Genomic DNA, 57,237 nt, shown 5'->3' with positions numbered 1-57,237 from the left:
AAAGAACTGGATTTTGTTGTTGAACAGATGGAAGCAATCAATATCCACGAAAATAATATCAGCTCCACGAAGGTACGTAATGCTCTCCTGACAGGAAATATTAAAGAAGCCAATGAAATGCTCGGTTACTCCTACTCTGTTTCTGGGACTGTTGTTCACGGGAAAAAGATTGGAAGAACAATCGGCTATCCTACAGCCAATATTGATGCTGAATCTATTAAACTTCTTCCTAAAAAAGGAGCTTATATTGTAGAAACTGAAGTAAAAGGCCGGCAATATAAAGGAATGCTCAGCATTGGTACCAATCCTACTGTGAACGGGGAAAAATTAACCGTTGAAGTGTATATCCTTGACTTTGATAACGATATTTATAATGAAAAGATCACGGTAAGGTTCAGAGATTTTCTTCATGATGAGATCAAGTTTGAAGGTCTTGAAAAACTGATTGAAAGGTTGGATGAAGATAAAAGATTGACCCGAGAGTTTCAATTCTAACTATTTATAATCTCTTCTTTTGCTTTTTTCGTTAATGAATTAAAAACCAATTCATAAGACTGGTCTATTAATTTATAAATAAGATCTCTTCTTAAACCATCCAACTGTACGGAATTCCAATGGGTTTTATTCATGTGAAATGCACCTGTGATCTGCGGATGCTGTTCACGAAGTTCTGCACTCCATTCAGGATCGGTTTTTACGTTGATCCCCAATGGTTGTCTTTCAAGACCCATTAATAAAAACATTTTTGTTCCTACTTTCATCACCAGGGTTTCATTATCGAAAGGAAAAGTTTCTGTAACTCCTTTTTTGGCAAGGCAATAGTCTAGAATTTCGTTGGCATCCATGAATTTTTATAAATGATAAGTGATTAATGATTATTGTTATTAATTTCAAATGTAGTAAATTTAAGAAAGAAAATACTATCTATAATTAAATCACAATTATTATGAAAGCTTTGGTCATCGGCGCAACGGGCGCTACAGGAAAGGATCTGGTGAAACAGCTTCTCAACGACAAAGAGTTTGAGGAAGTCGATATCTTTGTAAGAAAGCCTGTGGATATCCAGAATGACAAGCTGAAAGTTCACGTGGTTAATTTTGAAAAGCCGGAAGAATGGAAAGATAAAGTGAAAGGCGACATTGCATTCTCATGCCTGGGAACGACGCTGAAAGATGCCGGAAGTAAGGAAGCCCAAAGAAAAGTAGATTTCGATTATCAGTATGAATTTGCCAAGGCAGCGAAGGAAAATGATGTAGAAGATTATGTGCTGGTTTCGGCCTATGGAGCAAACCCGGCGTCTAAAATCTTCTATTCCAAAATGAAAGGTGAACTGGAAGAGGCTGTGAAACAGCTTCATTTTAATAAGATCACCATTTTCAAACCTGGAATGCTGGAAAGAAAAGATTCTGAAAGAACCGGAGAAGTTTTGGGGAGCAGAATTATAAAATTTGCCAATAAGCTGGGACTGCTGGAAAGTCAGAAACCTTTGCCTACAGATATTTTAGCGAAAGCTATGATTAATTCTTCCAAAATAAAGAGCAATGGATATTCCAGTATTAAGCTTGGAAATATTTTCTGTTTTGCTGAGAAAAGCAACGACTAGAAGCAGACAACTTGAATGATAAACGCTTCGACTCCGCTCAGCGTGACATTTCTAATACTATCTGTATTTTTCTAAGCTGTCACACTAAGCGGAGCCGAAGTGTTGTTTTTATAATCTATCTTACTTCAAATGCTTCGTGATAGCATCGTCTGTAGGTTTTGTAGTACTTATGAAAGTATCAATTAATTTTCCGTTTTCATCGAGCAGGAATTTCGTGAAGTTCCAAAGGATGGTGGTATTTTTTACCCCGTTTAAATCTTTTTCCGTTAAATATTTAAAGATAGGAGCTGTATCATCTCCTTTTACAGAAACTTTAGCCGCCAAAGGAAAAGTTACTCCGTAATTTTTCTGGCAGAAAGCGCCGATCTCGGTATTGGTTCCGGGCTCCTGGCCTCCAAAATTATTGGCAGGAAATCCTACAATAACCAGTTTGTCTTTGTATTCTTCATACACTTTCTCCAGATCTGCATACTGTGGTGTAAATCCGCATTCTGATGCTGTATTGACAATAAGGATCTTTTTTCCTTTAAAATCTGCAAAGTTGATCTCTTTGCCATCAAGGCTTTCAACTTTGAAATCATATATTGTTTTTCCCATAAGTTCTTTGGTTTTAGCTTGAGAAATTTCACTTTTCTGATTGGTACAGCTCTGTAAAAATGCCACAAAAGAAAGCAGCAATAAGAAAATCTTTTTCATTCTTATCTATTTTAGTTGGCAGTTTTGCCGTAATTATTTTTCTTTTAATTAAAATCTAAATGTATTGGCCGGGAAAACTTTATTAACATCTATCCTGTTTAAGATCATAACGAAATCTCCATCCTTTTTAGTACTTGAAGATTCAATCCTAAAAGGCATTGAAAGGTTTCCTACTTTCTTATAATCCGCATATACTAACGTTTCATCTTTCTTGATTTCTTTTAAAAGCATATACGTTTTTACATCAAAATAATAGATGTTCTTATTGACATTTTTGGTAAGCTCTACTTTGTGGCAGTAAATCTCACCTACTTTTTCTTTTCCCAGATATTTGGCATCAAAACCTTTATTTTCCCAGTCAATGAAATCATTATCAAAGCTTTCAGGTACATATTCAGGGTACACCTGAAGTTTGTTGGCTGCATAATTCATAGCATATCCTTTAGTTCCGTCAAAGCCTTCTATCGCTGTTTCTTTACCGTTAATGCTAATCAATGTTTTAGTAAGATTAGGACGCTGCTGATAAATTTTGATTGGATATTCATCTTTGATCCCCAAGATCACTTTTCCCTGCAGCAATACTGAATTCAAGAGCTTCCAATTTGTTAACCCTCCGGACAGTTCAATATTTTTGTCAATAATTTCTTTTGCCGTCTGAGAGTACAATGAAGTGGCAAGCGTTAAAAGGACTAAGTATATTATTTTTTTCATTTATTTCTTTTAAAATAGCTATCTAAAGAAGGTTTGAAGACAAATTCCGGCTCATTCCGTTTCTTTTTGGGTACCAGATTTCCATTGGTATAAGTAAAAACGGTTCCGAGATCTTCTTTAAAATCTAATGGTTTTGCAAGATATAATATTTTATTTTCAAATCTATAATTCACAGGTTTTTTTATACTCTGCTTTTGAAATGGTATAACCAGATCCGAAGGATATATTTTATTGTTTTTAAATTCCAGCACAAGAAAAGTATAGATATCAATAGCTCCAGTTGTTGTTGCTTTGCTGCTATGATTAACTTGGGCATAGAATTTTTTATTATTCAAATTCTGGCATTTCAGATTTGAACAGTAAAATAATAATGATATTAAAAATAAAATCCTCACTTATAGCTTATAAATTCATTCAAATATAAGGGGAATTGGGCGAAAAAGCAAAGAAAGCGAAAGCTGAACGGACTTATCTTCTTACTTACAGCATTTTCAAATTAACTGTCTGGCTTTCTCCAGATCTTCAGGTGTATCAATTCCTACCCCAATAAAATTGGTTTCTATTAGCTTAATTCTCATTCCATATTCAAGATAACGGATGCATTCGATCTTTTCTGATATTTCAAGAGGCTTCATTTCCAGCTTGGAAAACTGAAGCAAGGCATGCTTTCTGAAAGCGTACACTCCAATATGCTTGAAGTAGCTTATATCATAAGAAACCTCCCTGTGAAAAGGAATCACAGAACGGCTGAAATAGAGGGCAAACCCGTTATTATCTGTAATGACTTTTACATTATTCGGATTTTCAATTTCTTCTTTTTCCGTCAGTTTTATTTTCAACGAAGCCAACGAAATTTCCTGGTTATCGTCTTCTTTAAAAACATTGATAAGCTGTTTTAAAGGCTCCAATTTAAGGAAAGGTTCATCGCCCTGAACGTTGATCACGATATCGCAGTCGATGTTCTGTACGGCTTCTGCAATACGGTCGCTACCGGTTTCATGCTGACCGGTCATGACGGCTTTCCCTCCGTTTTTCAAGATTTCATCAAATATAATTTCTGAATCCGTAGCCACAAATACTTCATCAAACAGTCCTGTTTCCTCAACATTTTGATAGGTTGTCATGATGACTGTTTTTTCACCTAACATTTGCATCAGCTTTGCCGGAAAACGGCTTGCTTCGTAACGGGCAGGAATAACGGCAATAATTTTCATTGAATGAGAGACATAAATTAAGTAGATATAACAAATAATAGAACCTCTTCCTATTTTTGATCAAAAATAATAAAAACATTTTATCCATCATCATAAACCATATAGTTTTCCTATAAATGCGGATGATCGATATCAATTGTGACCCCGGCACCATACGTATTTTGACTTATCACTGGATATGCCCTTACTGATATCTGTTTACCGGAAATCTTCGCAGCAGTGAATTTTGAAAGTGGATTCCAATAATTTACTAAAACAGCTATACCAATCCCTAGTCCTGCACCCTTGAGCACATCTCCACACCAATGTCTGTTATTGCCTACTCTCATCACTGCCGTAGCCACTGCAAATACGTACCCTGAGGAGGCATACCAAATATTGGCATCCTTATATTCTAAAAACTGCAACGTGGCAAGGTTAAATGCCAAAGCTGAATGCCCGGAGGGAAATGAATTATTTGACGAACCATCCGGTCTTAAACTTCCAAAACCCGTTTTACTGATATAGATAATACTTCCTGTAATGGCAGATGAAACAGCAACATTAGCTGCCATTTGCTTATAAGTATGTCGGGATTTAAACCCAAGGGAACCTCCTGCAAAAATAAGTACTGCCGGAGCATACTGTATATAATCATCAACTCTAATGTTAGGCTTTTCCCCAAACAGTTTCCTGGAATTTTCTTGAAGGTTATCCTCTATGGATGGAATTTTTAGAATAGCTCCAGCTGCCACCAGACCAACAGGTACAATTAGCTGTTTATATGGAAATTTTCTTTCATTCTGCTTTTCAGGTTCTATCACCACCAACGAGTCTTTTGCCATTATTAAAAATGGACACATGTAAATTAATACATATAAGATATACTTTTTCATAGGCTAAAAGGAAATTTTTACGCCTACCAGATTATATCCCATAGTACGGGATGCTGCTAAGTCTATTTTGTACTTCATTTTTTCAGCACCTGTTCTTGACTCTGTATATCGGCTTTTAGCAATTGTTTTTCCTATAAAATACCCCATCAGTAAAGCTACAGGATAATCTGAAGCCCAATGGACCTGGCTCTGCATCATCTGAAAGCATAAAGCCCCGGCCAGGATATATCCTACCGGCCTTATCCATTTTGCATCAGGATAATTGTCTGCAATTACAGTCAGGCCTGCCATAAAAGTCGTTAAATGTCCGGAAGGCATGGCATCATAATGGGGTGTCTGACTTGCAAATGCTGAAAAGCTGGGAAAAGGAGTCCAGTTTCCGCCCGGATTACCATTTTCTATAGCAATAAACGGGCTTTCCCGTCCTGTAATTCTTTTTATAGTCTGGGAAAAGACTCCGGAAAGTATCAGGCTTTCCATCAGCCCGCTGGCTGTAGCCTGAGCTCTGTAGTCCTTATTTATTAATCCAAATGTTCCAAACCCAATCCCTAGCAATACAATTGTGGACCCATTTCCCAACAAATACAACGCTGACCCTACATCTTTTGGTATTCTTAACAATCCTGCAGCTTTATGGTAAGTATTGTCTACATTCATGCCCCAATTTTGCCCCAACTCTCTGGAGTTATCAATTAATTTTTGATCAAAAGGCAAAAGAATAAGGGTAGCTGCAACTGCCCCGCCTAAATAATATGCATGGTCTTTGGCTATAAAATTTTTATTGGTATTAATAAAATTTCGCGGAAGCTTGGTTACAAAATCTAAAAGTCTGGGCTTGGAATAAGTCCTTACTGAACCGTCTTTTAAGTTGTAAATCTGAGACTCTGGAGGGTTTTCAGCTCTCAGACTGTCTTTTTCTTGGGAACATACCAGTATAGAGACTGGTACTAGTAGCAATCTAATTTTTTTCATCATTGTATTATTTTGTTGTAACCGTAATAGACGGCTAAAACTTTATCATTTTTGTAAAGTCAAATTCTACAGCAAAGTATAGAATTTTATCTACCTGTGTATATAAAAAGAAAAGATTGTTCATATGGTAAAAACAATCCTATTTAATCGATTATCAACCCATTAAATATGAACAATCTTATTCAAAACTACAAAATTATCCTACGAGTTTTTATTATAAAGAAGTTTTATGGGATAATTATGTAAATCAATTATTTTAAAGCATTCAAAGCATTTTCAAGCTTCGGAAGCATTACTTTGATCTCGTCAACCGCTAAACCTCCTACGGAAGCACGGAACCAAGGCTCAGATTTTGCTTCTCCAAATGCTGAGAATGGAACTAAAGCAACTCCGGCATCATTAATTAAGTAGAATACCAGGTCAGAAGAGTTTTCAATAACAGATCTGTCCGGCTTTGTTTTTCCAATATAATCTAACCTGATCGTAAGATACAGTGCTCCCATCGGTTCGATACTTTCTACAGCTAATCCTTTTCCTTTTAAATCCTGAATTCCACCGTGAAGAACTTTTAGGCTTTCTTCCAGTTTTCCTTTGAAATCTTCTACGAAAACATTTACATTATCAGGGTTTTCAAAAAATTTTGCGGTAGCTTCCTGTTCAGGCTTCGGTGCCCAGGCCCCAACGTGTGTTAACAGGGCTTTCATTTTATCTAAAATATGAGCAGGACCGAATCCCCACCCTACACGTACTCCAGTTGCAGCAAGGCATTTAGAAATACCGTCGATATAAATGGTATATTCTTTCAGCTCAGGGAAAAGAGAAACCGGATCTACATGCTGTGCACCGAAAGTAAGATTAGAATAGATCTGATCATACATCAGGTACAATGGTTTTTCATTCTCGCCTCTTTTTTTGTTTTCTTCAAGAACCAGTTCGCAGATATCTGAAAGCTGTTCCTTTGTAAACATTGTTCCTGTAGGATTCAGCGGTGAACACAGCGCTAAAAGAACTGCACCATCTAAGTGTGGTCTAAGATCGTCTGCTGTAGGAAGGAAGTTATTTTCAGGAGTGGTCTTTACTTCTACCGCCTCTGCAGAAGTAAGGTAAGCATAATGGTTGTTGTTCCAGGATGGTGTAGGATATACAACTTTATCACCTTCATCTACAATTGTTTTATACACCGCATAAATCAACGGTCTTGATCCTGCAGTGATTAAAATATCGTTCGGTGAATAATCCAGGTTCCATCTGTTTTTTAAGTCTTTGGAAACTTCTTTTCTTAAAGATAAAAGTCCGTTGGCCGGCGGATAATTTGTCAGATTGTTCTGATATGCTTTCTGGATCTCTTCCTTCAGCAATGCCGGAATAGGATAGAGATTAGAATTCAGGTCACCAATAGTAAGATTGGCAATTTCCGCTCCTTTTGCTTTTAAATCATTTACTTCATTACCAATTTTTACGATTTCGGAACCAATCAGGTTCGCCGCTAATTTTGAAACTTTCACTTTATATTTATTTAAATTTACTAATATTCTCTTCTCAAATTAATCCTCTCCTCTATTTGACTTACTGGTACTACTCCAGCTTCAGATCTTTTCTTACTTTATCTATTTTTGCTTCTAATGATTTTAATTTATCTTTAAAATCAGCCTCAGAAGTAACCGTATCTTTTACAGAAATGTAGAATTTAATTTTCGGTTCTGTTCCTGAAGGTCTTACACAGACTTTAGTTCCGTCCTCAGTGTAATAAATCAATACATTCGATTTTGGAATGTCATTCATTACTTTGGTTTCGTTCTTGGAAACGGAGAAACTGGTCTGTTCTTTAAAATCCTTCACTTCTTCTACTAATGATCCTGCCAGCTCTTTCGGTGGGTGTTCGCGGAAGTTTTTCATCATATTCTGAATCTCTTCAGCTCCTTCTTTTCCTTTTCTCACGATGTTCACCAATCCTTCGTAATACATTCCCAGATCCTGATAGATCTCGATCATGTATTGGTACATTGTTTTCCCGTTAGCTTTACACCATGCAGCAATTTCACAGGCCAGAACAATACTTCCACAAGAATCTTTATCGCGGACAAAATCTCCGGTCATGAAACCGAAACTTTCTTCACCACCGCAGATAAATTTCTCACTTCCTTCTGCTTCACGGATCATTTTTCCGATCCATTTGAATCCTGTAAGTCCAACTTTACAGTCAACTCCGAATTTCTGTGCAATGTCAAAGAAAATATCTGAAGTAACAATCGTAGATCCTATGAATTCTTTCCCTGTGATCCTTTCCTGCTTTCTCCATTCATTTAAAATATAATAAGTAAGGATCGTATTTGTTTGATTACCATTCAGAAGCTGCATTTCGCCATCAAGGTTTCTTACGGCAATTCCTAATCTGTCGCCATCCGGGTCTGTTCCGATAACGATGTCTGCATTGGTAATTCTTGCCAGGTCCATAGCCATTTCCAGTGCCGCAGGTTCTTCAGGATTTGGAGATTCTACCGTGGTGAAATTTCCGCTCGGGATCATCTGTTCTTTTACCAGATCTATTTTTTTAAATCCTGCTTTTTCCAAAGCCTTTGGAACCGTAGTATAAGTTGTCCCATGGATAGAGGTGAAAACGATATTTAAGTTCTCTTTTCCTACGTTCTGATAGGTTGAGTTTTCAATACAGGCATCAATATAAACATCATCCTGCTCTTCTCCGATCCATTCGATCAGATCATCATTTCCGTTGAATTTAATTTCGTCGAATTTCACAGAATATACTTCATTGATAATCGCTTCATCATGTGGCGGAACAATTTGTGCACCATCGTTCCAATATACTTTGTAACCGTTGTATTCAGGCGGGTTATGAGATGCTGTTAATACAATTCCTCCGTTACATTTTTTGTCTCTTACAGTGAAAGACAACTCCGGTGTTGGTCTGTGATCTTTGAAAAGAAGCACTTTAATTCCGTTTGCTGTTAAAACATCAGCAACCAGTTTTCCGAATTCTTTTGAATTATGGCGAACGTCGTAAGCAATAGCTACTTTGATTTCTTCTCCTTTAAACTGCTGAAGCATATAATTGGCCAATCCCTGTGTAGCCTGACCTAATGTATATTTATTCAAGCGGTTGGTTCCTACTCCCATGACACCTCTCATTCCTCCTGTACCGAATTCGAGCTCTCTGTAGAAAGAGTCTTCCAGATCCGGAGAATTGCTGTCGATCAATACCTGTACAGCGTCTCTTGTTTCTTTATCGAATGTATCACTTAACCAAAGTTTCGCTTTTTCTAATGTTGTCATATGTGTATTTTGCTCTTTTATAGTTTGTAAAGTTCCAATTTGAAGTTTGGGAGTTTTTCCACCTCCAAATTATTCCAATTTTTTATTCTCAACACGAGTCGTCTTATCAATTTTAAATGCGCGAATCGGGTCATTATAGTAGATAAATTTTGCTGTGTTCTGAATATGTCCTTTTAAAGAATCTTTTACATTAACTTCTGCATAGTTTCCGTTTTTAGAATCGATATTCAGGTTTTCTATTTTCCAGTACGGCGCGATCAGGCTTGCTGTATCCGAGATTTTTATCACCGCATTTTTGGTAAGTCCCAAAAAGTTGGCTCTACTTCTGTTCTGCATATCTACTTCTGCTCTTCTCGTGTTCACTGAACCCATAAAAGTAGCATAATTTTTTAAATTAAGCCTAAAATTATCGGTCTTAATTTCGCTTGAAATATTCATTTCTACAGAATCTGCAACTGAAACTTTTTCAAGGTTATATTTTGAATAGATGGTCACATTATAGAAATCTACCCCTTTTGTTCCTCTTTTTTCTTTGATAACAAGAGTTTTGTCTTTAACATCTACATCCAGATTATTGGCTACATTGGGATAAGTCTCTATCTCTACAAAATTCTTAGCTCCTCTGGCATAAAATACACGGAATTTTCCTTCCAGATCCAGGTTCACAAATTCTGAAACATCCACATTTTTTCTTTCAATATTTCCTTTCGGAGAAACTTTTCCACAGGAAACCGCCGCTACAAGCAGGGATGCGTACAATATTTTTTTCATATTCAAATTAAAATATTCTATATAAAACTGTAATTATGGCAAGGCTTTCTATTCCCATCAGAACATACAATACTGATACTCTCCAAAGCAGACCTGGTTTTGAGTATGATTTTTTAAATGCATTCCAATACGTAACTGCCGGGAAGAGAATGAAAAGAACAAATGAAGCCTTGTCTAAAATACCGAAAATCTTCGCTGCAGGTTTCCACAGACCCATAAGACTTACCATATCATTAAACAAAAATATGATTAAAATTCCTAACAGGCTTACTGTTGCGATGATAAAATGCTCGGCAATATTCAATTTTATTCTTTTGAAAATAAACCATGCATTAATTGCCAATATGGGAATAATCACAAAAAGAATTGTTTTGGAATATTTGGAGAAAAAAGTTTTTATTTCCGAAGTTTCAGCCAGTGATTCTGTGGAAGCAAATTTTTCATACCAATGAAGCCCCAACACATTGAAACTGAAAAGAATCAGCAGCAGTGAAAGAAAATTATAGTACCTGATTCTTTTTCCCGAAATATATTCCATTGCCGTTTTTCCGGGCCTGAACAGGATATCTTTTACAGTATTGAAAAATCTTGTTTCAATATGCCAGATCAAACCCAGGATATCATTCCTGATCAATGATTGCGGAGTAATTCTTGAAGTATCGGCTTTCTGTCCGCAATGAGGGCAAAACTCACCGGAGATCCTATGGCCACAGTTCAGACAGCTTTTTGAGTTCATTATGAAGATCTGTATATTTTATTTTTTTTGTAAAACCATGTTTTGGGGTTTTTCCCGTTGACAGCAACAGATAATTCGTGCTCAGGTCAGAAATATTCATGGCAACAATATCCAGGTCAGGGTATTTTATTTTCAGAATTTTATCTTTCTTCTGGTAATTTCCTCCTGTTTCCATTGAAGTAAAGGAACCGTCTCTACGAAGAATGAGAGTTCCTGTTCCATGACTGGAATTGTTTTCTTTTGACTTGAGGGTATCAACTTTTATCAACATACCATCATATATTTCTATGAATTCCCAGGATCCCAGAAGCCTGGACGGTTTGCAGGAAGACAATAAAAGAAAGGAGAAACTGATTAAAATAATTTTGCCGGCTTGTTTTGCTGTGTTATCAATTTTATAAATTACACACAAATATAAAGAAAAATAACTTCAGAAATGATTCTATAATTACGTTTACTGCTAATATTTTACATTTTTTGACATGTTGATCTTTTCAAATGTGTCTGAAATTTATTTTCAATAAAGCCGATTTATGATATGTTAGTTTGAATATTATTTATCGAAATCTGTAATAAAAAAATCCCCGAAAGTATGAGCTTCCGGGGACTTTATATAATGATGGTATATCCGTATTAAATTACTTCATCAATATTATAATTCTTATGTTCCCTGTTGGTCCTGATAATCATTTCTCCTAAGAATCCGGCTATAAAAAGCAGTGTTCCCATAATCATCATCGTCAGAGCTATAAAAAACCACGGATTGTTGGTAATCAGATGTCCGTAAATTCCTCTTGCCACATCAATCAGTTTTGAAATTCCCAGCCAAAGTGCAGAAAGAAATCCTACAATAAACATGACTGTTCCTACCGCCCCGAAAAAATGCATAGGCCTTCCTCCGAAACGGCTTACAAACCAAAGGGTTACTAAATCCAGAAAACCTCTGATAAATCTTTCCGTTCCGAATTTTGAAGTTCCGTAAGGTCTTGCCTGATGCTGTACCTCTTTTTCTGTAATTCTTCTGAATCCTGCATTCGCAGCTAATACCGGAATATAACGGTGCATATCTCCATACACATCGATTGATTTTACCACCTGCTTTTTATAAGCCTTCAGCCCGCAGTTGAAGTCATGAAGATAAACTCCGGATACTTTTCTTGCCGCTGCATTGAAGAGTTTTGACGGAACATTTTTCGTCATTACGTTATCAAAACGTTTCTTTTTCCAGCCCGAAACGATATCATAATTGTCCTCGGTCACCATTTTGTAAAGCTCAGGGATTTCTTCCGGAAAATCCTGTAAATCAGCATCCATGGTAATTACCACTTCTCCGTTTGTTCTTTCAAAAGCAGCATGAAGAGCCTGAGATTTTCCGTAATTCCTGGAAAATTTTATTGCGTGGATCTGAGGATGCTGAACTTTCATATTTTCGATGATACTCCATGACAGATCCGTACTTCCGTCATCTACAAACCAGATTTCATAGGATAAGCCGTTGGAGTAACAGACGTTATCAATCCTTGAAAAAAGTTCTTCCAAAGAGTCTTCTTCGTTTAATAACGGAATAACTATAGATAAATTCATTTTTTAATAAAAATTATTCTTGATTTTCTGTTTCCTGGTACACAGTTCTTGTTCTGAAAAACGCTCCAAAAAACACTGACAAAACTACGTAAAATATAAGAATTGCTGCAAAATATCCTGAAAAATGACTTGCGGTAAGCATATCTTTTCCTTTAATAGCTTCAGGAGAAAAGCTTGGAAGCCTATCTTGGTATTTTTTATCTAATTCGTCAATGTCTTTCTGGTGTTTCATGATCTTTCTTGCAGACTGATATTCAGTATCTAATTCCGTCTTCTGTCTCTGCACATACTGATAATTAAGCAATTTTTTAGCATCAGGATCTACGAAATTAAGGAACGCATAAATGCTGAAAATAGAAAGAATTCCCCCGATAAACATCGGAACGAATGCTCTTGAGAACGCATCTTTAAAACTTACAACTCTATTTTTGTTCCAGAAAGATTTTACGGACCAAAAGGCACCGCCTGCATATAAAATAGGCAGAATAAATGCATTGATTTTCAGGGAGATGTCAAAGTAATTGATTCCTGATAAAAAATAATAAGCTACAAAAAAGATGATCATTGTAGCGATAAAAAGTATAATTCCTAATGTTGATGGACTTTTCGTCATGTTAGATTTTTTAGAAAAAGTTGAAAAATTATTACACTAAATTCCAGCTGTTTAGCCTTGTTACTGCATTTTTTCAACTAATTTTCTTTAATTATGTTTTGAAGTTTATAAATTATTCCTACCTTTGCAACGGCAAGTCCTAAACAACCAGCTCCTGAGAACCCTCCAGGGCGGGAACGCAGCAAAGGTAATTGGTCGTAGCGGTGTGATTTAGGTAGCTTGCCATTTTTTTTTGATTTAAGTTGAAGTAAGGTAATTGGAAGATTATCTTTTTTTGTTTCTATACTTTTCAACATTTCCATTCTAATTTCCAGATTACCCTTCATTTTTATTTAAAATTCAAACTCCTCTCCTAATTTAGGAAGAACCAGTTCTACATTTTTATCGGCAAAATGCTTTAATGCACTTTCATGATTGATCTCAATGGCCGGGAATGTATCGAAGTGGCAACCGATCACTTTCGGAGTCTTGAGTAATTCTGCAGCTGCAAAAGATGCTTTTCTTGGGCACATGGTGTAGTGGCTTCCGATAGGAAGGATAGAAAGGTCAATATTCCCGAAAAGCCTTGGAAACAGCTCCATATCAGCCATTACTCCCGTATCTCCGGCCAAATAAATGTTCTTACCTTCAGGAAGTCTGAAAATATACCCTACAGGAACGCCTCCATAGCTTCCATCCGGGAATGAACTTGTATGATGAGCCGGTACCATGGAAATTTTAAGATCATCGATCTTTGCTGATCCTCCTAAGTTCACGTCATCTTTATTTTTTGCGGTTTTGAAGTAGGCACAAATTTCAGGCACAGCAATAACTGTTGCTTCCGGATGAAACTGCAACACTTCTTCCACATCGGCAATATGATCACCGTGAGCATGGGTCAATAAGATATAATCGATCTTCTGAGCTGCTATATCAAAGCCGGATTCTGCTTTTTTGTAATTGTAAAAAGGATCACTTAAAATTGTTTTGTCTTTGTAAGTAAACAAAAAACAGTTTTGTCCTAAAAATTGTATTTTCATTTTAATTGATTTATTAATTAATTTTTAAACATTTAAACACAAATAGCTCAAATATTTTCCACGAATAACACTATAAAATATTAGTGAAAATTTGTGTAAACATTGGTGTTATTTGTGTTTTATTTAAACGCAAAGAATGCTAAGATTTTTAATAAACTAAATGTTTTTTAAATTCGCAAAGGTGTTAATACTCTGCAAAGGTTATGTCAGATTATTTCTGTGGAAATTTATCCTCAATCAATCTTAAATTAATTCCATGTTCAAGATATGCCTTACAACCATCTAAAACTGTCGTAAAACCGCCAGTATTATCATTAATTACTTTTAAAAGGTCTTCACCCGTCTGGCTGAACCCATAGCTTTTAATAACAACAAGAGTTCCTTTCTCCATTTGTTTGAATTCATAATCTACATGTACTGACGGATCTCCCCACTCTGTTTTTATTAGTTGGTTTGGAATAATCTGATGAACTTTTACTTCAGATTTTGCGCCATACATTTCCCACTCCCAGGTAATCGTTTTACCCTCCTCCAGTCTTCCGGCAGATTTTGTAAACCAGAAATTAGTGGTTATTTCAGGGTTGATAAATGCTTCAAAAACATCTTCAACCGGTTTTCTGATAAGCATTTGAGCTTCAACATAGGTATTTGAACTCATAATATGGTCATTTTATTTATTTAAAAAAATTAAGTCCAATTGCTGTAAGAACTGCCATTGTAAAGGTAAGAATACCCACCTGTTTTAAAAATGGATCTAAGTCTTTAGGCTCTTTTACAGACATAATTTTCCTTCTGAGCTTAGCAAATGGAATCAGTAAGATCATCACAATGAAAACGTAATAATTTTGAGACTGTATGAAACCATTAAGCCCTAAGAATATAAGAATTAAAATCAAAGGAAACTGTAAAAGGACCATTTCATAAATCATTGCATTTTTGAAGCCAATCCTCAATGCAAAGCTGTTTTTCCCCGACAGCCTGTCACTTTCTATATCTCTCATATTGTTGAGATTAAGAACTGCCATGCTCATCATTCCTACCGCAGTTCCGGGTAGAAGCATATCCCAGCTGAAAGTTTTTGTGAACAGAAAATAACTCCCACAAACCGAAACCAAACCAAAAAATATAAATACGAAAAGGTCTCCCAATCCCATATATCCGTAAGGCTTTTTCCCGACTGTATAGCCAATTGCAGCCAAAATACAGGCCACTCCCAATCCTATGAAAATATAGAATTCATTCATATAATCCGGAATGAAAGCAATATACAACAAGGTAATTGTTGCAATAAAGGATAATACTGAGAAAAGAATCACGGCATTTTTCATTTGTTTTGCTGTAATTTTTCCTGAAGCTACAGCTCTGGATTCTGCTTCATTTATTCTTTTGGCATCAGTTCCTTTTACACCATCACCGTAGTCATTGGCGTAGTTTGATAAAATCTGATATAAAAGCGTAACCAGAATCGCCAGAGCAAAAATTTTCCAGTCCCAGGTACCTCCTTCTCCGTAAAGTCTCCATTTTGCAATGAAGGCTCCCATTATAATTCCACTTAAGGAAAGCGGTAAAGTTCTTAGCCTCGCGGCTTTTATCCAATCTGACATAAATATTTAGATGTTAGATAGTAGAAGCTAGAAGCTAGATTTAAAACCATATAAGTCTACTATCTAATTTCTAACCTCTAACTTCTTATTTTAAGATATCCACTGATTTTCTCCGAAATCAGGTTTTCTCTTTTCAAGGAATGCATTTCTTCCTTCCTGAGCTTCTTCCGTCATATAAGCCAAACGGGTTGCTTCTCCTGCAAATACCTGCTGACCAACCATTCCGTCATCTGTCAGGTTCATTGCAAATTTCAGCATTCTGATGGAAGTCGGGGATTTTGCCAATATTTCCTGCGCCCATTCGTAGGCTGTATCTTCCAATTCTGCATGCGGGATTACGGCATTAACCATTCCCATATCCAAAGCTTCCTGAGCGGAATAGTTTCTTCCTAAAAAGAATATTTCACGGGCTTTTTTCTGACCAACCATTTTTGCAAGGTAAGCAGATCCGTACCCTCCATCGAAACTCGTTACATCGGCATCGGTCTGTTTGAAAATAGCATGTTCTTTACTAGCTAAAGTAAGATCACACACCACGTGAAGCGAATGTCCTCCTCCTACTGCCCATCCGGGAACAACAGCGATTACTACTTTCGGCATGAAACGGATCAGACGCTGAACTTCAAGTATATTGAGACGGTGTCTTCCGTCTTCGCCTACATATCCCTGATGGCCTCTTGCCTTCTGGTCGCCTCCGCTGCAGAAAGCCCAGCCTCCGTCTTTGGCACTTGGACCTTCTCCTGAAAGCAGGACAACCCCTATTGAAGAGTCTTCATAAGCATCATAGAAAGCGTCATACAGTTCTGAAGTTGTCTTGGGTCTGAAGGCATTTCTCACTTCCGGTCTGTTGAAAGCAATTCTTGCTACCCCATTACATTTTTTATAGGTAATATCTTCGTATTCTTTGGCGGTTTTCCACTCAATCATCTTATAAAAATTTTTCTCAAAGATACGGAATTACAGAGAATTTTAAAGGTGAAATTTAACGATAATCAAGGTGAAAAAATAAAGCATATTTCAGGGTCAAAAAACAAAAACCGGAGCATTTCTGCTCCGGTTTCATTTATGATTCAACTAAGGAATTATTATTTTGCCTTTGCTTTAAGCTCAGCTTCCTTAGCTTTCAGATCTTTAATTTTATCTGTATTTTTTGTTACGATATAGATCTCTTTCAATGCAGTAAGAGCATCAAGATTTTCCGGTGCAGCTTTGTACCATCCTTCAGCATATGGAAGTGCCTTATTAAATCTTTCTCTTCTTGCATCGATAAGCTTAGTCGCTTCTTCAGGCTTTTCCTTTCTTGTTGCATTGATCTGCTCTACAGTTTTTGAATCGTCCCCAATTACTGTATAAACAAGGTTTTGGTAAGCGTTGTCAAAGTCAGGTTTAATCTCAATAGCTTTCTTGAATGATGCAATTGCATCTTCCAGTGCTGCAGGATTTTTAGATTGCATTACTCCAAGATTGTACCAGTTGGTAGCATCGCCAGGGTTTTTAGCCAGCTGTTCTTTAAGCGCTCCGATGAATTTTTCTGTATTTCCAGAATCATAGTAAGCTGTAGCCTGAGCTTCTTTAAGCTTAGCATTATTTGGAAATTTTGCCAATCCTTTTTCAATAATCACCAACGCTTCATTAGGTTTCTTTGCATTCATAAGCAAAGTCGTTAATGTTTCATACAGTTCCGGCTCAACACTTGGTGTCTGTTCTGTTTTGAAGTCTGAATAATCAGAGCTCTTTTTCATAAGTTCCCAAGTAGCTTTGTCTAAGTTCACTACCTGACCGGACTTTTTCTCTTTCGCAGTATACGTTGTCTGAACTCCTGTAAAACCTGAATTTATAAGATCTGTATATATTTTGATGGATTCGGTGCTGTTATTTGCCAAAGCATAGCTGAGCCCTGCATAATACATATATATCTTATCATCCTGGCCATTGGTCTTTAATAAGTTATAAACTTCTAAAAACTTAGGCGCGGCAACGGTATAATTTTTTGCATTATATGCATCCATTGCAGCTTTGTTCGCTTCCTGCAGCTTGGCATTTACATCGCCCTTCTGACCGAAAACGAAAGCAGAAGCTACGATTGCTATACCTAAAATGAGTTTCTTCATAATAACTATATTATATTAATTGTACGTTTTATTCTTCAGAATCAGAATTCTCATTTTCTTCGGCCGGGTTTTCTTTTTCAGCCTGCGGTTCTGTATTGTTTTCCTGGTTATCTGCTACAATTCCTGTTTCTTCTGCATTTTCTTCAGAGTCTTCTTCTGCAACCTCTTTATCCATTTCTACTTTTGCAATGGCTGCAATTTCGTCATTTTTCTTAAGGTTGATCATTCTTACTCCTTGGGTATTTCTTCCCATTACTCTCATTTCATCCATATTCATTCTGATGGCAACACCGGACTTATTGATGATCATCAATCCATCTTCGTCTGTCACATTCTGAATAGCAATCAGATTTCCTGTTTTTTCGGTAATGTTCAGGGTAATAACTCCTTTTCCTCCTCTGTTGGTGATTCTGTAGTCTTCTACAGCAGTTCTTTTACCGTATCCTTTTTCAGAAACCACAAGAACTGTCTCTTTTTCTACATCATTCACAACAATCATACCAATTGCCTCGTCATTATCATCCATAGTAATACCGCGTACTCCGATGGATCCTCTACCTACTTCTCTTACTTTTTCTTCAGGGAAACGGATACATTTACCATTTTTAGTAGCAATCATGATCTGAGAAGTACCATTGGTAAGGTAAGCACCCAACAACTGGTCATTATCTCTAATTTCGATAGCATTAACACCATTCACTCTTGGTCTTGAATAAGCTTCAAGAGATGTTTTCTTAATGGTACCATTCTTGGTAACCATTACCACGCTCATCTGGTTTACGTATTCAGTGTCTTTCAGGTTGTTGGTTCTGATATATGCTTTGATCTTATCATCCTGCTCAATGTTGATCAGGTTCTGTACGGCTCTTCCTTTGGATGTTTTTGATCCTTCAGGAATTTCAAATACTCTTAGCCAGTAACATCTTCCTTTTTCTGTGAAGAACAGCATATACTGGTGATTGGTTGCAGAAACAATATATTCAAGGAAATCTTCATCTCTTGTAGTGGCTGCTCTGTTACCTACACCGCCTCTGCTCTGAATTTTGTATTCAGAAAGTGAGGTTCTCTTAACGTATCCGGCGTGTGAAATAGTAAGAACTACCGCTTCGTTCGGGATAATATCTTCGATAGACATTTCTCCTCCTGAATAATCAATAGCTGTTCTTCTTTCGTCACCATATTTTTCTTTAATTTCAAGCAATTCTTCCTTGATGATCTCAAATCTTCTTGGTTCATTCGCTAAGATATCTTCCAAGTTCATGATCTCTTTCATGATCGTGTCATATTCGTCACGGATCTTGTCAAGCTCCATTCCTGTAAGACGTGCCAATCTCAGATCAAGAATAGCCTGAGCCTGAATGTCAGAAAGCTCAAATGCCTCAATCAAGCCTTCTTTTGCAGCCTGAGGATTGGCACTGTGGCGGATAATAGAAATTGCTCTATCTAGGGAGTCCTGAGACCCGATCACTTTCATGAATCCTTCCAAAATGTGAGCTCTCTCTTTGGCTTTTTTAAGCTCATATTGAGTTCTTCTCACAATCACTTCGTGCCTGTGCTCTACGAAATGGTGGATGATATCTTTTAAATTCAGCTGTTCCGGTCTTCCTTTAACCAACGCAATGTTATTAACGCTGAAAGAAGTCTGAAGTGCTGTATATTTATATAGTAAGTTTAGGACAACATTAGGAATAGCATCATTTTTCAGTTCATAAACGACACGCAGACCATTTCTGTCTGATTCGTCCCTGATTTCATGAATTCCTATGATTTTATCGTCTTTTACAAGTTCGGCTGTTCTGGCGATCATATCGGCCTTGTTTACCTGGTAAGGAACTTCGGTAACGATAATAGCATTTCTGTTTCCGATTTCTTCGAAATTCACTTTTGCTCTCAGCACTACCCTTCCTCTTCCTGTATGGAAAGCATCCCTTACTCCATCGTAACCGTATATAATGCCTCCTGTAGGGAAATCCGGTGCTGTAATATGATGCATTAATTCATCAATCGTGATTTCTCTGTTATCGATATAAGCACAGATTGCATCAATAGATTCTGATAGGTTGTGCGGTGCCATATTGGTCGCCATACCCACTGCAATACCGGAAGTACCATTAACTAAAAGGTTAGGAACTTTTGTAGGAAGCACCGTAGGCTCCTGCATACTGTCGTCAAAGTTATTCTGAAAATCAACAGTTTCTTTGTCCAGGTCTGAAAGAATCTCATCAGAGATTTTTTTCAGTCTAGCTTCGGTATAACGCATTGCTGCAGGCGGGTCTCCATCCATTGAACCGAAGTTACCCTGCCCATCCACCTGGGGATAACGCAAGCTCCATTCCTGAGCCATTCTCACCATTGCATCATATACTGAGGAGTCTCCGTGCGGGTGATATTTACCCAAAACGTCCCCAACGATTCTTGCAGATTTTAAATATTTTCTATTAGAAAAAACCCCTAATCCATACATACCGTAAAGTACTCTTCTATGAACGGGTTTCAGGCCGTCTCTTACGTCCGGCAACGCTCTTGAAACGATAACCGACATCGAATAATCGATATAAGACGATTTCATTTCATCAACAATGTTGATAGGAATCAGTCTTTCTCCTTCTTTTTGCATAAACAAATTTTATTATAATGACAGTCAGACCATTAGCTGTACGTCTGAAAATAATTTATTTCCAATTTTTATTAACGGGCTAATTTACGAAATTTTTACCGATTTTTGTGTTAGAATTTATCCACAAAATCTTAAAAATTCATAAAATATGAGCTTATTGAGTATAACTTTCCACTGTACGAAAAACAATATTGAAGAATGGGAAAATTATATCGACGAAACACTGGTGCTGATGGCGGAAAACCTTATGGATGTCAATAAATATATTCTTTCTGAAGTGCACAGTGATTATATTGAGGAAGGAAAGAATTATAATCTGCTTCTGATGTTTGACAGTGATGATCTCAGGGAAGATTTCATTAAAAGTGAAATGCTGAACATTTCGGAAAGAATTGAGAAAAAATTCGGAACGGAAGTAATGATCTTCAATACATTTCTGAATCCTAAAAAATCGAGATTTTAAATATAAATCAAAAGCCCTGAAAAATCAGGGCTTTTTTATTAATCTCTGTGTCGTTTGTGTCCTTTGTTTTTATGATGATGATGACCTCTGTTGTCATAATCATAATAATACACTCTTTTTTTCACCTGTCCAGGCGCATAATATCTTGCACTTCCTCCATATACTTTCTTGGCCTGTCCCGGCGGAAGTCTTCTTACATGATGATCATGCACTATACATGACGTCATCATAAGCGTAACGGTTATCACCCCTACAATTTTAATTAAACTTTTCATATTTTCCACTCTTTCAAATTCAATAGGGACATAACAAGGTTAGTGCCAAAGTATGCTGGAGCTTTTTGAATTGGAGTATTAGAGGGGCTTGAATGATATAAGAACTAAGGGTAATTCAATTTAAAAAACTGAAAGATAAATATTTAAGGAATGACTTACCACTTTATTAATTATTCTATAGTATCGCTTCGCTTTTCAAACAGGACAACATCTTTCCACTGTCCGTTAAGTTTCCCGATCTTTTTTCTGACACCCACTGTTCTGAATCCATTTTTCTGGTGAAATCTTATGGAAGCTTCATTCTCAGGAAATATACTGGCCTGAAGAGTCCAGAAACCATGGCTTTCACTGTCAAGGATCATCTTTTTCAATAGTACGGACCCTAAACCCTTCCCCTGATAGGTATTGTCAAAATAAATGCTTACCTCAGCAACTCCTTTATAACATTCTCTTTTACTTACCGGCTTCAATGCGCACCATCCTACTACTTCACTGATTTCATTTTCCAGTACCCAGCGACAGTCGTTGTAATATTCCATATTCCACGCTTCGGCAGTGGGAACTTCCGTTTCAAAAGTGGATATACCTCCGTCTACTCCCTGTTTATAAATTTCCAGCACTTTTTTTTCATCACTGGGAAGCATTTCTCTTAATTCGTAATTCATTCTATTTAATAGTATTTTCTTTTATTCTTTCTTTTGATTCTTGAATAGTGGGTCTGCTTTTCTCTTTCATCTTCTGAAATAACGCTTATATTCCCGTCCACTTCAAGGATAGAAAGTTTTACATCTCTTATCTGTTCTATGCCATGTTCCCTTATAGCCTCTTCCAGCTCATCCCGGGTGATCTTTACCCTATTTAGGGCAGCCTGGTCTATGACGCCGTCTCTGATCAGGATTACAGGATCTTCCTCCATAAATGTTTCAAATTTCCGATTGGAGAACATGAGTCTTTTGAGAATAAAGTTGGCGGCAAAGAGAACCAGGGCTGCGATAAGACCTCCCTGAAGAGAAGTATCCGGGCCTACCATCGCATTCTGAACTGCATTGGAAATAAGGAGAAGCAAAACTACATCTCCTGCATTGAGCTGGGAAAGCTGGTTTTTACCAAAGAGACGGATAGCAATCACCATAAAAAGGTAAACACAAAGGGAACGTACTACAACATCAAGAATAGGATTCACAGATCATATTTAATAATCAAATGTATTAAATTTTATGATTGCCTGTTGAAATTATTTTAAGCTTAAGAAGCAACATGACAAATCAAAATATGGCACATGATTTGACCATTGAATTTAAAGAATAAACATAATTTTATTGATGAAAAAAATCTTTTTATGCTTAGGTATTTTTCTCTTTTTAGCGGCCTGCAAAAATAATGGATCCCGGGCAAATCCAGCTGTAGAAGCTGCTGTCATTCAAAAGATCAACGAGCTTTACAGTTTATATGGAAGCTCAAATGATGCTCTTTATAATAAACCGTTTTCTGACAGTCTTTTTTCACCGGAACTGAAAAAAACACTTGAAAATGCTGTGAATGTCTCAAAAGCTGATATTGAAAAGGTAAAACACAGCGATCATCCGGATGAAAAACCATTACTGTTTGAAGGAGCTGTTTTTTCAAGCCTGTATGAAGGGTATAACAGTTACAAAATAAAATCTGTTAGTATAAACCCTTCGGGTACCTCAGCAGATGCGGCGGTTACTTTTGAATACACGATGTCCTCACCGAAAGTCATATGGACCGACAAAGTGCACTTAGTAAAATCCGGCCCGGAATGGAAGATTGATAATGTCAGTTTTGACCGTATTGGAAATTCGAAGGGCCTAAAAGCAAGTCTGAAAGATTTTGCTCAAAGCGCGAAATAATTATTAAATCTGATCATAAAAAAAGCTGCTCTGAGGGGGCAGCTTTTATTTTTAAGGGCATTGAGAGATTGGGACCTCGCTGCATACTACTTTATTCATCCATTCGCAGTATACGCAATATTTCTTTGGTTCACCTCCATACACGGATTTTAAGTCTGATTTTGTCAGTTTCTTTAAATTTTTCATATCGTTTTAATTGTTTTGGTTGATAAATGTATAACGAATTTTTTAACGTTTTATTATCCATTATATATAGGTTAAACCAACAGCTTATAACCTGCCTCTAGATCTTAAAATAATGGGAATATGTGTTTAAAATTTATTTTATATCTTTAATCAACCAAACATCACACACTTAATCACTAAAAATATTGAAATGATCACACCAAAAGGAGCCCAGGTCGGGCAATTCGAACCAGTAAAAAAATCACTGATATCCAATGGCCTTCTTTCCGGGCAGGACGAGATGGCCAATTACAACAAGGGCGTATGCCACGATGTGGTAGCTTATGCCCTGTATATGAGAGGTGCAGCTATATCTCCGGATGAACTTGTACAGTTCCGTGCACAGGGATGGCTCAAAAAATTCAACTATGCTGCGGGCGACAAGTGGGATGGTTACGCTATAATTCCCAAAGGAAAAGCCATCGGTTTTTACAGGCTAAGAGATAAAACATGGTTCCATTCGGCTGTCACTACCGGAAACGGTGCGGAGATCAGATCCGTGAACGGATTTTCACTGGGTACAGCATGGTCGGTTCCTGTAGATATGAAATGGGTTCTGGGTAAAAAGAATGAAGATGGAACCTTCAACTACGACGGCACAAAAATAGAAGTTTATATATCCTCTCTATAATTGGTTTGATCAATTCATCTACCAAAGCTACTGTCAATGATAAATCCCGTCAATATTAAAGAGCGAAAACCTGTATGGATCGCTCTTTCTGATTTTTATCTGGATACGGAACTTCAAGATTCTGATTTTAGGTATATTGCCCAGACAATCCTGGAAAGTCCATATTCTTTTGACGACGTGAAAACCATTAATATATATGAAGTTTTTCCTGTTTTACAGCCCAATCTCTTACAGGCAGCAGGTGAATGGGCCGGATTTAATGAAAAATGGCTGATGGAAGCCATTACAGATCACCTTAAAACAAAAACCGTTTCTGATAACGTAATGATAAGCACCAACTATAAAAAATATGTTTGGATGCAGGAAGACTATTGGCAGAAACTTGAAAGCATTTACAACGAAATGCAGGAGAAATAAAAAGCCACAACATGTATTGTGGCTTTCTATATTCAATTTTAATTATTATTCTAATTCTCTTTTTAGAAACTTCCCGGTCAAACTCTTCTTAGATTTCACAATCTCTTCAGGAGTTCCCTGAGCTACGATCTGGCCACCGTGTTTTCCTCCTTCCGGTCCTACATCGATAATATGGTCTGCCAATTTGATCACATCCATATTATGTTCAATGATGATAAATGAATTTCCTAATTCTACCAGCTGATTAATGGCTTCCATCAGGATCTTTACATCTTCGAAGTGAAGTCCGGTTGTCGGTTCATCTAAAATATACAGTGTATTTCCGGTCTGTCTTTTCGAAAGTTCTGTAGCCAGCTTGATTCGCTGTGCCTCTCCTCCTGAAAGTGTTGTAGACTGCTGTCCAAGCGTGATATATCCTAATCCAACATCCTGAAGCGTTTTTACCTTTGCAAAAATCTTAGGAATCGGCTGGAAAAAATCTACAGCTTCACCAATCGTCATATCCAGAACGTCGGAAATAGATTTTCCTTTGTAACGTACTTCCAGGGTTTCTCTGTTGAAACGTTTTCCATTACAGGTTTCACAATGAACATATACATCGGGAAGAAAGTTCATTTCAATCACTTTCAGTCCTCCACCCTGGCAGGTTTCGCATCTTCCGCCTTTTACGTTGAATGAGAATCTTCCCGGCTTATAACCACGGATTTTACTCTCCGGAAGTTCAGCAAAAAGGTTTCTGATGTCTGTAAACATTCCTGTGTAGGTTGCAGGGTTTGACCGCGGCGTTCTTCCGATCGGCGTCTGGTCTACATCTACAATTTTATCAATATTATCAAGGCCTTCGATCTTTTTATAAGGAAGAGGCTCCTGAACGGCCCTGTAAAAATGTTTGTTCAGGATCGGATATAAGGTTCCGTTGATCAGGGAAGATTTTCCGCTACCTGAAATTCCTGTTACCACAACCAGTTTTCCTAACGGAATATCCAGGGTAACATTTTTAAGGTTATTTCCAGTAGCTCCTTTTAACAGTATATTTTTACCATTCCCAGCTCTTCTTTCCGCAGGAACTGCTATCTTTCTTTTTCCGTTGATATAGTCTGCCGTGATGGTATCTGCCTTCAACAGGTCTTTCGGTTTTCCCTGCCACAGTATTTCTCCTCCGAATTTTCCGGCTCTCGGGCCAATGTCCAACACTTCATCGGCCTCCAGAATCATATCTTTATCATGTTCTACAACAATGACGGAGTTCCCGATATCTCTAAGGTTTTTCAATGAATTGATCAGTCTCTCATTATCTCTCTGGTGAAGCCCAATACTTGGTTCATCCAGAATATACAATACATTCACAAGCTGTGAACCGATCTGCGTGGCAAGACGTATCCTCTGGGATTCACCACCCGAAAGGGTTTTAGAGCTTCTGCTTAAGCTCAGATAATCCAATCCTACATCCAGAAGGAACTGAAGCCTTGTTTCAATTTCTTTTAAGATTTCGTAGGCAATGATTTTATTTTTTTCTGAGAACTTATCTTTGACGTCGGATAGCCATTCTTTTAAATCGGATAAGCTTAAAGCATTGACCTCAGCAATATTCTTTCCGTCTATTTTAAAACTCAAGCTGGCAGGCTGAAGACGGGTTCCGCCGCATTCGGGACAGGTTTCTTCAGTGGTAAAGTGCCTTTCCAGCAATACTGCTTCGTAAGATTCTCTTTCCTCAATAATCTCTTCCATAAAGGTAATCAGACCATCGAAGCTTATTTTAATTTTTTTGGTAATCCCTGCGTATTTCAGGTCTTTATTAAATTCCTTATGACATCCGTTGTAGATATAGTCCAAAGCCTCTTCCGGAATATCCTGCATAGGTGTTGCCATACCCAATCCGAAGATTTCAAGGATATTTTTAATTTGTGAGAGTATCCATTTGTTGGATTTGATGTCTTCCAGCGGCAATAACCCTCCTTGGTTAATGGAAAGTTTAGGGTTTTCAATAAAATAATCTGTATTGATCTTTTTGATGGTTCCCAAACCTTTACATTCCGGGCAGCTTCCTTTCGGTGAGTTGAAAGAGAATGTATTGGGTTCCGGAAGTGCCAGTGAATGCCCTGTTTCGGCATCCATCAGGTTTTTCGAGAAATATTCAATATCTGCACTTCCCAGTTTCTGGATTCCGATGATCCCTTCGCCCATTTCCATTGCAGTACGCAGGGATTTCTCCATTCTGGTCTCAGAGGCATTTTCACCGATGATCCATCGGTCGATTACAATGTCGATATCGTGGGTTTTGTATCGGTCCAGCTTCAGATCATATTCTATATCCTGCAGCTCGCCGTCAATTCTTGCCTGGCCGTAGCCTTTTTTTGCCATCTGCACGAAAAGCTCATGGTAATGACCTTTTCTGGAGCGTACTACAGGGGCAAGAAGCATTATCTTTTCGCCTTTATAATTTTCCTTAATTGTTTCAAGGATCTGGTCTTCCGTATAGCTTACCAACCTTTTTCCTGTAGAAAGAGAATATGCATCGGAAACCCTGGCATACAACAGACGCAGATAATCATACAGCTCGGTAACGGTTCCTACGGTAGACCTGGGATTTTTATTGGTGGTTTTCTGCTCAATGGCAATTACGGGAGAAAGTCCTTCTATTTTGTCTACATCCGGACGTTCCAACCCGCCTAAAAACTGGCGTGCATATGCCGAAAATGTTTCGATATAACGACGCTGTCCTTCGGCAAAGATGGTATCAAAAGCCAAAGATGATTTCCCGCTGCCGGAAAGTCCGGTAATTACTACCAGTTCGTTGCGCGGGATCTTTACATTAATATTTTTAAGATTATGTTCACGTGCTCCGTAAACTTCTATATATTCTGTTGATTTACTCATAATTTGGGGTGATCCTGCCTGAAAATCACAATGTGCAAAATTACGGAATTTTATGGAATTGTATGAACCGGAAAGTTTTTATTAAAGTTTAATTTTAGTTAAATTTATAAACTATCTGGAATATGTAATTCTTCATACACTACGTTTGTAAACTTTTGTTGATGCCAGGAATGATATTGTTGTATTATTAGGATTTTTATAGGTTTATATTGTTCTTATTTCACAAAAGAATTGTAAGAGTTCAGTACAGACTCATAGGAGGAATCGAGCTGCTGGATATCACTGTCAGAAATTTTCCCCGCACCTTTTGCATTACGGATGAGTTTTCTGTAGGTATCCAAAAAGCTGGATGCACTTTTATTAAAGCTTTCAAATAATGATTTTTTATAAGCATACTGCGGATCTTTCACATTGAATTCTAATTTTGAATTAGCTTCCACTGCTTTGGCAAGCTCATCATACTTTTTCTGAGCTTCCGCTTCATTAAATTTTCCTGAATACTGCTTATCCAGCACATCAATATTAGTGTCGAGAGAATTCATCACTTTTTTCGAAGAAATGATATATTCTTTCATCGGGTGATCTTTCAGTATTACTTCTTCAGCGGCATCCGTTGCAGGTTTGATCTTGGCCACTACATTTTCTCCCGAGGTAAATAAAGCCTGGGCTTCGGTTTCAATATCCTTTGTTATGGCATCTGCTTTTGCTCCTTTATCGTCTTTATAATCTTCAGAATTCATATAGGATTTAAGCTCTTCAAACTTTTTCTCTATACTTTCCTTTTTGGCTTTGTAGGTATTAAAGTCTGCTTCTATTGCTGCCTTGTCTTTTCCAAAACCTGACGGTATTTCTTTAATCTTGCTGAATGCATAATCCATAGAACCTATTACAGGCATTATCATAGCATTTCCTCCTTTTGCTTTCGCTACGGCTCCATCAGCATATCTCAGAATACTTTCTATATGCTTGGATGTATTCTTATAAGAATCCACAAAATTGTTATTGAATTCAATGATAGCATTAGCTTCATCTGCACTGCCAAGATTCAGAACAGATTTGCCCAGTTTACTGACGTCTTTTTTACAGCTGATGACACTGGCCGATGTAAAAGCCAGAGCCATGGCAAGGACGATAATCTTTCTCATATTTTATAGTTTAGGTTTAGTTGTATTTATATTTCGTCAAGATCGATATCTTCATTGCTTATTTTCACTACGTATTCGATCCCGTCAATTGCTTTGGAAATGATTTGGTTTCTAAGGATATTGGCCATGTTTTCCCAGTACGCTCTTCCATAGAAGGAATAATTCTGCGGAATGATCTCTACTTCAACGGTTCTCACAAATCCCTCTTTTGGGCGGTTGCTGATCATGGTTCCTCTTCTTACCCGTACCTCTTTTACCTCATCTTTCAGAACCATTCTGCAGTAGTTTTTAACATCTTCCAGGGAAATGATCTTGTCTCTTGTAGTTAAAGCATATCTGTAAGCCTGAATGCTGTCTGTTCCCTTCTGTTCTTCGGAGCCTCCTATAGTCTCTGTGAGAAGGACAACGGTCTGTGATTTCAGTTGATTAGAAAGTTCTGTTCCCGGACGCATATGATTGGCCAGCGTGCAGTGCGTAACCCAGAATGAGGCATACGTATGGTCTGTCTTTTCAACGGGTTCCATGATGACGTAATTCAGCTCCTGCCTGATATTTCTTTTTGCATTGTTCACTTTCTGAACCATCGTCTTCATTTTGTCTGACATTTCGCTCAGTACTCCTTTAACGTTATCTCTGTTTAACAGTGAAAATGCCGCAATCTCATCTCTTGTCAGTTCCAGAACATTAGCAATCATATCTACTGCATTTCTATTGGTAAAACGCTCCATTCCACCTTTTCTTACTGTATACAATCCTTTTTTAAGATCATCCGCAGGGGTAAAAGGAATTTCCGTATACTTTCTTCCGTCTCCATCCTGAACTTCATCTACATACAGGAAATGTTCGCCTTCGTCTGTAACGAGAGGAATATTGTTTCCCATGATATCCAGGCTGTATTCTGTCTTCTTCCAGCCTCTGTTGTAAATAGGGAAAGCATTCATTACAAATGAGAAATTGTCAAGGATTTCAGCAGAAAACTGTGGCGGGAATTCAAAAGTAAGCCACAAGTAGCGTTTGTCTCCGATCTGCTTTCTGATCTCCTCTTTTTCGTTGAGGAAGTCAAGGTTTTGTGGCAGTATTCCCGGCTCCGAGAAAAGACTGCTCGAAAGTCCTGTGATTTCAATGAATTTATGACGGTAAATACTTTTAATATCTTCAATGGCTTTATTCCGGATCGACTGTTCTTTGAACATCTGCTCATATCCATCCTGCTGGCTGTTCGTAAGATAACTCAGTCCTTCCCTTACAAATAAAGGATTCCCATTACTGGTGACGGTAATATAAGGAAGAAGCTTGTAAACGAAATCTATATGCTCAAAAGCAGGATTGGAACAGAATACGCTGATGTATTTAGGGAAATTTTCACTGGCATATCTGCTTACATCCACTCCTATGGTGATCTTTCTGTAGTCTTCAGGTTTTCCCTGGAATCTTGCTACAGGTATTTTATTCAGCCTGTCATCTACACTATAGCAGGTATTTCCTACAAACATTACTGCTGTCTGTATTTTATTGATTCTTACATTTCCTACCGGTGTAAAAGGAATATTAAGCTGCTTGTCCGATTCTGATTTCACCGTTGATGTCATCTGCTTGCGGAAAAAGAATTCGGTATGTTCCAAAAGGACCTCCGAAGACTCATAAGGCAGTGTAAAAGCAACTGCATGGGCCGGAATCGGATGGGTATAAATGGATGGTGTCAGAAGTTTTGCCAGTTTCTCAAGGATCCTTGCATTGACTGTCTGAATTTCGTTATTAGCCTTAAAAACTTCTGTACTGAATGCGTCTATCAGTAGTTTTACAAAAGGGTCCAGAGACTGCGGGCTTTTCAGTCCCCACACTTTGGTGGCGTTCTGAAGCATTCTTGCCTTTACAGATTCTTTGGAATATATATTTTGATCTAGGTTCATAAATTTTTCTTGCTGTTAAAAACAATTAGTCAATAGACATCGGACTTAAAAATAATTCTGTAGAAAAGCTGAAACGCTCTCCCGTTGCCTCCATTTTTGCATTGATGGCAATTCTTACTTTCTTTTTGATCTCTGTGTGTTCTTTGGTATCGTAGCTGTGTTCTACAAATTGAATGTGGGCATCAATCTGTGGATTTACGATGCGGGGTTCATATTCCTGAATCTGCCTTCTGAGGCTTTTAACGAAAACGCTCTCCCAAACGGCACTGGTAACTCCATTATCGAATTCCAGACTCCAAACGTCGTTTCCATAATTGTCATCATATCTGTTTTCGCCTTTTTTGGTAGTGATCAGCAGCATGATATTGTGCGCAATGCTTTCGCCCATGTCGCAGATATCAATGCTCCCTCCTTCAGTCATTAAGGTTGAAGGGACGAAAGGCATTCTGTAATTTGGTGTGTCCATAGTCAGCTTCTTATTTTACATAGTCTAGTTTTCTTAAAAAGAACTACCAAAATACACATTTTCATGAAATAAATAGGAAAAGAAATCAAAAATCTCATTGAAAAAAGGGCTTCCAAATGAATTTGGGAGCCCTGATATATTATAGAAACGGTTGAATTTTATCCTATTGATCCGCCTGCTTTTTCCTGTTAATGAAATAATACACCGGAAGTCCCAGGAGCACCATTAAAAATCCGGGCCAGGTATACTGCTGCTTGTAGATCAGGAGAAGTATGCAAAATCCTGTTCCTATCAGAAGATAGATAATAGGTGTCACGGGGTAAAGCCATGTTTTATAAGGTCTTTCAAGATCCGGCTTTTTGATTCTTAAATAAATAACTCCGAAAACCGTAATCATGTAGAACAGAACGATCACAAAAGAGATCATGTCCAGAAGATTACCATACTGTCCGCTAAGGCATAGCACCGAAGCCCATATTCCCTGCATCCATAAAGCATTTTCCGGAACTTCATTTTTATTGTTTTTCTCGGCAGATTTAAAAAACATTCCGTCTTTTGCCATCGTCTGAAATACTCTGGCTCCAGCCAGAATCAACCCATTATCACACCCAAATGTAGAAACCATTACAAGAACTGCTATAATGATGGTGCCTGCACTTCCGAAAATATTCTGTGAGGCTGCAACTGCAACCCTGTCATTGGCTGCAAAAGCAATGCTGTCCCTGTCCAAAGCGTTCAGGTATACGTAATTGACCGCCAGATAAAGGATCATCACTGCAGAAGTTCCGTAGATCATGGATTTAACAATATTTCTCTTCGGATTTTCCACTTCTCCGGAAACGAAAGTTACGCTTTCCCAGGCTACCGAACTGAAAACAGATCCTACCATGGCTGCTGCGATACCTCCGAGCAGGGTCATCCCACCAATCGGTTCCCAACCTTCTTTAAGGAAATTACCGCTTATGTCTTTTTTAAGATTATTAAATGAATCAAACCCAAGACTGAAATTTTCAGCTAAATGCGAAAAATCCACCAAAATGAATCCAACAGCAATTAAACCCAGTAAAGCAATGATTTTTGACCCTGTAAATACATTCTGAAGCAGCTTTCCGCTCTGTACACCTCTTGTATTAATATAAGTAAGTATAAGGATAACGGCTATCGCCAGAATCTGTATCCATGTGATTTTGAATTCTCCGCTTTGGAAAAGAGGTGCAGCATCATTCAGTGACGGAACCAGATAAGCTGTGAATTTACCGAAAGCCATTGCTACTGCCGCAATGGTTCCTGTCTGGATTACCGTAAACAGACCCCAGCCGTACAGAAATCCCATCTTTTTTCCAAAGATCTCTTTGAGATAGGTATACTGCCCGCCTGCTTTTGGAAACAGCGCTGAGAGCTCTCCATAGCTGATTGCCGCTGCTACAGTCATCACTCCGGTAATGATCCAGACTACGATCAGCCAGAAACCTGATCCCAGGTTCCGCATCATATCGGCACTTACAATAAAAATTCCGCTTCCGATCATAGATCCCATTACCAGCATAATGGCATCCCAAAGTTTCAGTTTTTTCTGCATAGTCAAGTATAGGCATCAAATATAAACAAATCTGAGTTTGATTTTGATATTTGTCTAAAATTTACTGCACTGCCTGCTTTTTATCAAATTTTTATGGAATTGTTATTCAATTTTAATTAGTACTTTTGGAAAAAATATTAAAAATGAAATTCAAGGCTATATTATTTGCAGCAGCTGTAAGTATTTCTACTTTAGCTTTTGCGCAGGAGACATCACAGAAAAAATCTGGACCACCGGAAGGAAGTGCTATTGTAGGTGATGCATACGGATCTGGAGTAACTTCAGAATCTAAAGCCATCACAGTAGATAAACTGAGCAAAAAGCTTAAGAAAGACAATAAAAAAGTTGAAGGTGTTGCAGTTAAAGGAAAAGTAACTGATGTATGTGAGAAAAAAGGATGCTGGCTTACCATCCAGACTGAAGACAATTCTCAGTTTTTCGTAAAAATGAAAGATTATGCATTCTTTGTTCCAACTGCTTTAAAAGGTAAAAATGTTGTATTGGAAGGTACTGCAGAAAGAAAAGTAACTTCAGTAGACGAACAGAAGCATTATGCCGAGGATGCTAAGAAGCCTCAAGCTGAAATTGATGCCATCACGACTCCTAAAGAAGAGATCAGGTTTGTAGCCAATGGAATCAAAGTAGTGAACTAATTCTGTATAAAAATAATAACGTCCTCAAAGAGTAATACTTTTTGAGGACGTTTTGTTATATGTTCTCTCAGATTGAGCAGATGTTTGCATTATTCTTAAACTAAATTAAAAAAAATTTAGACTCAAAAATTGACCAGATCAGATGAAGACTGCCCTATTTTTTAATCTTCTATGGTAAATTCTGCTGGAGCATCCAGTTTCGGATATTTGGTAACAGATACAAATCTTTTTCCTGTACAGTCTATTTCCAACCAGCCTTTTCTTTTTTTCACGTCTCCCACTTCCATCACAAAAGGTACAAATGATATTTCATCCTTTCCTTCTTCTATCATTTCGCGGTACTGAACTGCGACATCCAAAATGCATTCATGATCTGTATTCAGTTTTACATTTCTGTAAATAATATCATAATGTGTTTCCTGGTTTTCGGGAATTTCGAGATATTTTTCCCATCCTTCTGTATCCGAATTCAGTTCACTGATTGCTTTTAATGCATAATACAAAGCAACCGTATAATATTTCCTGGTTCCCTTTCTTGTATAATCATCTATGAAATGTCCGCCTTCAAACAAAATAGTTGGCATTCCGGCCTTAATAAAGTTATCGCCTGTAGAGGTTGGATAAAACTCATCAGAATATCTGCCGATCTGATTCGGGATTAAATCCTTTAATTGATCGTAAACTCTTCCAATTACAGCCATACATTTTTTCCTGTTATCAGTTATGGTACGTTCTTCATTTTCGGAAGGTGCCAAGAAAGATAGTGTTGCAGGATGTATTCCGTCTGTAGTAAAAATAGTTCTCTGTTCATGCAGATTTAGTGCATAATCGTATTTTTTTGAAGCGACAGCTTTTTTAAGGAATTTAATTTCCGTACTCGATTCATTATGAAAGTCTCTGTTCAGATCAATATCTGCAGCATTCAGCCTTGTCCATCTTTCTGACCCGTCAGGATTGAGCATAAAAATAAAATCGAGTCTGATTTTATTGAAAAGATCTTCTTTCATTTCCGGAGCCTTATCCAAAGTTTCAAGAAGATCAAGTATGGCATGGCTGGCATTGGATTCATTTCCGTGCATCTGCGACCATGCAAGAACATTAATAGTTCCTGTCCCTATGCTTAACTGATAAATAGGTTTATCTAAATATGATCTTCCGATCTCCTGAACATAATCGCTGAGATTAGTCTGTAGGTAAGAAAATAATTTTTTAGGGGAAATATAGCGGTTTGAGAAATCAGGGTTCGGAGAATAGAGCAGTTCAAAATTCATTCTAAATAATTTACAAGAGTCAAATTTAATGAATTTTAGACATTAAAATATAATTAACATTTGTAATTTATCTAAACAAGCCACTCTGTCATTTTGTCTGTTGATAAAATTGTTAATTGAAAATAACATCAATTAATTATCACAAATACCTATATTTCAGTATTTTACAAAGTTTATATAAATCATATTTAAAAGGTTACTTTAAGTAATAAAAACCTTGTTTATCAGCAATTAGGTATAATTTAATTAAACATTATAAATGTGGAAAACTCATGTAATTATACATATATACATTTGTAAATGCCCTATTTTTGTATTTTAACAGAAAAATTTTTTGCTGCAAATGGCATCAATCTTATTATTTAGAATTTTATCAAAAGTAAGAAATTAATTAATGCTTTTATATAGTATAAATAATTAATATACAGCAACTTAATATTATAAATTCACATTTGTATCTATTACAATTATACCAGGAATTGAAATTTAGAATACTAATGATTCAACTTAGTAACATCTCAATATGTTATTAATCAGATGTTTACAATATAAGTTACAATTAGTTTAATGGCACACACATTTAAAAATTTACTGATTAAAAAAGAGTTTACTTTGCGCAATTCATATAAATGATTATCATTAAAAGTATAAAACGTTGTTTTATAATACGTTATATTTTATTTACATTTGTATAATTACAATAACTAAATATGTTTACTTTTGTAATTTGCTTATGTAAATTTAATCATTTACATTTGTAAAGTAATAAACAACTTATTTTTATGAGTTTAAACGAGAGAATTTCTAAAGTTATAGAGTATTCCAATCTCAGTCCTTCTGAGTTTGCCGATGAGATCGATGTACAGCGTTCTTCCATTTCGCATATTACTTCCGGAAGAAACAAACCCTCTTTGGAATTCATTATAAAGATAAAGTCAAGCTTTCCTGAGATTCTTTGGGACTGGCTGGTTACGGGTGAAGGTGAAATGCTGAAATCCGAATTACCGGAAGTAGAATCTGCTTCAGAGGAAAAACGGGAAGAAGAAAAAGGAAAACCTACTCCGCTACCCGACTTATTTACGATGATGAAGGACGATGAAGATTTCGGAACTGAGAAGGAAACAGACGTTCTAAAAGAGAGGCCGCGAGAATCGTTTATTCCGCCCCCATATAAGGCTCAGGAAAATATATCAGATTCTCAGCGATTAGAAAAGACTAACGATAAATTCATCAATCAAGTCATTGATAATCAGGAGAATAAAATAAAAAGGATCGTTCTCTTCTATGAAAACGGAAAATTTGAAAGTTTTGAACCATAAAAAAACCTGGCCAAGTAAAATGACCAGGATAAAAAATATTGAAGAAGAAAACTAAATCTTATTGCTTCATTAGTTTTGTAATTTTTATATGTCCGCCCTCATTCTTTATTTTCAGAATGTAATTTCCCTTAGGTAAGTCTGTCACACTATACTCTTCAGAACCGTTCAATGTCTTTATCAATTTTCCGGAAGCATCTAAAATTTCTACACTGCTTATTTTAAGCTTTTCAGGATTATTAATTTTGAAATTGTCTTTTACGGGATTAGGATAAACTTGAATTCTATTGTCATATTGCATGGTCTCCTGTGTACCCAGTGTGGTTGCTGTAAACGTAATAACAAATGGCATATCTAAAGGAACATCAGGAGCTGAAGCAGGGTTTCCGGCATCAATTAGAGAAGTCCACGTTCCCAAAATGGCATCAAATTGCTTAGCATTAAAGGCAGGAAGTCCACGGCTTCCAACGATAGTAACCGGTGGTAAAAAGCCCGCATTAGCCATCACTACATTCTGCAGCTGGTATTTTATCCAATATGTTCCGGCTCCAAGAGTTATAGGTGTATTGGCTGTTATCTTCCATATTTTTCTGGTGGTCCCAGGTATGGCAGCAGCAGGTACGGCAGTATTTCCAGTCCTGTACATGGTGGCGTCTGCTCCTACGGAAAACCTGTTGGTAGTATCATCTCCAAATACACTTGTTGCTCCTGCTACGGAAGGATCTGAATTGAATATGTTTACTCTTACTGTATTAAAAGGAGCTGTAGTCCCTGCATAGTTCGTCTGATAGGCAAAAAAATCTATGGTTGTAATCTGCCATGAACTTCCGGCGGGAATAGTAAAATCATCAGCAAGAAAAAAACTTGCCGCAGCTGAACTGGATGTTCCGCCTAAACCAAGACTGGTATTGGATTCTGTAGTATTTCCTGTATTATTCTGAAGTTCAGACCATGTGTATCCGACAGGTGCTGCCGTTCCACTTTTAGAAGTAGCTCCGGTACTTAAACCTCCGTTATTATAGGTTTGTGCTATGCCAAAATTAGCCGCTATAAGGGCAGCAATAAGTAATGCTTTTTTCATAATATTAGTTTTTAATGGTTTAAATCAAATATAACCAATAACAATGAATAAAACAATATATATTAAATATTTTTATTATATGATTAACAAATATGCAAATATATTTAGTTATAAATAATGCCAAAATGATAATACTTATAATAAATACAGGTCTTTTTCACACATATATAGCAAATTAAAAAGACCTGCAGTTTCTGCAGGCCTTTTTGTATATTTTATAAAATATTACTTCTTTCTTCTTTCCAACTCTTTCTTGATAAGACCTAATTCTCTTCCGGTTTGTCCGGCTACAGAAGTATTTTCTCTGGCCCTTCTTGTAAGATAAGGCACAACATCCTTTACAGGTCCGTATGGAAGATATTTAGCCACATTATAGCCCTTATCTGAAAGATAGAAGGTAATATTATCACTCATTCCGTAAAGCTGTCCAAAATAAATATGAGGATTTCCGTTTTCAAGAGATTTGGCTTTCATTTTATCCATAACCAATTCAGATGAGATCTCATTATGAGTTCCAAAGAATGCTGATACTTTATCCAGATGATTCATTACAAAATCAATCCCGGCGTTGTAATTTTTATCCGAAGCCTCTTTATTTGGCTGGATAGGATCCGGATATCCTTTTTCTTCCGCCCTTGCTCTTTCCTTTTCCATATAGGCGCCGCGAACGATCTTATATCCTATGAAATAGTTCTTTTCTCTGGCTCTCTGAAGATGAGCTTCCATATACTCCAGCCTTCCCGTTCTGTACATCTGGATGGTATTCCAGACAATTGGCTTTTCCCGGTTGTATTTCTCCATCATTTCTTCACAAAGCTGATCTGCTGCATCCTGCATCCAGGTTTCTTCAGCATCTACCATTACTTTTTTGTCATTCTCATGGCAAAGACTACATACCTCATCAAACCTTCTTACCACTCTTTCCCATTCTTCTTTCTGGCTTGAAGTAAGCTCAGCACCACTTCCTACCGCTTCATACAGATCAATTCTTCCAAAAGCCGTGGGTTTAAATACAATAAAAGGAATGGCAGGATTTCCCACAGAGAATCTTATGATATCTTTGATCTCTTTGCAAACTGCATCAAAGGTTTCCTCATCTTCCTTACCTTCAATAGAATAATCGAAAATACTTCCAACTCCTCTTTTGAAAAGCTGTTTTACCGCCTTCATACTTTCTTCGCGGGTCTCGCCACCACAGAACTGCTCAAACAAAGTGCTTTTTACAATTCCGGTCACGAAAGGAAAATTATTGTGTACCGTAAAATTAAGAACAGAAGTTCCAAGGCTGGTAAGAGCGGGTTGTTCAATCATTTTAAACATCCAGTACGCCTTTCTCAATTGTGCATCAGACTTGTCTGCAAATGCAACTTTAGTATCGTTAAAAATGGGCATCCTTTTTATTAAATTTAGTTTTGCAAAGGTAATAATAACCACAGTTTATTTAAAGAAAATTTTCTACAATTTGCTTTCAATTCCATTCAAAAGCATAGCGATGATTCCTACAAACACCCAGAATCTTAATATATTGAGAGTGAGGAATTTACTTCTTCTGGTGGATTTAAGCAAAAGGTAAATACAGAAGATCATTACAAATAAGCCTGCGGTAAAGTAGTATGCCATAAAACCTGAAATTCCTGTTTTAGTGATAAGCTTCATGGAAACAGCTATTGTGGTAATCAGCAGAGAAATGATGATGATCTGGCTATTTTTATTTTTAAAATAGTTTGGAATTGTTGTATATCCGAATGCTTTATCAACACTTTTTGTGAGCATATCTTTTACAATATCGATACACAAAAGGATCAGAAAGAGAAAAACAGCCATCAGCAATACCTTCTTGGAAAAGGTTTCATAATAGACCATCATTCCGAAAAAAGGATATAATGTAAGACTTACAAAAGTAAGGTTGTTAATGATCAGCAATCTGCTTAATTTATGACTGTAAAACCACATAAAAAACTGGTATACAAGAAAAAAAACAAATACCTTATGGGAAATCATCCATGCGACACCCAGAGAAATGGCAGTCAGAGCCAGGTAAGCATATAAAAAATATTTCTGTTTGATAAAGCTTTGGATTCTGGTACGGAACGGTTTTGCCACATGGTCTTTTTCCAAATCGTAAAACTGGTTGATAATTCCGCCGGCCAAAATGGTTATAACGGTACAGAAAATAATGCCGTGTACTTTAAAATCGAAGACAAATTTGCTGAACGTTTCATCCTGATTGAAGAGGAAAAAAGTGGATACATATAAAGCAAATGTGAGGAGTGCCGCTACAAAAAAACGGGCACCGATCAGAAAACCCACGAATTGTGAGAATCTGTAAAATATAGATTTAGAGAAATAGTTCTTAGACTGGAAAGTTTCTTTTTCAGAATTCATTCCAGCCTGTTTAAAATCTGTAAATCACTTCTTTTTGGAAGCCTTCAAGCATTTTTTCTGCTTTTGCGTAGTCTTTTGTAAAGCCCAGAATATATCCGCCGCCGCCGCTTCCGCAAAGTTTCAGATAATAGGCATTAGAGTCCAGTCCTTTTTTCCAGATGTTGAAAATACTTTCAGGGATCATCGGACGGAAATGCTCATATGCCCAATGGGAAAGCTTTTTCAGGTTTCTGAAGAAAGGATTCATATCTTTTTTAAGGAAAGATTCAATGCATGCATTGTTGTAACGGATGAACTCTTCTTTTAATGTTTTCCGGAAACCTTCCGTTTTCATTTTTTCAAAGAAGATCTGGATCATAGGTCCGGTTTCTCCTGTAATACCACTGTCGATAAGGAATATGGCTCCTTTTCCTTTCTCTCCTTCAGGAATAGAAACCCTGTCCAGGTTTTCTTTATTCTCTATAAGGATCGGAAGGTTCATATAGCAGATCAGAGGATCCATTCCTGAACTTTTACCATGGAAATAGCTTTCCATTTCACCAAAAACGGTTTTTAACTTTTTCAGATTATCTTTCGAGATCTGTTCAGGATCTAGCTTACTGAGTGCATATTTTTCAAAAATAGCAGCTACCAAAGCTCCTGAACTTCCTACTCCATATCCTTGTGGAATATTGGAATCGAAGAAAAGCCCGGATTCAATATCATTTTTTAAGCTCTTGATGTCCAGTTTAAAATCATCAGAAAGATCAAGCGTTGCAAGGAAATCAGAGTATTTCTGCAGATGTTTGTTCGATTTAAGTTCAAATTCAGAACTTAAATCTGAGAATTTCAGGGTTCCTTTATAGAAACTGTAAGGTACTACAAGCCCCTGGGAGTCTTCAATCATCCCATATTCTCCAAAGAGAATTATTTTTGCATAAAATAGAGGGTTCGTCATCTTGACAATAAATCTTTTTGCAAAGTTAAAATTATTCCGCTGAATATAAGCAAAACTCAAGCCGAATTCCAATTTATTTAAACAGAAAAGGTTTTTCAGGCTTTTATCACCACAAAGAGCGGAAACCATTTTATCTGTATACGATAAAAAAAGCCTGAATGATCAGGCTTTTATGATAGTTTAATTAATTTTTATTGACAGTTTGATTATAAAGTATCCCTTTCTTTCCGCATATTGACTTTAAGAAACCGGATCAGGATAAGTCCTGTCGCGAAAAATAAGGTCATGGATAATGCTGCAATTCGCATATTATTAAAATGCTCAATCAGTGTGGCGAAGATAAAGGTTCCGATAATGATCGCAATCTTCTCCAATACATCATAGAAGCTGAAATACGTGGTATTTTCCATAGAATCTTCCGGAAGAAGCTTTGAATAGGTAGATCTGGACATAGCCTGAAGCCCTCCCATCACCAATCCTACTACTGCTGCTACTCCATAGAACTGATATTCTACCGTAGGATTTTCTTTGTTCAGGAAATATGCCCAAAGACATGCAACAATCCAAAGTACAATAGCGATAGAAATCACGTTTCTATTTCCTATCTTCCTCGATAATCTGGAGAATATAACCGCCCCGATGATCGCTTCGATCTGGATAACCAGAAGAGTTCCGATCAGTTTATCCTGGGCCAGGTTAATTTCGCTTTTCCCAAATAAGGTGGCCATCAGGAAAATGGTCTGCATCCCGACACTGTAAAAGAAGAAGCTGGAAAGGAAAAATTTTAGGTTTCTATCCTTAAACAAAACTCCACCCACTTTGAAAAGCTCATGAAAGCTTTCTTTGGCAATGTCTTTATAAAAGCTCATATTATCTTTAAGAACCTCAAAGAAACCTCCCTGTTCTTCATGCTTTTTAAAGATATTTTTATAGTTTAAAAGTACCAGATCTTTAGGAAGTTTTTCTTTAACATCTCCAAACTGAGGAAGATGCTTGAAGGTATACTGTGAAAAGCCAAACCACCATGCACCGGTCAACAGAAAGCTTATTCTTGTAAATAACAGCTGCTGTGCGGCTCCTTTTGCAAAAACCTGGATCAGTACCAGACAGATCACCACAAGGACTACAGAACCCAGATATCCATACACATATCCTCTTGCAGACAACGCATCCTGCTTATCACGGGTTGCAATATCCGGCAGGAAGGAGTTATAAAACACTAAACTTCCCCAGAATCCGACACTTGCCGTAATACTGAAAAGAAGACCTAAAAATACATTATGCATTCCTGTAAACATAGCAAGCCCCATACATGAGGTAGCTCCAAGGTAACAGAAAAACTGCAGAAATGATTTTTTGTTTCCGATAGTATCAGCTAATGAAGACAGGAACGGAGAAAGCAGCACTACAATAAAAAATGATATGGTAAGTGAATATCCATACACAGCATCCGGCTGGTATTCTTTTCCTAAAACCTTTATCATGTGCCTCACCGGGACATCAATCCATGATTTTGTTTCTTCCACATACTCTTTTTTCTCATAAGCAGTTGTCAGTATGGAATAGTAAATAGGGAAAATAGTGGAGGTAATAACCAATGAGTAAACAGAATTCGCCCAGTCGTATACAGCCCAGGCTTTCATAATCCTTGGATTATTCTTTATGTTTTGAGGCTGTTGATTCTCAATTTCAGACATTTCAAATAAATATTAGTAGCACAAAAATAGAAAAACCATTAAGAAATTGATAAGAATTTAGAAAAATTATCGATTCCTTAATGGTAAAATATTCTTCGAGAGAATATTATATATTTTCAATCACAATAGCAGAAGCTCCACCACCACCGTTACAGATAGCTGCAGCACCGTATTTGGCATTATTCTGCTTCAATACATTAATCAGCGTTACAATGATTCTGGATCCTGAACTTCCCAGCGGATGCCCAATGGCTACTGCTCCACCATTTACATTTACTTTGGATGCATCCAGTCCTAAGATCTTATTGTTGGCAAGACCTACTACAGAGAATGCTTCGTTAAATTCAAAGAAATCGATGTCAGAAATCTCCAGGCCTGCCTTTTTAAGGGCAATTGGTAAAGCTTTCGCAGGTGCAGTCGTGAAGTTTTCAGGCTCCTGAGCTGCATCAGCATAAGAGATGATTTTAGCTAAAGGTTTCAGGCCAAGTTCTTTCATTTTTTCTTTAGAAACAAGAATCAAGGCAGAAGCACCGTCATTTAATGTAGATGCATTGGCAGCGGTTACGGTTCCTTCTTCTTTTTTGAATACAGTAGGAAGTGTTGCAATTCTGTCAAAATTTACTGCTTTATATTCTTCATCTTCAGCAAAAATTACAGGATCTCCTTTTCTTTGAGGAATTTCAACAGGAACCACTTCTTCTGCGAATTTTCCTTCGCTCCATGCTTTTGCAGATCTTTTGTAAGATTCTATAGCAAAATTATCCTGATCTTCTCTTGAAATACTGTAATCTACAGCACATTTCTCTGCACAAACTCCCATATGTACTTTGTTGTACACATCTGTAAGACCATCCAGCACCATTCCGTCCTGCATTTTGATATCGCCCAATTTAGTGGCAACTCTTGCATTATAATAATGTGGAACTAACGACATATTCTCCATACCTCCGGCAACAATTACTTCAGCATCGCCTGCTTTAATAGCCTGTGCCGCCATAGTTACTGCTTTCATTCCTGAAGCACATACTTTGTTTACTGTAGTAGAGGGTGTCTCAATAGACAGACCTGCACCCAAAGCCACCTGACGGGCCGGCGCCTGGCCTTCTCCTGCCTGCAGTACATTTCCCATATAGATCTCCTGAACATTCTTAGGATCAAGACCGATTTTATTTAATGCTCCTTTTACAGCAGCAGACCCCAGCTTTGTAGCAGGAACCGTTGAAAGGCTTCCCATAAAACTCCCGATAGGTGTTCTTACTGCGGAAACGATGAATACTTCTTTCATGTGTATTATATTTACTTTTTTTACAAATGCTGCCTTCCGGCTGCATTATACTATTCTATTTTTTTACTTTTATATAAATAACCTCATATTGGCTATTTTCAATTTTGGAATGTAATTTCAGGGCGTTATCCTGAGTTTCCACAATTTTATTGCTAAAAACATCTCCTATATGGATGCGGTTATCATTGGTTGTCTTATCCAGCACGATCGCTTTATAATTGCAGTCGTCCACAAAAACCAAGGTGGATTTTATAAAATCTTTACCATTATTTAAATATTCGGTCTGAATATTATCTTTAATGGTCATATACCAAATTCCCTCGGGATAATTCGGGCGAAGGAATTTCCCTTCTCTTATATTTTTACATTTAGCCGGTTGGTCCGGTTTATCAAATGCTGTTTTTTGAGATTTAGCCTGTGAAAATATCAACATCAAAAAAGCTGCTGATCCCATTTTTAAATGCTTCATAGTTGTGTCCGTTTATTTACTTTTTTATTTCCTGCAGCAAAAATCATAAGGAAAGCCCCTAAAAACTCTACAATCCAACCCCATTTCAGCTTTACAACTCCTGCAAAAGCTTCTCTCCATGATTTAAACGGCAGAAAGCTGAAATACTCCAGAGACTGCATCTTAACTGCAACGAGTGTAAATGCAAATAACACAATCAGCAACACCCCAAAGAATCTTACTACTTTTGCACTGTTGTTTACAATACCAAAAACTGCACATGCAGCAAAGATCCAGCATGCAATAGCCAGATAATGATCCAGTTTCCAATAGTTCCAGTTTCCGATAATGGGAACATGAACAAGAGGCATAAAACTACCTGCTACCACTAATAATAATCCTAATAACTGAATATTTTTCATATTTACTAAAGTGCCAAAATACAAAAAAAAACACACTTTTAGACAGTGTGCTTTAAAAACGGATGATTCCTTTACAAACATTTGTTAGTATCAATAAAAATTAATTTAAATTACATTATACTCAATAAAAATTAAATTTTATTGTTAAATTAGAAAATAACATTTACGAATTCTATACCAATCTGAACTCCATATTTATTCTTCAGGAGAGCACTGTCATTGAAGATGGGTGTAAAATCTTTCTGAACAAATATTTTAAGACCTCCATAACTGATTCCGAATTTTCCACCAACAATAAAATCATTCACTCCATGCATTATTCTTTCTCTTTCCACAATTCTTCTGGAGTTTTCATTTGAATATTTTATATAGTTCACACTTCCCACTTTTACACCACCATAAATCCCCATTACCAGGCTCAACTGTCTTTTTTTGTTATCAAGATACTGAACTCCGTCATATTCTGTATACTTTGGATTCAATACAAATCTTAAATCTACAGGTATATACAGGTATGTATTATTGAACTGGGTTCTCTTTAAATTACCTCTGTCAAAATCACCTACGAACAAAGCGTTGTCATCCTGTTTAAAAACCTTTCCATATTTGGGAACATACTGATCGAACCTAACTCCCAAACCGGCGCGATAAAATACTGGACTTTTAAAGCCACCGATCTGGCCTTCATATCTCAATGCCATTTGTGAAGAGTTGATAATTGTATTCCTGGTATCAGAATCTTTATTGTAAAAGTTAAAAGGCTGATTTTTTGAAGTCAGGCCTGTTCCCATCATACTGCCGGACAGTTCCAAAGTCTGTAAGGACTGTTTTGGAGTTTTCTTTTTTTCTTGTCCCAATTTCATATTAAGACCATTAAGCCCTATCCACATTTCATTTTTATTTATACTGTCCCGATCCATAAAAACAGCATTTTTGACCATCTCTGTTGTTGCAGCCTGCAGTTCGCTTTGCTGGGCGTCCACTTTTTCATTGATGGTTTGCTGGTATTTAGAGGCAATTTCCAAGCGCTGTTTCTGCTTTTCCTCCGGTGTGATTTTATTTTCTTTAAAATCTTTATCAACAATATCCAGCTCTGCATTCATTTTGGATTTCTCTGAAACCACAATGCTGTCAATTTTCTTCGAGTAGCGTTTAATCTGCAGATCCATGTCCTGTTTTTCCTGGGCCGCACTGTATGTAAAAGCCATTACAGCAGCCATAAAGATCAACTTTGTTCTCATATTTATTTATAATTTTTAGACAATATTATATCTCTGTCCATATTCAGGACAGTATTTTGATTTTATAAAAAATTCAGATTTACTTGGAGTCCAGATAGACCGTTACTCCCAAAACAGTTACATTACCTACATTCGGAACCACTTTATCAAATTTGAAGGCTCCAAGTTTATGTTCATCTTTACCGGCTTGTTCCCGGGCTTTATCAAATTCTCTGCCCAAAAGAAGCTCATCAGAACTGATATAGTTTGATTTTGGTTTCTTAGCTTCTGCAAGTACAGGAAGATTTGACATAACAGCATTTTCCGCTTTTTCATTGTTAATGAAATCATTTTCCGGTTGAATAACTATATTTTGCTCTTTTTTATGTTCGGCAACCTTGGTATCATTTGATTCTCTTTCTTTTTTTCGAATTAATGCATGATCATAATTAAAATTTCTCAGATTCTTATCTACCATTTTTACTACATTCTTCCGGATACGCTGTTCATTCGAAATAGGTGTTTGATCTTCCAACTCCGTATTTATGGGATTTAGTGTTTTTTCAAAAGTTTTTTTAACAATATAGTCTGTTTGTTTATTATCAGATTTCGTTTTATAGTTGCTAAAATAAATAATGTTTCCTGCAGAAATCAACAGCAATACAACAGCAGCATACTTCCACCACTTAAAAGACCGTTTTAACGGCATGTCAGGTGCCTCATGCAACTTCTGGTCTAATTTATTCCAAAGGGCTTCAGAGGGCTTAATTTCGAGCCTCTCGTAATCAGACTTTAACTGTTTCAGTATCTCTTTTTGCATGTTCTTCTGTTTTTAAAAATTCTGCAAGCCATTTTTTCGCTTTACTCAGTTGGCTTTTGCTTGTTCCCTCTGAAATATTAAGCATTTCTGCGATCTCCTGATGCTTTTTTTCTTCAAAAACATATAAATTGAAGATCAGCCTATACCCTGCCGGCATCTTTGAAAATATTTCATTAATATTGATCTCTTGTAGCCGTTCATCTATATCTTCATCAGAATAATCATCCGCAATTTCTATATCGGCATAAAGAATATTCCTGTTCTTCCTGACAAAACTGATAGAATCATTGACAACAATTTTTCTCAGCCAGAACGGAAAACTTTTCCAGTCTCTGCATTCGTCTATCCTGGTAAAGCATTTCATAAATGCACTGATCAGGATATCTTCTGCATCATGCAGATTATTCGTATAAGAATTTGATATGGCAAGCATTTTAGCCGAAAACATTTCGTAAAGAGCCTTTTGGGCCATCCGGTCCTGTTTTTTAGCCAGTAAAAAATTCTTTTCGAGGTTCTCCATGTATCGGTTTTCTAACTATAAGACGGAATTTATTCTAAAAGGTTGCCCGAAAATAAAAAAAATTGCACTTTCTTTCAAAAAGTGCAATTTAATATTTTAATAATCAGATCAGTAGAATTAGTGTTTTACTGAAGAGACTTCTTCCGGATTGTGTTTATGTCTGAATAAAATAGCAAAGAAAATGGCAAGGATCAATGCATAGATTGCAAATGAAAGCCATATATTCTGCCAGTCTTTTACCATGACCACAGATGAAAGTGTTCCGTCAGCATTTACTGCTGAATTGAAACTGTTCTTGAGGATTTGCAAGAAAGTAGGATTATCAGCTGTCGTGTCCAGATAAGCGGATAGATCTGAAACGTTCGTAAATTTGTGTGTGAAAAATTTATCGATAGCCCAACCTGCAATATAGCTTCCGAAAAGAGCCCCAAAACCGTTCGTCATCATCATAAATAATCCCTGAGCGGATGATCTTATCTTTTTATCGGTCGTTGTTTCCACAAAAAGAGAACCGGAAATATTGAAGAAATCAAATGCCATTCCGTATACGATACATGAGAAAATAATCAGCGAAAGCCCGAATCCGTCCGGAACACCGTAAGCAAAGAACCCAAACCTGAGTACCCAGGCCAGCATAGACATCAACATTACTTTTTTAATTCCGAATTTCCTCAGAAAGAATGGAATTGCCAAAATAAATAGGGTCTCCGAAACCTGTGAAATCGACATGATAATTGTAGATCTCTGTACTACAAATGAGTCTGCATATTTTGGGAAATGTGAAAATTCACTTAAGAACACATCTCCGTAGGCATTAGTCAGCTGAAGTGCTGCCCCCAAAAGCATTGAAAACAAAAAGAACAAAGCCATTTTATAACTTCCGAAAAGCTTAAATGCATTAAGACCTAATTGCTCAGACAACGGGGCGTTTTTATCAATCAGTTTCTGCGGCGGGCATTTTGGTAGGGTCAGAGCATAAATTCCTAAAAATATAGCAATAGCTCCACCGATATAAAACTGTCCTTCTGTAGCCTTATTTCCCGTAAGATTGGTAATCCACATCGCTACAATAAACCCGATAGTTCCCCACACCCTGATAGGCGGGAAGTCTCTTACGACATCCAGATTACTGTTTTTCAGGATCGTGTAGGAAATAGAGTTGGCAAGGGCAATGGTAGGCATGTAAAAGCACATTGCCAGAAGCATCAGCCAAAAGAAAGAATTAGGATCTGCGGAATGAGGCAGTACAAAAAGGATAACACCATAAAGGATATGGAGGACAGAAAATATGCGTTCTGCATTTACCCAGCGGTCGGCAATAATCCCGGTAATGGTCGGCATAAAAATAGAAGCTATTCCCATGGTTCCGAAAACGGCTCCAAACTGGGTTCCATCCCAGTGTTTTGTACCGAACCAAAAATTAGCCATCGTTATCAGCCATGCTCCCCAGACAAAAAACTGGAGAAAGCTGAGGATGGTAAGTCGTAATTTTAAATTCATAGTTTAGTATAAGTGTCTCTTTTAATCAATTTTCTTTTTCCTCCTTTTAATTTCTTCCTGAATTTCCAGAGCGGTATCGAAGTCTTCTTCTTTTACAGCCTCATCTAATAATTTCTGAAGTTCTTCCATAGATACTGCTTTTAAATTATCCTCAGACTGTTCGGTTTCGGAGAACGGCTGTTCTTCTTTTGAAACGTCTTCAAGTTCAAGAAGAATTCCTGCTTCATTGAGAACCTGCTGGGTGGTAAAAATGGGAGCGTCAAATCTTACGGCCATTGCTACTGCATCAGAAGTTCTTGCATCAAGGATCAGCTCTTCGTTATTAGCTTTATTTTTAAAATTGATATTAGAAAAAAATACGCCGTCTACGATCTGGTAAATAATTACTGAAACCAATTCATAATGGGCAGAAACTATAAATTTTGTAAATAAATCATGGGTAAGCGGACGGGGCGGATGGATGTCTTTTTCCAGTCCCAGCGAAATAGACTGAGCCTCGAAATTTCCTATAACAACAGGTAATTTTATATGTGATTCTTCATGTTCCAATAACAAAGCGTACGCCCCCGATTGTGTCTGGCTGTACGATATTCCGCGAATAATTAGCTGCTTATAATCCATAGCTACAAATATAGATTAATTTTTTATTGTGATTTCAGTTTTTTACGCAAAAATAAAAGCCCGGAAAGCCCGAACTTTTATTTTTTATGTGAATTGTAAATGGTGAATTACTTCGTGCCAATTCTAAATTTACTATTGACCTGCGAAGTAAAATTCACTATTGACTTTTTATCCTTTTATTGCTTTGATCTTCTCAGTTAATGCAGGAATAATCTGGAATGCATCTCCTACTACTCCATAATCCGCCGACTTAAAGAAGGGTGCTTCAGCATCATTATTAATGACTACAATAGTTTTAGAAGAGTTTACCCCAGCTAAGTGCTGAATAGCTCCGGAAATACCTATTGCGATATAAAGGTTAGGTGAAATCGCTTTACCTGTCTGCCCTACGTGCTCTGTGTGAGGTCTCCATCCGATATCAGAAACCGGCTTGGAACATGCTGTAGCAGCCCCAAGAACATTAGCAAGATCTTCAACCATTCCCCAATTTTCAGGACCTTTCATTCCTCTCCCTGCAGAAACTACCACTTCTGCTTCTTTAAGGTCTAATTTCCCTGAACTCTGCTCGTGAGAGATCACTTTAGTATCTTCGTTGGCTACTGATAGATTTTTAACTTCTTCTGATCCTGCTACGGCACTTTCTTTTACTCCGAAAGCATTTTGAGAAACGGTAATAATTACTCCGTTTCCTTCAGCTTTTGCATGCATAAATCCTTTTCCTGAGAAAGCTTTTCTTTTCACCTGGAACGGAGAAAGACTTTCAGGAGCTTCCAGTACATTGGTAATTAAAGAATAGTTCTTCATTACTGCAAGCATAGGAGCAATAGAAGAAGCATCTGTAGTGTGAGGGAAAACAATAATATTTCCGTCTGCCACTTCACTTACAGCCTGAGCGAATGCCTTTGCTGAAAAGCTTTTAAGACCTTCGTCTTTTACATTGATAACGTTTGATGCTCCATATTTGTACAATAAATCTGAAGAATCTGTAGGGTTTACAGAGATTGCCGTAACGGTATCTCCCGCCTGGTCTGCAACGGCTTTAGCATAAGAAACTGCTTCAAAAGCTGCTTTTTTGTAAACTCCATTTATATTTTCTGCGTATACGAATACTGCCATTTTTTTAAATTTAAAGATTAAAAATTTAAGAATTAAAAGATTGGATCCGGTCCGGAAATTTTAAACTTCGTTCCCTGATTCCAGCTTTTAAATGTTTAGATTACTTTAGCTTCTTCGTGAAGCAATCTTACCAATTCATCCAAATTGTCAGGAGAAACCATTTTCACAGCAGCTCTTGGCGGCACACTGTCATAAGTTACTCCCTGAACTTTCACCTCAGAAGAAGCCGGCTCTACTACCTGTAAAGGCTTCGTTCTTGCAGACATGATCCCTCTCATATTCGGGATGATAAGATCTTTTTCATCTACCAATCCTTTTTGTCCTGCGATTACAGCAGGTAATTTTACTGATATCGTTTCTTTTCCGCCTTCAATTTCTCTTACAGCAGTAGCTTCGCTTCCGTTTACGTCTAAACCTACAGATGCATTTACGAAAGGCTGATTCAACAGCTGAGCGACCATTCCTGGTACTGAACCTCCGTTGTAGTCGATAGATTCTTTTCCGCAAAGGATAAGGTCATATCCTCCGTTTTGAGCTACGGCAGCGATTTCTTTTGCTGTAGAATAGCTGTCTTTAGGATCAAGGTTTACTCTCACGGCATCATTGGCACCAATAGCTAATGCTTTTCTGATCACCGGTTCTGTAGCAGCATCTCCTACGTTGATCACTGTTACAGTTGCACCCTGAGATTCCTGAAGTTTAACTGCTTTTGTCAACGCAAATTCATCTAAAGGGTTGATTACCCACTGAATTCCATTTTTGTCGAAAGCAGATTTATCTGCCGTAAAGTTAATCTTGGAAGTAGTATCCGGAACACTACTGATACAAACTAATATTTTCATGTGTACTATTTTATTTTTTCCCTTTTGGGCATAAAAAACCTTAGTGTTTTATGCTGAGATTTTGTTATATTTTACGTTGCTAATATAATTAAAAAATATATTATGCATGCATAATACTTATTTTTTTACTATTCAATACATTAAATGCATTTACTAGGCTGGTTTTGTTGCTCTAAACTCTATTTTACTTGGCAGAACCCGTGGATTCATTTTTAAAATATCGAGGACGAGATTCCCCATATCTTCGGGCTGGATCTTCCAGCTGTCTTTTTCTGAGGGAACATTTCCGTTAAAATTTGTAGCGACTGATCCCGGCATAATGACCGTAGATTTGATGTTGTATTTTCTCAGATCAATCATTGCAGCCTGAGTAAATCCTACCACTCCGAATTTAGAAGCATTATAGCCTGTTCCGTTTTCAAAGAAATTGGCGCCTGCCAGGCTCGAAACTGTGATGTAATAACCTTCTGTCTTTTTTAATTCTTCAACAGAAGCTTTTAATGTGTAAAAAACACCTGTCAGGTTGGTCTCTATCATATCGTTCCATTCTTCGGCAGTCAGTTCATCTACAGGTTTGAATATTCCCAATCCTGCATTGGCAATTACGAAATCCAGTCTACCAAATGTTTCAATGATATATTTTACGGCTTCTTTTTCACTTTCAAGGCTTCTTACATCTGAAACGATTCCTAAAACATTCTGCGAATATTTTTTAAGATCTTCTTCAGCTTTTTCAACATCATCTCTTTTACGCCCTGAAAATGCTACTGAAATACCGTTTTCCAACAATATTTTTGCTATTCCGAAACCTATTCCTTTGGTTCCTCCTGTTATATAAGCTACTTTATTTTCTGACATATTTATTAATTTTAATTCTCTAAAATAACAAAAACGCCCCAATTGGAGCGTTTTATACGGACTAAGATTTATCAGGTATTTCTATAATTAATCTATAACAAAATATTTACCTGAAAAATAATAAGGAAATTAGAATCATGAAAACCAATTTCATACAAAACTTAACCTATTTTTTGATAAACTTTTCAGAAAAATTACCGTTTTCAGTTTTAATATTGATTAAATAGTTCCCGGTAGACAGATTACTTACATCTATTTTATCGTTTTCCGATCTGAATTCAATTTTTTTACCTGCCATATCATAGATTTCAATATTCTTTATTTTACCGGAAGAATTGATCTTAATAAAATCTGAAGCGGGATTAGGATATACAACTACAGTCTTCTTATTTACAGCACTATTTGCCGAAGATAATATCGCTTGGTTATATACTTTAAGATTATCAATATAAGCTGTCCCATCCGCATTGTCGTGTACGAAACGCAGCTGGTTTATATCTATAGTTTCTGCTGCAATCCCTGTGCAGATCAAAGTTCCGTTCAGGAAATATTTAATATCTGTGGGAGTTCCGATAACCGTAATCTGATACCATACATTCGGCTGCCATGTTCCTGAAACAGATTCCATTACAGGTATATTTGAGAGCATTTTCAGAACTTTAACCGCTCCGGTATTGTCAAAATCAAGCCTGAAAATGTATTTTTCGTCAGCGCTGCTCACGCCCTGAAAGCTAAAGATGGATCCATTAAGCTGGGACATATTGATATCGAAGGAAACGGTAAAACCTGTATGAGAAAGTAATATGGGAAGGTTATCAAATGCTCCGATGATGGGAATGGATTGGGTTCCATATGTGTTTTCTTTAACAATCTTTAAAGAATTAATCCCGTCAGTTGCACTATCTGTGCTTATAATCTGGTTGGGCACATTAGGAGGTACATCGCCGGTGGGCGTGCTGATCCAGGTTCCCTGCCCATGGATATTTCCGGTATAAAAGCCATCTGAATTTTCAAACGAGATCATCTGCTGTGCAAAGGAAAACACTGAAAACAAGCAGAATGCGACGGAGTAGTTTTTTTTCATAGCAATTATTTTAGGTTGAACTAAAAATAATCACATAGATTAACTAAAAAAATACCATTTGATAGGGATATTACCATAAAAAAACGTAAAGCGTTCCAAGGTTGGAACGCTTTACTGAATATGATTATAAAATATTTAATTATTTTGAATAATTCTCAAAGAACAACGGAATACTTTCAATTCCTTTATAGAAATTAAACAGCCCGTAATGCTCATTCGGTGAGTGAATTGCATCTGAATCCAATCCAAAGCCCATTAGCACAGACTTAGCCCCCAATACTTTTTCAAACATTGCCGTGATCGGGATACTGCCCCCACTTCTGTAAGGAAGAACTTCTTTACCAAATGCAGTCTCCATAGCCTGTTTTGCCGCTAGGAATTCTCTGGTATCGCTTGGTAAAACATAAGGCATTCCTCCGTGGTGAGGTGTTACTTTTACTTTAACGTTCTCAGGAGCAATCTTTTCAAAGTATTTCGTGAATTTTTCCGTGATTTCTTCGGGAGTCTGATAAGGAACCAGACGCATTGAAATTTTAGCAGAAGCTTTGGAAGGAATTACTGTTTTAGCGCCTTCTCCTGTATATCCTCCCCAAATACCATTACAGTCTAAAGTAGGACGGATAGAGGTTCTTTCAAGCGTTGTATAGCTTTTTTCACCTTCCACTCCATTCAGTCCGATAGATTTTTTGAATTCTTCCGGATTATCCTTCAGTTTGTTCATATCTGCTCTTTCAGCATCTGATACGGTTTCTACATTGTCATAGAATCCGTCGATGGTAATATGTCCGTCTTCATCAATCAATTTAGCAATCATTCTGGACAGCACATGAATTGGGTTCGGAACTGCTCCACCGTAAAGTCCTGAATGAAGATCTCTGTTCGGTCCTTCAACTTCAACTTCCACATAGCTTAACCCTCTTAAACCAGTTGTAACAGTTGGCTGTTCGTTGCTGTAAATATGGGTATCGGAAATTAAAATACAGTCGCAAGCCAGTTTTTCTTTATTTTGATTCACAAAATCTCCTAAGCTTACAGATCCTACTTCTTCTTCGCCTTCTAAGATAAATTTCACGTTACAAGGCAGTGTATTGGTCTTCATCATGGCTTCAAAAGCTTTTACATGCATGAAAAACTGTCCTTTATCATCCGCTGAACCTCTTGCAAAGATTGCTCCTTCCGGATGAAGTTCTGTTTTTTCAATATAAGGCTCGAAAGGTGGTTTTGTCCAAAGCTCTAATGGATCTGCCGGCTGAACATCATAATGTCCGTATACCAATACAGTTGGCAGATTTTTATCTAAAAGTTTTTCTCCGAAAACAATAGGATATCCGTTGGTTTTGCATACTTCTACATTGTCAGCTCCTGCATTTTTAAGATATTCTGCAACAACATCCGCACATTTCAATACATCATTTTTATACGCCGGATCTGCAGAAATAGAAGGGATTCTCAATAACTCAAATAATTCATCCACGAAACGCTGTTTGTTTTCGTTAATGTAATTTAATGTCTCTTGCATTTTAAAAATTTGTTTCGTTAAAAATAAAGAAATTGGTCTGCAGCAGCAAACAAAAACAGATAATTTTCCGAAGAACTGCTATTTGTCAATAGCCTGTAGACTTTTGCACAAAAAATGTCCTGCATTTCGGCAGGACATTTTTTTATATCATGTACTAGTAATTAGTGTTCGGCTTTTGGAGCTTTCTCAGCTTCAGCAGGCTTTACAGCAGTAGTACTGTCTGTTTTAGGAGCTACAGCTTCATGCTTTTCAGCAGGAGCCGTCTCTTGGTGCCCTGCAGCAGCTTCATGACCGTGTGCTTCACCTCCGCCCTGCACATCGTCAGAATATCTTTCTACTCCTTCTTCCAGTTTCAAAGTATTTTTGTTTCCTCCTGCCTGGATCTTTTTACAGCTTACGGCTACCGTTGCAACAGCTAAACATATAATTAATTTTTTCATATGTAAAATTTATTTTTTAAATGTCATATGGAATCGCATTATTTTAGCCGGTTATAATAATTTTAGCAGCAAGCGATTTCATGCTTAAATTTTTGATTGCCCAAAAGTAAGAAATCCTGCTTTTTTCGGCAACATTTTTATACTGATTTTAAAATAATTTTACCTTTTTTGGATTGTGTAAAAATAAGGTAGCCTTTACCACCGTCTTTTATACCATATTTCTTTTTGATATCTTCTGGTTTTAAAGGATAATTTTTCGAAATGATATTGAACTGCTCTTTCTTTTTAATCTGCTTGGATTCAACAGTTTGCATCTCTAAAATTCTACCGGGAAAATCACTGATCCTTTGAGCTGAAGTATAAAGATGGGTATTGGGATGGAGTTTTTTAAGCCCGAATCTCTCTGAAACCAGATTAAAAACACCTGCCTTCAAAATACTGTTATTAGGAATATATATAAATTTTTCAGGTTCAGAATATTCTGCCTGAACACTTTCTTCTTCTCCGAATTTAAATAAAAAAGAAGATTCATCACTTTCCAGATTAACACAAGTAACCGTTATCTCTTCTTTCTTTTCATTCGACAGAAAAATGACTGCTTCCTTAACATCATTTTTCACAGCTATAATTTCAATCCTGAAAATACCGGGTAGGACTGAAACCAGATACTTCAAATCGATTAATGGTGATAATTTTACAACCACCTGATCTGCTGTGGTAAGTAGCTTTTCCTTGATTTGAAGAACATCAGGCGAAAGATCTTCGAGCAGAAAGACTTTATTTTTGTTCTGGTCCCTTCTTGCGGGGTCTAAATAAATAACATCGAAATATTCTTTATTTCTATTTAAAAAATTCTCCAGATTTTGATTGATGAATGTCGCTTTCCGGTTTAAAATCCCCCAATTATTTTCCACAATGCTCAATAATTCAGAATTTTGTTCTACCAAAGTGACTTCTTTAAAATTCTGGGACAGATAATAGGCATCTATTCCAAAGCCGCTGGTCAGGTCAATGAATGTATTTCCTTTCAGAATCTGTGATTTATAGACTGCTGTAATCTCTGATGATGACTGCTCTAAATTTAGCTGGGGCGGGAAAACAATTCCCTCTTTTAGCAGAAACGGAAATTTCTTTTGGGCAGTCTGTTTCCCTTTGATCTGCTGTACGATTTCCTGCATGGAAATCTCTGGAAACGGAGATTTTTTTAATAATAAAGAATGCAGATCTGAGTTTAGATTTGCATTGATATAGCTATGGATTTCTTTGTTTAGTATTTTTATATTTCTCACAGATCTCATAGATTTTCACAGATGATTGTACTTATTTTTTAGAATGTTCCATTTATTTCCCGGAAAATATTTTTGTCAATATAATCGGTGTTAAAATTGACTAATATTCCTAATTTTAACCCTGTCAGCTTTAAATATGTTAGTAACTGTTTGTGATGGACATTATTAATCTCTGGAATTGATTTTATCTCCACAATTGCTTTTTCAGAGTAGAATTTATCTTTTATAAAAAATATAATCTGTCAATATCGGATTGATGTCGTTCTGCTTCAGGAGAGAATTGATCTGGCCTCGGTGATAAGTTGAATGGTTTACGGCATGAAACAACATTTCGAAAATACTGTTTTCAAACTTCGTTCCTCTTGAGTTCTGATATTCCACTCTGCTATCCATATCGAGTTTTTGAATAATCTCTATACTTTTCAGAAAGTTCTGCTGATTAATTTCATCAAGAGACTCAAAAGAATTGATCTGCCAGACTTCAAATGTTTCTTCACCTAATATCCGTGAATTCCAGATCTGCTGAGCATTCAATGTATGATTAATCAGACTGATTATTTTTTCGTCTACTTTCGATCTGTTTTCTGAAATATGTTTAATTATTTCTTTATTGAAATGATGGGTATATTCAAATAAGTCGATCAGTTTTTCTTTCATTACATGATATTATTTTTCTTAACCACAGATTACCCAGATTTACACAGATGATTATGTGTAAAGTTTTTATTCTTTTAATACCATATATACTTAATTTTAGGATTATGGAAATTAATCGTAAACATCTGTGTAAATCTGGGTAATCTGTGGTTTAATAATCTATAATTTTTTTAATCTAATTCTCCATTTACTTTTCTGAAAATACTTTTATTAATATAGTCAGTATTAAAGTTCATTAGAATGCCGAGCTTTAATCCAGTAAGTTTTAGATAAGTCAACAACTGTTGATGATGTATATTAGCTATATCTGTAGTCGCTTTTATCTCTATAATTACTTCATTTTCAACAATTATATCCGCAATAAATCCTGATTCTATAATAGTATCCTTAAACTTGAGATTCATTGGGACCTGAGTTTTTACCATTAATCCATTATTTTCAAGTTCATAAGCCAGAACTTTTTCATAAACCTTTTCTAATAAACCTGGCCCAAGCTCATTATAGACAGAAAAGATGCATTTCCTGACATAAAAACTTATCATTTTCTTTCACTATATTGTGTTTTTAAAATAACAGATATCTTTTTAAGATGACCTGTAGTTGAGAAGTCTGGGGAACCTATAAATTACTCAAACATTTCAGCCCAACGTACGGCTTTTATTTCTTTTTCGCTGTAAAGATCCTCTATTGGTCTTTTAACCTCTAATTTGGGGTATAAATTGACTCCAATGAGCTTTATTTTACCTTCTTCCACCCATTTCTGCTCTTCAACAGCATGGTCATAGACTTTTTTCTGGACAACTCCCTGTTTTAAAAGCTCAAGATAACCGCCCGCTTCTTCCATTTCAACGAACAGTACCCATGATTTTTCTGCGATCTGGCGGGTAATGTCTTCTACATAATAGCTTCCATTTGATGCGTCCTCAAATACATTAATGATGCTTTCATAAGCGAGAACGATTTGCTGCTTAAAGGAAATC

At 36.9% G+C, this 57,237-nt stretch carries 62 protein-coding genes and 1 other RNA gene (2 of these 63 running past the window's edge); 9 read left to right on the top strand and 54 right to left on the bottom strand.

The window, feature by feature from the left end; all coding sequences use genetic code 11:
• Positions 1-495, top strand: the 3' portion of a protein-coding gene (locus ACMGDK_RS01915) for a bifunctional riboflavin kinase/FAD synthetase (RefSeq protein WP_436806370.1). It extends 426 nt beyond the left edge of the window; only the last 495 of its 921 coding nucleotides appear in the window; its start codon lies beyond the left edge, outside the window; its stop codon occupies positions 493-495.
• Here ACMGDK_RS01915 and ACMGDK_RS01910 read toward each other — a convergent pair.
• Complete coding sequence (locus ACMGDK_RS01910; RefSeq protein ID WP_436806369.1) at positions 492-845, bottom strand: MmcQ/YjbR family DNA-binding protein; 354 nt, start codon at positions 843-845, stop codon at positions 492-494. The two genes, ACMGDK_RS01915 and ACMGDK_RS01910, sit on opposite strands and share 4 nt — an antisense overlap.
• A gap of 101 nt (positions 846-946) precedes the next feature.
• Here ACMGDK_RS01910 and ACMGDK_RS01905 point away from each other — a divergent pair, with 101 nt between their 5' ends.
• Positions 947-1,603: an NAD(P)H-binding protein gene (locus ACMGDK_RS01905; protein ID WP_436806368.1), complete on the top strand. Its 657-nt coding sequence runs from the start codon at positions 947-949 to the stop codon at positions 1,601-1,603.
• A gap of 120 nt (positions 1,604-1,723) precedes the next feature.
• Here ACMGDK_RS01905 and ACMGDK_RS01900 read toward each other — a convergent pair whose 3' ends face one another.
• The 13 genes from ACMGDK_RS01900 to ACMGDK_RS01840 form a co-directional block, all read right to left on the bottom strand.
• Positions 1,724-2,299, bottom strand: coding sequence for a glutathione peroxidase (locus ACMGDK_RS01900; RefSeq protein WP_436806367.1), 576 nt, complete (start codon positions 2,297-2,299; stop codon positions 1,724-1,726).
• 48 nt (positions 2,300-2,347) lie between these two features.
• On the bottom strand, positions 2,348-3,010 hold the full coding sequence (locus tag ACMGDK_RS01895; protein WP_436806366.1) for a histidine kinase: 663 nt from the start codon (positions 3,008-3,010) through the stop codon (positions 2,348-2,350).
• A complete protein-coding gene (locus ACMGDK_RS01890) occupies positions 3,007-3,345 on the bottom strand; it encodes a hypothetical protein (protein ID WP_436806365.1) in 339 nt (112 codons plus the stop codon). Before ACMGDK_RS01890 ends, ACMGDK_RS01895 begins: the two co-directional genes overlap by 4 nt.
• Positions 3,346-3,501: 156 nt before the next feature.
• Positions 3,502-4,224, bottom strand: coding sequence for a 3-deoxy-manno-octulosonate cytidylyltransferase (kdsB, locus tag ACMGDK_RS01885; RefSeq protein WP_436806364.1), 723 nt, complete (start codon positions 4,222-4,224; stop codon positions 3,502-3,504).
• A 110-nt stretch (positions 4,225-4,334) separates the two neighbouring features.
• A complete protein-coding gene (locus tag ACMGDK_RS01880) occupies positions 4,335-5,048 on the bottom strand; it encodes a phosphatase PAP2 family protein (RefSeq protein WP_436806363.1) in 714 nt (237 codons plus the stop codon).
• Between the two features lie 54 nt (positions 5,049-5,102).
• Entirely contained in the window at positions 5,103-6,074 is a 972-nt protein-coding gene (locus tag ACMGDK_RS01875) for a phosphatase PAP2 family protein (protein WP_436806362.1), read from the bottom strand.
• A 248-nt stretch (positions 6,075-6,322) separates the two neighbouring features.
• Positions 6,323-7,576 carry a pyridoxal phosphate-dependent aminotransferase gene (locus ACMGDK_RS01870; protein WP_436806361.1) on the bottom strand — a complete coding sequence of 418 codons (1,254 nt, stop codon included), beginning with the start codon at positions 7,574-7,576 and terminating at the stop codon, positions 6,323-6,325.
• A 70-nt stretch (positions 7,577-7,646) separates the two neighbouring features.
• Positions 7,647-9,362, bottom strand: coding sequence for a phospho-sugar mutase (locus tag ACMGDK_RS01865; protein ID WP_436806360.1), 1,716 nt, complete (start codon positions 9,360-9,362; stop codon positions 7,647-7,649).
• A 69-nt stretch (positions 9,363-9,431) separates the two neighbouring features.
• Positions 9,432-10,133: a GIN domain-containing protein gene (locus ACMGDK_RS01860; RefSeq protein WP_436806359.1), complete on the bottom strand. Its 702-nt coding sequence runs from the start codon at positions 10,131-10,133 to the stop codon at positions 9,432-9,434.
• 7 nt (positions 10,134-10,140) lie between these two features.
• Positions 10,141-10,869: a DUF3667 domain-containing protein gene (locus ACMGDK_RS01855; RefSeq protein ID WP_436806358.1), complete on the bottom strand. Its 729-nt coding sequence runs from the start codon at positions 10,867-10,869 to the stop codon at positions 10,141-10,143.
• Positions 10,835-11,140 (bottom strand): hypothetical protein, encoded by a 306-nt coding sequence (locus ACMGDK_RS01850; RefSeq protein ID WP_436806357.1) that lies wholly within the window; start codon positions 11,138-11,140, stop codon positions 10,835-10,837. Before ACMGDK_RS01850 ends, ACMGDK_RS01855 begins: the two co-directional genes overlap by 35 nt.
• A 362-nt stretch (positions 11,141-11,502) precedes the next feature.
• Complete coding sequence (locus tag ACMGDK_RS01845; protein ID WP_436806356.1) at positions 11,503-12,453, bottom strand: glycosyltransferase family 2 protein; 951 nt, start codon at positions 12,451-12,453, stop codon at positions 11,503-11,505.
• A 13-nt stretch (positions 12,454-12,466) separates the two neighbouring features.
• Entirely contained in the window at positions 12,467-13,066 is a 600-nt protein-coding gene (locus ACMGDK_RS01840; protein WP_436806355.1) for a DUF4199 domain-containing protein, read from the bottom strand.
• Positions 13,067-13,196: 130 nt separating this feature from the next.
• Between ACMGDK_RS01840 and ffs the strand changes: the two genes are divergently transcribed.
• Positions 13,197-13,294: signal recognition particle sRNA small type (gene ffs / locus ACMGDK_RS01835), an RNA gene on the top strand.
• Between the two features lie 104 nt (positions 13,295-13,398).
• Here ffs and ACMGDK_RS01830 read toward each other — a convergent pair.
• The 6 genes from ACMGDK_RS01830 to gyrA form a co-directional block, all read right to left on the bottom strand.
• The gene (locus ACMGDK_RS01830; RefSeq protein WP_436806354.1) at positions 13,399-14,085 is read right to left on the bottom strand and encodes a metal-dependent hydrolase; all 687 of its coding nucleotides are present in this window, start codon (positions 14,083-14,085) and stop codon (positions 13,399-13,401) included.
• A 211-nt stretch (positions 14,086-14,296) separates the two neighbouring features.
• Positions 14,297-14,743, bottom strand: a complete 447-nt coding sequence (locus ACMGDK_RS01825; RefSeq protein ID WP_436806353.1) for an SRPBCC family protein — start codon at positions 14,741-14,743, stop codon at positions 14,297-14,299.
• A 16-nt stretch (positions 14,744-14,759) separates the two neighbouring features.
• Positions 14,760-15,689, bottom strand: coding sequence for a 1,4-dihydroxy-2-naphthoate octaprenyltransferase (gene menA, locus ACMGDK_RS01820; protein ID WP_436806352.1), 930 nt, complete (start codon positions 15,687-15,689; stop codon positions 14,760-14,762).
• 90 nt (positions 15,690-15,779) lie between these two features.
• Positions 15,780-16,616, bottom strand: coding sequence for a 1,4-dihydroxy-2-naphthoyl-CoA synthase (locus tag ACMGDK_RS01815; RefSeq protein WP_040994924.1), 837 nt, complete (start codon positions 16,614-16,616; stop codon positions 15,780-15,782).
• A 158-nt stretch (positions 16,617-16,774) separates the two neighbouring features.
• Positions 16,775-17,800, bottom strand: a complete 1,026-nt coding sequence (locus ACMGDK_RS01810; protein ID WP_436806351.1) for a tetratricopeptide repeat protein — start codon at positions 17,798-17,800, stop codon at positions 16,775-16,777.
• Positions 17,801-17,828: 28 nt separating this feature from the next.
• Positions 17,829-20,417 carry a DNA gyrase subunit A gene (gyrA, locus tag ACMGDK_RS01805; RefSeq protein ID WP_436806350.1) on the bottom strand — a complete coding sequence of 863 codons (2,589 nt, stop codon included), beginning with the start codon at positions 20,415-20,417 and terminating at the stop codon, positions 17,829-17,831.
• A gap of 148 nt (positions 20,418-20,565) precedes the next feature.
• On the opposite strand from gyrA, the gene ACMGDK_RS01800 reads away from it, so the two are divergent.
• Positions 20,566-20,880 carry a DUF4286 family protein gene (locus ACMGDK_RS01800; protein ID WP_436806349.1) on the top strand — a complete coding sequence of 105 codons (315 nt, stop codon included), beginning with the start codon at positions 20,566-20,568 and terminating at the stop codon, positions 20,878-20,880.
• Positions 20,881-20,918: 38 nt separating this feature from the next.
• Here ACMGDK_RS01800 and ACMGDK_RS01795 read toward each other — a convergent pair whose 3' ends face one another.
• The 3 genes from ACMGDK_RS01795 to ACMGDK_RS01785 all read right to left on the bottom strand — a co-directional run bounded on the left by ACMGDK_RS01795 (position 20,919) and on the right by ACMGDK_RS01785 (position 22,338).
• The gene (locus ACMGDK_RS01795; protein WP_436806348.1) at positions 20,919-21,155 is read right to left on the bottom strand and encodes a hypothetical protein; all 237 of its coding nucleotides are present in this window, start codon (positions 21,153-21,155) and stop codon (positions 20,919-20,921) included.
• Positions 21,156-21,325: 170 nt separating this feature from the next.
• Positions 21,326-21,820 (bottom strand): GNAT family N-acetyltransferase, encoded by a 495-nt coding sequence (locus ACMGDK_RS01790; RefSeq protein ID WP_436806347.1) that lies wholly within the window; start codon positions 21,818-21,820, stop codon positions 21,326-21,328.
• Between the two features lie 5 nt (positions 21,821-21,825).
• Positions 21,826-22,338 (bottom strand): DUF421 domain-containing protein, encoded by a 513-nt coding sequence (locus tag ACMGDK_RS01785; RefSeq protein WP_436806346.1) that lies wholly within the window; start codon positions 22,336-22,338, stop codon positions 21,826-21,828.
• Between the two features lie 139 nt (positions 22,339-22,477).
• Here ACMGDK_RS01785 and ACMGDK_RS01780 point away from each other — a divergent pair, with 139 nt between their 5' ends.
• Positions 22,478-23,026, top strand: coding sequence for a YqhG/Tai3 family protein (locus tag ACMGDK_RS01780; protein WP_436806345.1), 549 nt, complete (start codon positions 22,478-22,480; stop codon positions 23,024-23,026).
• A 51-nt stretch (positions 23,027-23,077) separates the two neighbouring features.
• On the opposite strand, the gene ACMGDK_RS01775 is transcribed toward ACMGDK_RS01780, so the two are convergent.
• On the bottom strand, positions 23,078-23,212 hold the full coding sequence (locus ACMGDK_RS01775; protein ID WP_436806344.1) for a bacteriocin-like protein: 135 nt from the start codon (positions 23,210-23,212) through the stop codon (positions 23,078-23,080).
• Positions 23,213-23,402: 190 nt separating this feature from the next.
• Between ACMGDK_RS01775 and ACMGDK_RS01770 the strand changes: the two genes are divergently transcribed.
• Both ACMGDK_RS01770 and ACMGDK_RS01765 read left to right on the top strand, forming a co-directional pair.
• Complete coding sequence (locus tag ACMGDK_RS01770) at positions 23,403-23,882, top strand: hypothetical protein (protein WP_436806343.1); 480 nt, start codon at positions 23,403-23,405, stop codon at positions 23,880-23,882.
• A 36-nt stretch (positions 23,883-23,918) separates the two neighbouring features.
• Positions 23,919-24,299 (top strand): DUF7079 family protein, encoded by a 381-nt coding sequence (locus tag ACMGDK_RS01765; protein ID WP_436806342.1) that lies wholly within the window; start codon positions 23,919-23,921, stop codon positions 24,297-24,299.
• A 45-nt stretch (positions 24,300-24,344) separates the two neighbouring features.
• On the opposite strand, the gene uvrA is transcribed toward ACMGDK_RS01765, so the two are convergent.
• The 5 genes from uvrA to ACMGDK_RS01740 all read right to left on the bottom strand — a co-directional run bounded on the left by uvrA (position 24,345) and on the right by ACMGDK_RS01740 (position 32,276).
• Positions 24,345-27,176 carry an excinuclease ABC subunit UvrA gene (gene uvrA / locus ACMGDK_RS01760; RefSeq protein WP_436806341.1) on the bottom strand — a complete coding sequence of 944 codons (2,832 nt, stop codon included), beginning with the start codon at positions 27,174-27,176 and terminating at the stop codon, positions 24,345-24,347.
• A gap of 215 nt (positions 27,177-27,391) precedes the next feature.
• Positions 27,392-28,321 (bottom strand): DUF3829 domain-containing protein, encoded by a 930-nt coding sequence (locus ACMGDK_RS01755; protein ID WP_436806340.1) that lies wholly within the window; start codon positions 28,319-28,321, stop codon positions 27,392-27,394.
• A 26-nt stretch (positions 28,322-28,347) separates the two neighbouring features.
• Positions 28,348-30,231, bottom strand: coding sequence for a type VI secretion system baseplate subunit TssF (locus ACMGDK_RS01750; RefSeq protein WP_436806339.1), 1,884 nt, complete (start codon positions 30,229-30,231; stop codon positions 28,348-28,350).
• A gap of 25 nt (positions 30,232-30,256) precedes the next feature.
• Positions 30,257-30,697, bottom strand: a complete 441-nt coding sequence (locus ACMGDK_RS01745; protein WP_436806338.1) for a GPW/gp25 family protein — start codon at positions 30,695-30,697, stop codon at positions 30,257-30,259.
• 163 nt (positions 30,698-30,860) lie between these two features.
• Positions 30,861-32,276 carry an APC family permease gene (locus tag ACMGDK_RS01740; protein ID WP_436806337.1) on the bottom strand — a complete coding sequence of 472 codons (1,416 nt, stop codon included), beginning with the start codon at positions 32,274-32,276 and terminating at the stop codon, positions 30,861-30,863.
• Between the two features lie 143 nt (positions 32,277-32,419).
• On the opposite strand from ACMGDK_RS01740, the gene ACMGDK_RS01735 reads away from it, so the two are divergent.
• Positions 32,420-32,929 carry a DUF4920 domain-containing protein gene (locus ACMGDK_RS01735; RefSeq protein WP_436806336.1) on the top strand — a complete coding sequence of 170 codons (510 nt, stop codon included), beginning with the start codon at positions 32,420-32,422 and terminating at the stop codon, positions 32,927-32,929.
• Positions 32,930-33,090: 161 nt separating this feature from the next.
• Here ACMGDK_RS01735 and ACMGDK_RS01730 read toward each other — a convergent pair whose 3' ends face one another.
• Positions 33,091-34,200, bottom strand: a complete 1,110-nt coding sequence (locus ACMGDK_RS01730) for a M14 family zinc carboxypeptidase (RefSeq protein ID WP_436806335.1) — start codon at positions 34,198-34,200, stop codon at positions 33,091-33,093.
• A gap of 782 nt (positions 34,201-34,982) precedes the next feature.
• Here ACMGDK_RS01730 and ACMGDK_RS01725 point away from each other — a divergent pair.
• The gene (locus tag ACMGDK_RS01725; protein WP_436806334.1) at positions 34,983-35,519 is read left to right on the top strand and encodes a helix-turn-helix transcriptional regulator; all 537 of its coding nucleotides are present in this window, start codon (positions 34,983-34,985) and stop codon (positions 35,517-35,519) included.
• Between the two features lie 58 nt (positions 35,520-35,577).
• Here the strand turns inward: ACMGDK_RS01725 and ACMGDK_RS01720 are convergent, their stop codons facing one another.
• From ACMGDK_RS01720 to ACMGDK_RS01605, 24 genes are all read right to left on the bottom strand, one after another.
• Entirely contained in the window at positions 35,578-36,597 is a 1,020-nt protein-coding gene (locus tag ACMGDK_RS01720; RefSeq protein WP_436806333.1) for a T9SS type A sorting domain-containing protein, read from the bottom strand.
• A gap of 225 nt (positions 36,598-36,822) precedes the next feature.
• Positions 36,823-37,989: a proline dehydrogenase family protein gene (locus ACMGDK_RS01715; RefSeq protein WP_436806332.1), complete on the bottom strand. Its 1,167-nt coding sequence runs from the start codon at positions 37,987-37,989 to the stop codon at positions 36,823-36,825.
• Between the two features lie 63 nt (positions 37,990-38,052).
• Positions 38,053-38,982, bottom strand: a complete 930-nt coding sequence (locus ACMGDK_RS01710; RefSeq protein ID WP_436806331.1) for a UbiA family prenyltransferase — start codon at positions 38,980-38,982, stop codon at positions 38,053-38,055.
• 10 nt (positions 38,983-38,992) lie between these two features.
• The gene (locus tag ACMGDK_RS01705) at positions 38,993-39,919 is read right to left on the bottom strand and encodes a mevalonate kinase family protein (RefSeq protein ID WP_436806330.1); all 927 of its coding nucleotides are present in this window, start codon (positions 39,917-39,919) and stop codon (positions 38,993-38,995) included.
• Between the two features lie 206 nt (positions 39,920-40,125).
• Positions 40,126-41,616 (bottom strand): MFS transporter, encoded by a 1,491-nt coding sequence (locus tag ACMGDK_RS01700; protein WP_436806329.1) that lies wholly within the window; start codon positions 41,614-41,616, stop codon positions 40,126-40,128.
• Positions 41,617-41,722: 106 nt separating this feature from the next.
• Positions 41,723-42,901, bottom strand: a complete 1,179-nt coding sequence (locus ACMGDK_RS01695) for an acetyl-CoA C-acyltransferase (protein WP_436806328.1) — start codon at positions 42,899-42,901, stop codon at positions 41,723-41,725.
• A gap of 55 nt (positions 42,902-42,956) precedes the next feature.
• Positions 42,957-43,370: a carbohydrate kinase family protein gene (locus ACMGDK_RS01690; protein WP_436806327.1), complete on the bottom strand. Its 414-nt coding sequence runs from the start codon at positions 43,368-43,370 to the stop codon at positions 42,957-42,959.
• The gene (locus ACMGDK_RS01685) at positions 43,367-43,771 is read right to left on the bottom strand and encodes a hypothetical protein (RefSeq protein ID WP_436806326.1); all 405 of its coding nucleotides are present in this window, start codon (positions 43,769-43,771) and stop codon (positions 43,367-43,369) included. The genes ACMGDK_RS01690 and ACMGDK_RS01685 overlap by 4 nt, the downstream gene beginning before the upstream one ends.
• A 149-nt stretch (positions 43,772-43,920) precedes the next feature.
• Positions 43,921-45,012 carry an OmpH/Skp family outer membrane protein gene (locus ACMGDK_RS01680; RefSeq protein ID WP_436806325.1) on the bottom strand — a complete coding sequence of 364 codons (1,092 nt, stop codon included), beginning with the start codon at positions 45,010-45,012 and terminating at the stop codon, positions 43,921-43,923.
• Positions 45,013-45,091: 79 nt separating this feature from the next.
• Positions 45,092-45,811, bottom strand: coding sequence for a hypothetical protein (locus ACMGDK_RS01675; RefSeq protein WP_436806324.1), 720 nt, complete (start codon positions 45,809-45,811; stop codon positions 45,092-45,094).
• Complete coding sequence (locus ACMGDK_RS01670; RefSeq protein WP_436806323.1) at positions 45,777-46,331, bottom strand: RNA polymerase sigma factor; 555 nt, start codon at positions 46,329-46,331, stop codon at positions 45,777-45,779. The genes ACMGDK_RS01675 and ACMGDK_RS01670 overlap by 35 nt, the downstream gene beginning before the upstream one ends.
• 117 nt (positions 46,332-46,448) lie before the next feature.
• Entirely contained in the window at positions 46,449-47,831 is a 1,383-nt protein-coding gene (locus ACMGDK_RS01665; protein ID WP_436806322.1) for a nucleoside permease, read from the bottom strand.
• A 21-nt stretch (positions 47,832-47,852) separates the two neighbouring features.
• Positions 47,853-48,452 carry a bifunctional nuclease family protein gene (locus ACMGDK_RS01660; RefSeq protein WP_436806321.1) on the bottom strand — a complete coding sequence of 200 codons (600 nt, stop codon included), beginning with the start codon at positions 48,450-48,452 and terminating at the stop codon, positions 47,853-47,855.
• Positions 48,453-48,620: 168 nt separating this feature from the next.
• Positions 48,621-49,568 carry an electron transfer flavoprotein subunit alpha/FixB family protein gene (locus ACMGDK_RS01655; RefSeq protein WP_436806320.1) on the bottom strand — a complete coding sequence of 316 codons (948 nt, stop codon included), beginning with the start codon at positions 49,566-49,568 and terminating at the stop codon, positions 48,621-48,623.
• A gap of 95 nt (positions 49,569-49,663) precedes the next feature.
• Entirely contained in the window at positions 49,664-50,410 is a 747-nt protein-coding gene (locus ACMGDK_RS01650) for an electron transfer flavoprotein subunit beta/FixA family protein (protein WP_111958055.1), read from the bottom strand.
• Between the two features lie 153 nt (positions 50,411-50,563).
• Positions 50,564-51,268 (bottom strand): SDR family oxidoreductase, encoded by a 705-nt coding sequence (locus ACMGDK_RS01645; RefSeq protein WP_436806319.1) that lies wholly within the window; start codon positions 51,266-51,268, stop codon positions 50,564-50,566.
• 166 nt (positions 51,269-51,434) lie between these two features.
• The gene (locus tag ACMGDK_RS01640) at positions 51,435-52,352 is read right to left on the bottom strand and encodes a T9SS type A sorting domain-containing protein (RefSeq protein ID WP_436806318.1); all 918 of its coding nucleotides are present in this window, start codon (positions 52,350-52,352) and stop codon (positions 51,435-51,437) included.
• A gap of 139 nt (positions 52,353-52,491) precedes the next feature.
• Entirely contained in the window at positions 52,492-53,871 is a 1,380-nt protein-coding gene (locus ACMGDK_RS01635) for a dipeptidase (protein WP_436806317.1), read from the bottom strand.
• Between the two features lie 161 nt (positions 53,872-54,032).
• A complete protein-coding gene (locus ACMGDK_RS01630; RefSeq protein ID WP_436806316.1) occupies positions 54,033-54,311 on the bottom strand; it encodes a hypothetical protein in 279 nt (92 codons plus the stop codon).
• Positions 54,312-54,448: 137 nt separating this feature from the next.
• On the bottom strand, positions 54,449-55,609 hold the full coding sequence (locus tag ACMGDK_RS01625; protein WP_436806315.1) for a class I SAM-dependent methyltransferase: 1,161 nt from the start codon (positions 55,607-55,609) through the stop codon (positions 54,449-54,451).
• A gap of 29 nt (positions 55,610-55,638) precedes the next feature.
• Positions 55,639-55,827: a GxxExxY protein gene (locus ACMGDK_RS01620; protein ID WP_436807244.1), complete on the bottom strand. Its 189-nt coding sequence runs from the start codon at positions 55,825-55,827 to the stop codon at positions 55,639-55,641.
• Positions 55,817-56,257, bottom strand: a complete 441-nt coding sequence (locus ACMGDK_RS01615; RefSeq protein WP_436806314.1) for a DinB family protein — start codon at positions 56,255-56,257, stop codon at positions 55,817-55,819. The genes ACMGDK_RS01620 and ACMGDK_RS01615 overlap by 11 nt, the downstream gene beginning before the upstream one ends.
• 170 nt (positions 56,258-56,427) lie before the next feature.
• Positions 56,428-56,799 carry a GxxExxY protein gene (locus ACMGDK_RS01610; RefSeq protein WP_436806313.1) on the bottom strand — a complete coding sequence of 124 codons (372 nt, stop codon included), beginning with the start codon at positions 56,797-56,799 and terminating at the stop codon, positions 56,428-56,430.
• A gap of 83 nt (positions 56,800-56,882) precedes the next feature.
• Positions 56,883-57,237 carry the final stretch of a methylmalonyl-CoA mutase family protein gene (locus ACMGDK_RS01605; protein ID WP_436806312.1) on the bottom strand. The gene runs 806 nt beyond the window's last position, so 355 of the gene's 1,161 nt are visible here — the last part of the coding sequence; the start codon falls outside the window, past its right edge; it ends in the stop codon at positions 56,883-56,885.

Origin of the sequence: Chryseobacterium hilariae, assembly GCF_051400735.1 — a bacterium.
GTDB lineage: Bacteria > Bacteroidota > Bacteroidia > Flavobacteriales > Weeksellaceae > Chryseobacterium.
The sequence above is the reverse complement of the archived record's forward strand: the minus strand, read 5'-3'. Positions and strand labels throughout refer to the sequence as shown.

Bases quoted from the DNA above. Each gene is read 5' to 3' on its own strand.
- ACMGDK_RS01740 (WP_436806337.1), bottom strand. From the start codon at position 32,276: ATGCAGAAAAAACTGAAACTTTGGGATGCCATTATGCTGGTAATGGGA.
- gyrA (WP_436806350.1), bottom strand. From the start codon at position 20,417: ATGCAAAAAGAAGGAGAAAGACTGATTCCTATCAACATTGTTGATGAA.
- ACMGDK_RS01660 (WP_436806321.1), bottom strand. From the start codon at position 48,452: ATGGATTATAAGCAGCTAATTATTCGCGGAATATCGTACAGCCAGACA.
- ACMGDK_RS01840 (WP_436806355.1), bottom strand. From the start codon at position 13,066: ATGACGAAAAGTCCATCAACATTAGGAATTATACTTTTTATCGCTACA.
- ACMGDK_RS01775 (WP_436806344.1), bottom strand. From the start codon at position 23,212: ATGAAAAATTTAAAGAAACTGACAAAATCAGACTTAAAATCCGTGTAT.
- ACMGDK_RS01655 (WP_436806320.1), bottom strand. From the start codon at position 49,568: ATGGCAGTATTCGTATACGCAGAAAATATAAATGGAGTTTACAAAAAA.
- ACMGDK_RS01880 (WP_436806363.1), bottom strand. From the start codon at position 5,048: ATGGCAAAAGACTCGTTGGTGGTGATAGAACCTGAAAAGCAGAATGAA.
- menA (WP_436806352.1), bottom strand. From the start codon at position 15,689: ATGTCAGATTGGATAAAAGCCGCGAGGCTAAGAACTTTACCGCTTTCC.
- kdsB (WP_436806364.1), bottom strand. From the start codon at position 4,224: ATGAAAATTATTGCCGTTATTCCTGCCCGTTACGAAGCAAGCCGTTTT.
- ACMGDK_RS01795 (WP_436806348.1), bottom strand. From the start codon at position 21,155: ATGAAAAGTTTAATTAAAATTGTAGGGGTGATAACCGTTACGCTTATG.
- ACMGDK_RS01750 (WP_436806339.1), bottom strand. From the start codon at position 30,231: ATGAACCTAGATCAAAATATATATTCCAAAGAATCTGTAAAGGCAAGA.
- ACMGDK_RS01710 (WP_436806331.1), bottom strand. From the start codon at position 38,982: ATGAATTCTGAAAAAGAAACTTTCCAGTCTAAGAACTATTTCTCTAAA.
- ACMGDK_RS01610 (WP_436806313.1), bottom strand. From the start codon at position 56,799: ATGATAAGTTTTTATGTCAGGAAATGCATCTTTTCTGTCTATAATGAG.
- ACMGDK_RS01730 (WP_436806335.1), bottom strand. From the start codon at position 34,200: ATGAATTTTGAACTGCTCTATTCTCCGAACCCTGATTTCTCAAACCGC.
- ACMGDK_RS01645 (WP_436806319.1), bottom strand. From the start codon at position 51,268: ATGTCAGAAAATAAAGTAGCTTATATAACAGGAGGAACCAAAGGAATA.
- ACMGDK_RS01670 (WP_436806323.1), bottom strand. From the start codon at position 46,331: ATGGAGAACCTCGAAAAGAATTTTTTACTGGCTAAAAAACAGGACCGG.
- ACMGDK_RS01845 (WP_436806356.1), bottom strand. From the start codon at position 12,453: ATGAATTTATCTATAGTTATTCCGTTATTAAACGAAGAAGACTCTTTG.
- ACMGDK_RS01755 (WP_436806340.1), bottom strand. From the start codon at position 28,321: ATGAGAAAGATTATCGTCCTTGCCATGGCTCTGGCTTTTACATCGGCC.
- ACMGDK_RS01675 (WP_436806324.1), bottom strand. From the start codon at position 45,811: ATGCAAAAAGAGATACTGAAACAGTTAAAGTCTGATTACGAGAGGCTC.
- ACMGDK_RS01720 (WP_436806333.1), bottom strand. From the start codon at position 36,597: ATGAAAAAAGCATTACTTATTGCTGCCCTTATAGCGGCTAATTTTGGC.
- ACMGDK_RS01625 (WP_436806315.1), bottom strand. From the start codon at position 55,609: ATGAGATCTGTGAGAAATATAAAAATACTAAACAAAGAAATCCATAGC.
- ACMGDK_RS01640 (WP_436806318.1), bottom strand. From the start codon at position 52,352: ATGAAAAAAAACTACTCCGTCGCATTCTGCTTGTTTTCAGTGTTTTCC.
- ACMGDK_RS01875 (WP_436806362.1), bottom strand. From the start codon at position 6,074: ATGATGAAAAAAATTAGATTGCTACTAGTACCAGTCTCTATACTGGTA.
- ACMGDK_RS01810 (WP_436806351.1), bottom strand. From the start codon at position 17,800: ATGAAGAAACTCATTTTAGGTATAGCAATCGTAGCTTCTGCTTTCGTT.
- ACMGDK_RS01865 (WP_436806360.1), bottom strand. From the start codon at position 9,362: ATGACAACATTAGAAAAAGCGAAACTTTGGTTAAGTGATACATTCGAT.
- ACMGDK_RS01725 (WP_436806334.1), top strand. From the start codon at position 34,983: ATGAGTTTAAACGAGAGAATTTCTAAAGTTATAGAGTATTCCAATCTC.
- ACMGDK_RS01905 (WP_436806368.1), top strand. From the start codon at position 947: ATGAAAGCTTTGGTCATCGGCGCAACGGGCGCTACAGGAAAGGATCTG.
- ACMGDK_RS01630 (WP_436806316.1), bottom strand. From the start codon at position 54,311: ATGAAAAAATTAATTATATGTTTAGCTGTTGCAACGGTAGCCGTAAGC.
- ACMGDK_RS01790 (WP_436806347.1), bottom strand. From the start codon at position 21,820: ATGAATTACGAATTAAGAGAAATGCTTCCCAGTGATGAAAAAAAAGTG.
- ACMGDK_RS01830 (WP_436806354.1), bottom strand. From the start codon at position 14,085: ATGAAAATACAATTTTTAGGACAAAACTGTTTTTTGTTTACTTACAAA.
- ACMGDK_RS01695 (WP_436806328.1), bottom strand. From the start codon at position 42,901: ATGAAAGAAGTATTCATCGTTTCCGCAGTAAGAACACCTATCGGGAGT.
- ACMGDK_RS01680 (WP_436806325.1), bottom strand. From the start codon at position 45,012: ATGAGAACAAAGTTGATCTTTATGGCTGCTGTAATGGCTTTTACATAC.
- ACMGDK_RS01635 (WP_436806317.1), bottom strand. From the start codon at position 53,871: ATGCAAGAGACATTAAATTACATTAACGAAAACAAACAGCGTTTCGTG.
- ACMGDK_RS01700 (WP_436806329.1), bottom strand. From the start codon at position 41,616: ATGTCTGAAATTGAGAATCAACAGCCTCAAAACATAAAGAATAATCCA.
- ACMGDK_RS01615 (WP_436806314.1), bottom strand. From the start codon at position 56,257: ATGAAAGAAAAACTGATCGACTTATTTGAATATACCCATCATTTCAAT.
- ACMGDK_RS01770 (WP_436806343.1), top strand. From the start codon at position 23,403: ATGATCACACCAAAAGGAGCCCAGGTCGGGCAATTCGAACCAGTAAAA.
- ACMGDK_RS01780 (WP_436806345.1), top strand. From the start codon at position 22,478: ATGAAAAAAATCTTTTTATGCTTAGGTATTTTTCTCTTTTTAGCGGCC.
- ACMGDK_RS01735 (WP_436806336.1), top strand. From the start codon at position 32,420: ATGAAATTCAAGGCTATATTATTTGCAGCAGCTGTAAGTATTTCTACT.
- ACMGDK_RS01855 (WP_436806358.1), bottom strand. From the start codon at position 10,869: ATGAACTCAAAAAGCTGTCTGAACTGTGGCCATAGGATCTCCGGTGAG.
- ACMGDK_RS01715 (WP_436806332.1), bottom strand. From the start codon at position 37,989: ATGCCCATTTTTAACGATACTAAAGTTGCATTTGCAGACAAGTCTGAT.
- ACMGDK_RS01665 (WP_436806322.1), bottom strand. From the start codon at position 47,831: ATGAATTTAAAATTACGACTTACCATCCTCAGCTTTCTCCAGTTTTTT.
- ACMGDK_RS01685 (WP_436806326.1), bottom strand. From the start codon at position 43,771: ATGAAAAATATTCAGTTATTAGGATTATTATTAGTGGTAGCAGGTAGT.
- ACMGDK_RS01705 (WP_436806330.1), bottom strand. From the start codon at position 39,919: ATGACGAACCCTCTATTTTATGCAAAAATAATTCTCTTTGGAGAATAT.
- ACMGDK_RS01860 (WP_436806359.1), bottom strand. From the start codon at position 10,133: ATGAAAAAAATATTGTACGCATCCCTGCTTGTAGCGGCGGTTTCCTGT.
- ACMGDK_RS01690 (WP_436806327.1), bottom strand. From the start codon at position 43,370: ATGAAGCATTTAAAAATGGGATCAGCAGCTTTTTTGATGTTGATATTT.
- ACMGDK_RS01910 (WP_436806369.1), bottom strand. From the start codon at position 845: ATGGATGCCAACGAAATTCTAGACTATTGCCTTGCCAAAAAAGGAGTT.
- ACMGDK_RS01745 (WP_436806338.1), bottom strand. From the start codon at position 30,697: ATGGACACACCAAATTACAGAATGCCTTTCGTCCCTTCAACCTTAATG.
- ACMGDK_RS01900 (WP_436806367.1), bottom strand. From the start codon at position 2,299: ATGAAAAAGATTTTCTTATTGCTGCTTTCTTTTGTGGCATTTTTACAG.
- ACMGDK_RS01800 (WP_436806349.1), top strand. From the start codon at position 20,566: ATGAGCTTATTGAGTATAACTTTCCACTGTACGAAAAACAATATTGAA.
- ACMGDK_RS01825 (WP_436806353.1), bottom strand. From the start codon at position 14,743: ATGAGTTCAAATACCTATGTTGAAGCTCAAATGCTTATCAGAAAACCG.
- uvrA (WP_436806341.1), bottom strand. From the start codon at position 27,176: ATGAGTAAATCAACAGAATATATAGAAGTTTACGGAGCACGTGAACAT.
- ACMGDK_RS01895 (WP_436806366.1), bottom strand. From the start codon at position 3,010: ATGAAAAAAATAATATACTTAGTCCTTTTAACGCTTGCCACTTCATTG.
- ACMGDK_RS01850 (WP_436806357.1), bottom strand. From the start codon at position 11,140: ATGTTGATAAAAGTTGATACCCTCAAGTCAAAAGAAAACAATTCCAGT.
- ACMGDK_RS01765 (WP_436806342.1), top strand. From the start codon at position 23,919: ATGATAAATCCCGTCAATATTAAAGAGCGAAAACCTGTATGGATCGCT.
- ACMGDK_RS01815 (WP_040994924.1), bottom strand. From the start codon at position 16,616: ATGATTGAGTGGAAAACCGCCAAAGAATACGAAGATATTACCTATAAA.
- ACMGDK_RS01650 (WP_111958055.1), bottom strand. From the start codon at position 50,410: ATGAAAATATTAGTTTGTATCAGTAGTGTTCCGGATACTACTTCCAAG.